Annotated in this window: 54 protein-coding genes and 3 tRNA genes (1 of these 57 running past the window's edge); 19 read left to right on the forward strand and 38 right to left on the reverse strand. The window is 55.2% G+C overall.

Annotated elements, in window-relative coordinates; translation table 11 throughout:
• Positions 1–311: 311 nt before the first annotated feature.
• A complete protein-coding gene (locus MOST_RS14165; RefSeq protein ID WP_054937560.1) occupies positions 312–1,472 on the reverse strand; it encodes a DDE-type integrase/transposase/recombinase in 1,161 nt (386 codons plus the stop codon).
• A 125-nt stretch (positions 1,473–1,597) separates the two neighbouring features.
• Between MOST_RS14165 and MOST_RS14170 the strand changes: the two genes are divergently transcribed.
• The 5 genes from MOST_RS14170 to MOST_RS14190 all read left to right on the forward strand — a co-directional run bounded on the left by MOST_RS14170 (position 1,598) and on the right by MOST_RS14190 (position 2,553).
• A tRNA-Lys gene (locus MOST_RS14170) sits at positions 1,598–1,673 on the forward strand.
• Positions 1,674–1,680: 7 nt separating this feature from the next.
• Positions 1,681–1,755, forward strand: a tRNA-Glu gene (locus MOST_RS14175).
• 5 nt (positions 1,756–1,760) lie between these two features.
• Positions 1,761–1,837, forward strand: a tRNA-Asp gene (locus tag MOST_RS14180).
• Between the two features lie 156 nt (positions 1,838–1,993).
• Positions 1,994–2,254 (forward strand): DUF4160 domain-containing protein, encoded by a 261-nt coding sequence (locus tag MOST_RS14185; protein ID WP_054937554.1) that lies wholly within the window; start codon positions 1,994–1,996, stop codon positions 2,252–2,254.
• A 14-nt stretch (positions 2,255–2,268) separates the two neighbouring features.
• Entirely contained in the window at positions 2,269–2,553 is a 285-nt protein-coding gene (locus MOST_RS14190; protein WP_054937553.1) for a DUF2442 domain-containing protein, read from the forward strand.
• 95 nt (positions 2,554–2,648) lie between these two features.
• On the opposite strand, the gene MOST_RS14195 is transcribed toward MOST_RS14190, so the two are convergent.
• From MOST_RS14195 to MOST_RS14260, 13 genes are all read right to left on the reverse strand, one after another.
• Positions 2,649–3,350: a FadR/GntR family transcriptional regulator gene (locus MOST_RS14195; protein ID WP_054937552.1), complete on the reverse strand. Its 702-nt coding sequence runs from the start codon at positions 3,348–3,350 to the stop codon at positions 2,649–2,651.
• Positions 3,351–3,549: 199 nt separating this feature from the next.
• Positions 3,550–5,736 carry an L-lactate dehydrogenase (quinone) large subunit LdhH gene (gene ldhH, locus MOST_RS14200; protein ID WP_054937551.1) on the reverse strand — a complete coding sequence of 729 codons (2,187 nt, stop codon included), beginning with the start codon at positions 5,734–5,736 and terminating at the stop codon, positions 3,550–3,552.
• Positions 5,726–6,289 carry a LutC/YkgG family protein gene (locus MOST_RS14205; RefSeq protein ID WP_054937550.1) on the reverse strand — a complete coding sequence of 188 codons (564 nt, stop codon included), beginning with the start codon at positions 6,287–6,289 and terminating at the stop codon, positions 5,726–5,728. Before MOST_RS14205 ends, ldhH begins: the two co-directional genes overlap by 11 nt.
• A gap of 67 nt (positions 6,290–6,356) precedes the next feature.
• Positions 6,357–7,772, reverse strand: a complete 1,416-nt coding sequence (locus MOST_RS14210; protein WP_083476744.1) for a (Fe-S)-binding protein — start codon at positions 7,770–7,772, stop codon at positions 6,357–6,359.
• Positions 7,773–8,053: 281 nt separating this feature from the next.
• Positions 8,054–9,337 (reverse strand): adenylosuccinate synthase, encoded by a 1,284-nt coding sequence (locus MOST_RS14220; RefSeq protein WP_054937549.1) that lies wholly within the window; start codon positions 9,335–9,337, stop codon positions 8,054–8,056.
• Between the two features lie 91 nt (positions 9,338–9,428).
• Positions 9,429–10,844, reverse strand: coding sequence for an NAD(P)/FAD-dependent oxidoreductase (locus MOST_RS14225; RefSeq protein WP_054937548.1), 1,416 nt, complete (start codon positions 10,842–10,844; stop codon positions 9,429–9,431).
• A gap of 200 nt (positions 10,845–11,044) precedes the next feature.
• Positions 11,045–11,956, reverse strand: coding sequence for a DMT family transporter (locus tag MOST_RS14230; protein ID WP_054937547.1), 912 nt, complete (start codon positions 11,954–11,956; stop codon positions 11,045–11,047).
• A 219-nt stretch (positions 11,957–12,175) separates the two neighbouring features.
• Positions 12,176–13,444: an SLC13 family permease gene (locus tag MOST_RS14235; RefSeq protein WP_054937546.1), complete on the reverse strand. Its 1,269-nt coding sequence runs from the start codon at positions 13,442–13,444 to the stop codon at positions 12,176–12,178.
• A gap of 122 nt (positions 13,445–13,566) precedes the next feature.
• Positions 13,567–14,736, reverse strand: a complete 1,170-nt coding sequence (locus MOST_RS14240) for an aconitase family protein (protein ID WP_054937545.1) — start codon at positions 14,734–14,736, stop codon at positions 13,567–13,569.
• 75 nt (positions 14,737–14,811) lie between these two features.
• Positions 14,812–15,228: a 2-oxoacid:acceptor oxidoreductase family protein gene (locus MOST_RS14245; RefSeq protein ID WP_054937544.1), complete on the reverse strand. Its 417-nt coding sequence runs from the start codon at positions 15,226–15,228 to the stop codon at positions 14,812–14,814.
• Complete coding sequence (locus tag MOST_RS14250) at positions 15,225–16,097, reverse strand: thiamine pyrophosphate-dependent enzyme (RefSeq protein WP_054937543.1); 873 nt, start codon at positions 16,095–16,097, stop codon at positions 15,225–15,227. Before MOST_RS14250 ends, MOST_RS14245 begins: the two co-directional genes overlap by 4 nt.
• A gap of 17 nt (positions 16,098–16,114) precedes the next feature.
• The gene (locus MOST_RS14255) at positions 16,115–17,275 is read right to left on the reverse strand and encodes a transketolase C-terminal domain-containing protein (protein ID WP_054937542.1); all 1,161 of its coding nucleotides are present in this window, start codon (positions 17,273–17,275) and stop codon (positions 16,115–16,117) included.
• 17 nt (positions 17,276–17,292) lie between these two features.
• The gene (locus MOST_RS14260) at positions 17,293–17,586 is read right to left on the reverse strand and encodes a 4Fe-4S binding protein (RefSeq protein WP_054937541.1); all 294 of its coding nucleotides are present in this window, start codon (positions 17,584–17,586) and stop codon (positions 17,293–17,295) included.
• Positions 17,587–18,093: 507 nt separating this feature from the next.
• On the opposite strand from MOST_RS14260, the gene MOST_RS14265 reads away from it, so the two are divergent.
• The gene (locus tag MOST_RS14265) at positions 18,094–20,028 is read left to right on the forward strand and encodes a sigma 54-interacting transcriptional regulator (protein ID WP_054937558.1); all 1,935 of its coding nucleotides are present in this window, start codon (positions 18,094–18,096) and stop codon (positions 20,026–20,028) included.
• Positions 20,029–20,055: 27 nt separating this feature from the next.
• Positions 20,056–20,655 carry a hypothetical protein gene (locus MOST_RS14270; RefSeq protein ID WP_054937540.1) on the forward strand — a complete coding sequence of 200 codons (600 nt, stop codon included), beginning with the start codon at positions 20,056–20,058 and terminating at the stop codon, positions 20,653–20,655.
• 59 nt (positions 20,656–20,714) lie between these two features.
• Here the strand turns inward: MOST_RS14270 and fdhF are convergent, their stop codons facing one another.
• From fdhF to MOST_RS14295, 5 genes are all read right to left on the reverse strand, one after another.
• A complete protein-coding gene (gene fdhF, locus MOST_RS14275; protein ID WP_083476742.1) occupies positions 20,715–23,411 on the reverse strand; it encodes a formate dehydrogenase subunit alpha in 2,697 nt (898 codons plus the stop codon).
• A 76-nt stretch (positions 23,412–23,487) separates the two neighbouring features.
• On the reverse strand, positions 23,488–25,341 hold the full coding sequence (nuoF, locus tag MOST_RS14280; protein ID WP_054937537.1) for an NADH-quinone oxidoreductase subunit NuoF: 1,854 nt from the start codon (positions 25,339–25,341) through the stop codon (positions 23,488–23,490).
• Between the two features lie 78 nt (positions 25,342–25,419).
• Complete coding sequence (gene nuoE / locus MOST_RS14285) at positions 25,420–25,899, reverse strand: NADH-quinone oxidoreductase subunit NuoE (protein WP_054937536.1); 480 nt, start codon at positions 25,897–25,899, stop codon at positions 25,420–25,422.
• Between the two features lie 135 nt (positions 25,900–26,034).
• Positions 26,035–27,069, reverse strand: a complete 1,035-nt coding sequence (locus MOST_RS14290) for an alpha-hydroxy-acid oxidizing protein (protein ID WP_054937535.1) — start codon at positions 27,067–27,069, stop codon at positions 26,035–26,037.
• A 43-nt stretch (positions 27,070–27,112) separates the two neighbouring features.
• A complete protein-coding gene (locus MOST_RS14295; protein WP_054937534.1) occupies positions 27,113–28,261 on the reverse strand; it encodes a S41 family peptidase in 1,149 nt (382 codons plus the stop codon).
• A 143-nt stretch (positions 28,262–28,404) separates the two neighbouring features.
• Between MOST_RS14295 and MOST_RS14300 the strand changes: the two genes are divergently transcribed.
• The gene (locus tag MOST_RS14300; protein WP_054937533.1) at positions 28,405–28,725 is read left to right on the forward strand and encodes a nucleotidyltransferase family protein; all 321 of its coding nucleotides are present in this window, start codon (positions 28,405–28,407) and stop codon (positions 28,723–28,725) included.
• A 123-nt stretch (positions 28,726–28,848) separates the two neighbouring features.
• Here MOST_RS14300 and MOST_RS14305 read toward each other — a convergent pair whose 3' ends face one another.
• From MOST_RS14305 to mntA, 3 genes are read right to left on the reverse strand one after another with little or no spacing between them, the layout of a single operon-like run.
• On the reverse strand, positions 28,849–30,630 hold the full coding sequence (locus tag MOST_RS14305; RefSeq protein ID WP_161952857.1) for an FAD-dependent oxidoreductase: 1,782 nt from the start codon (positions 30,628–30,630) through the stop codon (positions 28,849–28,851).
• An 11-nt stretch (positions 30,631–30,641) separates the two neighbouring features.
• On the reverse strand, positions 30,642–31,064 hold the full coding sequence (gene hepT, locus MOST_RS14310; RefSeq protein ID WP_054937531.1) for a type VII toxin-antitoxin system HepT family RNase toxin: 423 nt from the start codon (positions 31,062–31,064) through the stop codon (positions 30,642–30,644).
• Positions 31,057–31,515 carry a type VII toxin-antitoxin system MntA family adenylyltransferase antitoxin gene (gene mntA, locus MOST_RS14315; RefSeq protein ID WP_054937530.1) on the reverse strand — a complete coding sequence of 153 codons (459 nt, stop codon included), beginning with the start codon at positions 31,513–31,515 and terminating at the stop codon, positions 31,057–31,059. Before mntA ends, hepT begins: the two co-directional genes overlap by 8 nt.
• 218 nt (positions 31,516–31,733) lie before the next feature.
• Here mntA and MOST_RS14320 point away from each other — a divergent pair, with 218 nt between their 5' ends.
• A complete protein-coding gene (locus MOST_RS14320) occupies positions 31,734–33,149 on the forward strand; it encodes an ATP-binding protein (RefSeq protein WP_054937529.1) in 1,416 nt (471 codons plus the stop codon).
• 7 nt (positions 33,150–33,156) lie between these two features.
• Here the strand turns inward: MOST_RS14320 and MOST_RS17505 are convergent, their stop codons facing one another.
• The 8 genes from MOST_RS17505 to MOST_RS14355 form a co-directional block, all read right to left on the reverse strand.
• Positions 33,157–33,330, reverse strand: a complete 174-nt coding sequence (locus MOST_RS17505; RefSeq protein WP_157049500.1) for a ribonuclease toxin HepT-like protein — start codon at positions 33,328–33,330, stop codon at positions 33,157–33,159.
• Positions 33,331–33,372: 42 nt separating this feature from the next.
• Positions 33,373–33,717 carry a nucleotidyltransferase family protein gene (locus tag MOST_RS14325; RefSeq protein ID WP_054937528.1) on the reverse strand — a complete coding sequence of 115 codons (345 nt, stop codon included), beginning with the start codon at positions 33,715–33,717 and terminating at the stop codon, positions 33,373–33,375.
• A gap of 112 nt (positions 33,718–33,829) precedes the next feature.
• Complete coding sequence (locus tag MOST_RS14330; RefSeq protein WP_244267147.1) at positions 33,830–34,138, reverse strand: toxin-antitoxin system TumE family protein; 309 nt, start codon at positions 34,136–34,138, stop codon at positions 33,830–33,832.
• A 36-nt stretch (positions 34,139–34,174) separates the two neighbouring features.
• Positions 34,175–34,495 carry a hypothetical protein gene (locus MOST_RS14335; protein WP_054937527.1) on the reverse strand — a complete coding sequence of 107 codons (321 nt, stop codon included), beginning with the start codon at positions 34,493–34,495 and terminating at the stop codon, positions 34,175–34,177.
• Between the two features lie 124 nt (positions 34,496–34,619).
• Entirely contained in the window at positions 34,620–35,144 is a 525-nt protein-coding gene (locus tag MOST_RS14340; protein ID WP_083476736.1) for an efflux RND transporter periplasmic adaptor subunit, read from the reverse strand.
• Positions 35,145–35,178: 34 nt separating this feature from the next.
• A complete protein-coding gene (locus MOST_RS14345) occupies positions 35,179–35,874 on the reverse strand; it encodes an HlyD family secretion protein (protein WP_054937526.1) in 696 nt (231 codons plus the stop codon).
• 92 nt (positions 35,875–35,966) lie between these two features.
• Positions 35,967–37,562, reverse strand: a complete 1,596-nt coding sequence (locus MOST_RS14350; RefSeq protein ID WP_054937525.1) for a DHA2 family efflux MFS transporter permease subunit — start codon at positions 37,560–37,562, stop codon at positions 35,967–35,969.
• Positions 37,549–37,995 (reverse strand): MarR family winged helix-turn-helix transcriptional regulator, encoded by a 447-nt coding sequence (locus MOST_RS14355; protein ID WP_054937524.1) that lies wholly within the window; start codon positions 37,993–37,995, stop codon positions 37,549–37,551. The genes MOST_RS14350 and MOST_RS14355 overlap by 14 nt, the downstream gene beginning before the upstream one ends.
• Positions 37,996–38,157: 162 nt before the next feature.
• On the opposite strand from MOST_RS14355, the gene MOST_RS17360 reads away from it, so the two are divergent.
• From MOST_RS17360 to MOST_RS14375, 7 genes are all read left to right on the forward strand, one after another.
• Complete coding sequence (locus MOST_RS17360; protein WP_157049499.1) at positions 38,158–38,319, forward strand: hypothetical protein; 162 nt, start codon at positions 38,158–38,160, stop codon at positions 38,317–38,319.
• Entirely contained in the window at positions 38,306–38,707 is a 402-nt protein-coding gene (locus MOST_RS14360; protein ID WP_054937523.1) for a FliH/SctL family protein, read from the forward strand. The genes MOST_RS17360 and MOST_RS14360 overlap by 14 nt, the downstream gene beginning before the upstream one ends.
• 27 nt (positions 38,708–38,734) lie before the next feature.
• Positions 38,735–39,022 (forward strand): hypothetical protein, encoded by a 288-nt coding sequence (locus MOST_RS14365; RefSeq protein ID WP_054937522.1) that lies wholly within the window; start codon positions 38,735–38,737, stop codon positions 39,020–39,022.
• Positions 39,019–39,378 (forward strand): toxin-antitoxin system TumE family protein, encoded by a 360-nt coding sequence (locus MOST_RS14370; protein ID WP_054937521.1) that lies wholly within the window; start codon positions 39,019–39,021, stop codon positions 39,376–39,378. The genes MOST_RS14365 and MOST_RS14370 overlap by 4 nt, the downstream gene beginning before the upstream one ends.
• A 157-nt stretch (positions 39,379–39,535) precedes the next feature.
• The gene (locus MOST_RS17365) at positions 39,536–39,688 is read left to right on the forward strand and encodes a hypothetical protein (RefSeq protein ID WP_157049498.1); all 153 of its coding nucleotides are present in this window, start codon (positions 39,536–39,538) and stop codon (positions 39,686–39,688) included.
• Between the two features lie 99 nt (positions 39,689–39,787).
• Positions 39,788–39,949: a hypothetical protein gene (locus MOST_RS17370; RefSeq protein ID WP_157049497.1), complete on the forward strand. Its 162-nt coding sequence runs from the start codon at positions 39,788–39,790 to the stop codon at positions 39,947–39,949.
• Positions 39,936–40,184: an RpnC/YadD family protein gene (locus MOST_RS14375; protein ID WP_054937520.1), complete on the forward strand. Its 249-nt coding sequence runs from the start codon at positions 39,936–39,938 to the stop codon at positions 40,182–40,184. The genes MOST_RS17370 and MOST_RS14375 overlap by 14 nt, the downstream gene beginning before the upstream one ends.
• 259 nt (positions 40,185–40,443) lie before the next feature.
• On the opposite strand, the gene MOST_RS14380 is transcribed toward MOST_RS14375, so the two are convergent.
• Both MOST_RS14380 and MOST_RS14385 read right to left on the reverse strand, forming a co-directional pair.
• Positions 40,444–41,505, reverse strand: coding sequence for a TolC family protein (locus tag MOST_RS14380; protein WP_054937519.1), 1,062 nt, complete (start codon positions 41,503–41,505; stop codon positions 40,444–40,446).
• 139 nt (positions 41,506–41,644) lie between these two features.
• Complete coding sequence (locus MOST_RS14385) at positions 41,645–43,807, reverse strand: copper amine oxidase N-terminal domain-containing protein (RefSeq protein ID WP_054937518.1); 2,163 nt, start codon at positions 43,805–43,807, stop codon at positions 41,645–41,647.
• Positions 43,808–44,361: 554 nt separating this feature from the next.
• Between MOST_RS14385 and MOST_RS14390 the strand changes: the two genes are divergently transcribed.
• Complete coding sequence (locus MOST_RS14390; protein WP_054937517.1) at positions 44,362–44,955, forward strand: sigma-70 family RNA polymerase sigma factor; 594 nt, start codon at positions 44,362–44,364, stop codon at positions 44,953–44,955.
• 11 nt (positions 44,956–44,966) lie between these two features.
• On the forward strand, positions 44,967–46,034 hold the full coding sequence (locus MOST_RS14395) for a zf-HC2 domain-containing protein (protein WP_054937516.1): 1,068 nt from the start codon (positions 44,967–44,969) through the stop codon (positions 46,032–46,034).
• A 22-nt stretch (positions 46,035–46,056) separates the two neighbouring features.
• Here MOST_RS14395 and MOST_RS14400 read toward each other — a convergent pair whose 3' ends face one another.
• The 6 genes from MOST_RS14400 to MOST_RS14425 all read right to left on the reverse strand — a co-directional run bounded on the left by MOST_RS14400 (position 46,057) and on the right by MOST_RS14425 (position 56,586).
• Entirely contained in the window at positions 46,057–49,296 is a 3,240-nt protein-coding gene (locus MOST_RS14400) for an efflux RND transporter permease subunit (protein ID WP_054937515.1), read from the reverse strand.
• Positions 49,296–50,510, reverse strand: coding sequence for an efflux RND transporter periplasmic adaptor subunit (locus MOST_RS14405; RefSeq protein ID WP_054937514.1), 1,215 nt, complete (start codon positions 50,508–50,510; stop codon positions 49,296–49,298). The genes MOST_RS14400 and MOST_RS14405 overlap by 1 nt, the downstream gene beginning before the upstream one ends.
• 143 nt (positions 50,511–50,653) lie before the next feature.
• Entirely contained in the window at positions 50,654–51,781 is a 1,128-nt protein-coding gene (locus MOST_RS14410; protein WP_054937513.1) for a TolC family protein, read from the reverse strand.
• A 72-nt stretch (positions 51,782–51,853) separates the two neighbouring features.
• Positions 51,854–54,319 (reverse strand): copper amine oxidase N-terminal domain-containing protein, encoded by a 2,466-nt coding sequence (locus MOST_RS14415; protein WP_054937512.1) that lies wholly within the window; start codon positions 54,317–54,319, stop codon positions 51,854–51,856.
• Between the two features lie 421 nt (positions 54,320–54,740).
• Entirely contained in the window at positions 54,741–55,853 is a 1,113-nt protein-coding gene (locus tag MOST_RS14420; RefSeq protein WP_054937511.1) for a zf-HC2 domain-containing protein, read from the reverse strand.
• Between the two features lie 154 nt (positions 55,854–56,007).
• A complete protein-coding gene (locus MOST_RS14425) occupies positions 56,008–56,586 on the reverse strand; it encodes an RNA polymerase sigma factor (protein WP_054937510.1) in 579 nt (192 codons plus the stop codon).
• Positions 56,587–57,497: 911 nt separating this feature from the next.
• Between MOST_RS14425 and MOST_RS14430 the strand changes: the two genes are divergently transcribed.
• Positions 57,498–57,671, forward strand: the 5' portion of a protein-coding gene (locus MOST_RS14430) for a hypothetical protein (protein WP_054937509.1). 87 nt of this gene lie beyond the right edge of the window; the window shows 174 of its 261 coding nt (coding positions 1–174); the start codon lies at positions 57,498–57,500; the stop codon falls past the right edge of the window.

The raw sequence follows: 57,671 nt of genomic DNA on the forward strand, positions 1-57,671 counted from the left end.
CCCCCCCCCCCCCCCCCCCGTGTCAACTCATATAAAAACCTTACCGAATGAAGAAGGCTCACTCAAATAAAAACCTAACCTAAAAGGCTATAGTTGAAGGATGGATATTCTTCATCATCTCCTTTCAGCCTTAGAGCCAGTGGATATGTGGGCAACTCGTAGCGAAGCGAAGGGTTGTCCAAGCGGGTGTGGACCTATATAGGTAATCACGAGGAGAAGGTAGTACTTATAACGGACTATACGGTACTACTGGAGAAACGCTATTTCTGCCTCATGGGTTTACAAGTTCACACCGGCGGATATCCACAGGCTTAATGAACTGCTTGATTTTCTTGAGAAGACTTAGCAGAGCCTTTAGCCAGTAATTCTTCCAGTTGACGGTGAAGAGCAAGGGGATTGATTGCCTGCAGTTGGCGCTGTAATTTAGCCTTAGTTTGAGCGTCTAGTACACCAGCCTCTATCAAGCGTTGGAAAGGGGTCCGAGCTATGTCATAGGTTTTACGCACATGGGTACCGCGACGTTCCTTAGTAACTACTTTACGCATTGGTAAAAACAAGTTAACATAGATATCCAGGTAGGAGTAGACCTCATTAAGCCATGTCACGGCCTCAGGAGTGTCATAACGCTCATAGCCAACGATCTCTCGAACGAACTGGCGATTTTTCTGCTCAACATGGGCATTATCGTTTTTGCGGTAGGGCCGGCTACGTGTAAAGGTAAGCCCATTTTGCTGGCAAAAACGGATCAGTTGGGCACTTAAGAACTCACTACCGTTATCGCTATGCAGGCCCAAAGGCTTAACAGGCCATTCGTTAAGAATAGCTTTCAACTCGCGAAAAACGGCAGCCTGTCCGCGGCCAAGGATAGCCCTCCGGCGACTGTAACCCGTCACCACATCGACGACGGTGATTGTGTAGGCAAAATGGCCCAGGGAAGAACCGCCATTATGCTCAACCAGGTCAACTTCAAGGGCTCCGGGGCGGTTCTCATCCCAATCATAGCACTCTATTGGCACCTCGGTATGAAGCCTGGAACCAGGTTTCTGGTGCGGCAGGGTACGTTTAGGCTTAGGGGAGCGCCACTTAGCTATTCTTCTGGCTAAAGTAGACCGGCTAATCTGAGCTAGCTGCTCACGTATCTGAGGCGTAAGGAAAAGCTCCCCGTGGCTGGCCAGGAGCTCAGCGGTGGATAGCAGTACTGGATGCAGGCGTTCAGCACAGGGATAGTCCAGAGCCTTCCAAACAAGCTGGATAGCGGGAAGCGCCTCTAAATACTTTAATGGCTTAGTTCGCTTTCTAGGCGGCTTTTTGGCAGGTATAGGGTTATTTAAAACTTGAATAGCATACTTACGGTTATACCCAAGCATTTTGACGACCTCGTCGATTATCTGGGATTTGTCGGCCCGGGAGATGGCCTGACGGTAACGCTGATGCATATTGCTTAAATACTCACGGCGACTATCTAATGACATCCTCAATACACATCCCCTCGGTAAGATTTCGCCGTGAGTGAGCCGAACTCCCTTCGGTTATATTTTAACTGAGTGATCGCGTACCCTTGACAGGGACGATATAAGTGTGTAATATAGTGACCTGTGGGCCATTAGCTCAGGCGGTAGAGCACCTGACTTTTAATCAGGGTGTCGGTGGTTCGAATCCACCATGGCTCACCAGACATATGGCCCGTTGGTCAAGAGGTTAAGACACGAGCCTTTCACGCTCGTAACGGGGGTTCGATTCCCCCACGGGTCACCAAACCAGGAGCCGTAGTGTAGCGGTCTAACATGCCGGCCTGTCACGCCGGAGATCGCGGGTTCAATTCCCGTCGGCTCCGCCAGGAAAGAATGAAGCCCCGAAACGGGGCTTTTTTGATACGTATAGCATGGTATAATAAGAGTACAGGCATAAGCAGTTTTTAGGGAATGATGAGACTGTAATAATTTTCGAGAATGTACCGGCCGGGGTTTGCAGGCAATGCGGGAAGGTGTTTTCTATGGTACAAATTAGCTGGTTCTATGGCATCAAGATTTCAATGTTTTATGACGAACATTTACCGCCTCATTTCCACGTAGAATACGGAGAATACCATGCCATTGTTGATATTCAAAAGGCGGTAATTATTAAAGGCCAGCTTCCAAAAAAACAGGCAAGTTTGGTTATAGCATGGACTTTATTGCACCAGGATGAATTAATGGATAACTGGCATAATGCTTATCATAAGAAAGAGCTGTTTAAAATTGATCCCCTCAGATAGGAGCGTTGATAAACATGATTCCACCGGCATTAATACAGGTATATGCTGATAAAGAAAGGGATTACGCCATTATCTGCCAGTTCGTTGACGGCAAAGTGACCCGCTACGATATGAAAAATCTCTTATATGGGGTTTTTGAACCCCTGAAAAACAAAGATGTGTTTAAAAACACTTTAACAATCCTGGATAATACGGCTGCATGGGATTTAGCAGGAAAAAGGGATGAAACAAACTGCCTGACCATTGATCCCTGGACATTATATAATGCCGAAGATATAACCGGCGATATGATTCATTAGATCCACCTGGATGTCCCCGGTGGGTCTAATGCATATTATCCCGCCTCTTTGACTGCCAGGACTCTTTGACAAAGAAGATCCGGGCGGCAGTTCTCCTATTCCCTTTGCAATTCTCGCTCGACAAAACGCAGGTGCTCGCAGATGGCCCTCCGGGCGGCGCGGGGGTTGTGGGCTTTGATGGCTTCGTAAATGCGTTGGTGCTGCTCAAAGAGCAGTTCCAGGTTGCCAGTGGTGGTATAGAGACGCTGGCGGCTAGTACGCAGGGCCTGGCGCATGGTGTAGGAAACGGTGTGCATGAGCCTGGCCAGGACGGAATTGCGGGCCGCTTCAGCTATGGCCAGGTGAAAACGCAGGTCGGCCTCTTCTCCCAGGGTGCCCTTTCGCAGGTCTCGCTCCATTTCCTTTAAAATCTCGGCCATTTTTTCTAAATCCTCCGGCCCGGCGCGGCGGGCCGCGAGATGCGCGGCCTCGCCTTCCAGGGCCTGGCGGGCCTCCAGGAGTTCCATGGCTGCCTGGCGGTCCAGGAGTAAAGCCATGGCGAGAGGTTCCACGATGGCGCCATTACGGATATTGCGCACAAAGGTCCCTTCACCCGGCCGGATATCGATAACCCCCATAGCGGCCAGGGCGCTCAAGGCTTCCCGGACGGAGGCGCGGCTGACGGCCAGGCGTTCGGACAGTTCCCGCTCCGAAGGTAAGCGATCCCCGGGTTTCAGGTTGCCCTCGCCAATAAGGTCCTTGATCTGCTGGACGATTTCTTCATATATTTTTTTGGGCCGGATGGGCCTCAGGTCCACCTCTGTCCTCACCTCTAAAAAACAGCTTGTCTAAGGACGGCATTAAGTCCGGAAAGGACGGGTTTCCCTCGAGCTGCAGGTTTTTATTTCATTCCTGTTTACACCATACCTCTATCGAGATTACCTGTCCCGGGTGTTGTCGAAAACTGGGTATCATTTGATCAGTATTAATGTGACTGCATCCCTTTCTGTAGCCTTTTCAATCTTTAGCGGTCGCAAGTATCTCGGCCGTGTGTTTAACCTGGACATCACTTCCCATCTGGTCCAGGCCGCCGCGGAGCTGAAGGACGCAGCCAGGGCAATCTACGGCCACCACTTCCGCGCCGCTTGCAACAATATTTTTCAGCTTGCGCTCCAGGATGGGCCTGCTGATTTCCGGGTACTTGATACTGTAGGAGCCGCCGAAACCGCAGCAGCGGTCGCTTTCTTTCATTTCCACCAGTTCTAACCCCGGCTGGCCCTGCAAAACCCGACGCGCCACCCGCTCCAGTCCCAGGTGCCGCTTGAAGTGGCAGGAATCATGGTAGGTGACTTTGACTGTCCCGACAGCAGCAGGCCCGGGAGGCTTGCCGGGCTTACTTTCCTGAAGTTGCTCCTGCTGCCCGCCGGTCAATTCATTGACCAGTTCGGTGAAGTCCTTGACCTTCGCCGCCAGGGCCTGTGCCCGCCCCTCCCAGGCCGGGTCTCCGGCCAGGAGCTCGGGGAAGTCCTTCTTAAGGGCCACGGCGCAGGTGGGACAGGCGGTAACGATTACCTCAGCACTAGCGCCTTCCAGGGCAGCAATATTTTGTTTAGCCAGTTTAACCGCCGTCTCCCGGTCACCGGCGTAAGCTGCCGGAGCGCCGCAGCAGGCCTGTTCCTGGGGGAAGACTACCTGCACCCCTTCCCGGCCCAGGACGCGATAGACGGCCTCGCCGATCTCCGGGTAGGCAAAATCAATGACGCAGCCGCTGTAGAAGGCGGCCCGGAGATGGGAGTTGCTCAAGGGCCGTTCCAGGTCCTTCACCCGGTCCCGCAAAGGCACCCGGGCAATGGCCGGCAGGCTGCGCCCTTCCGTGAGATTGCTGAAGAAGAGGGGCAGGTGCCGGATGAGGGGCCGGCCATGGGTTACCGGGCCCTGGAGATGGGCAGCGGCCCGGAGCAGGGTATGCATGAGTCTCGGCTTGGCCACCACCCCGTGGAGGGCAATGCGGTAGCCGCCGGAAAGGCCCTGCTTCCTGACGACCCGCTCCCGCAGCTTCAATACCAGGTCGGGGATGTTAATCTTCGCCGGGCAGACCTCAGCACAGCGCCGGCAGCCGATGCACAGGCTCTGGGGGTCGGCGGCATCTTCCAGGGAGTTAAAGAAGGCCGTAAGGATGCTGCCAATGCCGCCGCTGTAAACATAACCGTAGACCTGGCCGCTGACCAGCTGGAAGACAGGGCAGACATTGGTACAGGAGGCGCAGCGGATACACTGCAGGGCTTCCTTGAAGACCGGGTCGGCAGCCATTCTGGTGCGGCCGTTGTCCAGGAGAACAACGTGCAGCTCCTTAATCCCTTCGCCATCCCCCTTCCAGGCCGGGACCGGGCCGGTAATCATGGTCACGTAGCTGGTAATGGGCTGGGCCGTCCCGCTGCGGGGCAGGGCCTCCAGTATGGGGACGATATCTTTAATGCCGGGCACCAGCTTCTCATAGCCGACAATGGCCACGTGCACCGGCGGGACGGTAGTGGCCAGGCGGGCGTTGCCTTCATTGGTGCAGATGACGATGGTCCCCGTCTCGGCCACGGCAATGTTGGCGCCGCTGATGCCCATGCCGGCGGTCAGGAATTTTTTCCTCAGCTCCCGGCGGGCGATGCGGACCATATTTTTAATATCCGGTTCCACCGGCTCATTCAGGTAACGGCTGAAGACCCGGGCCACCTCTTCCTTGGGCAGGTGGATGGCCGGCATGACCATGTGGGAGGGCCTTTCTCCCGGCATGAGCTGCAGGATCCACTCGGCCAGGTCGGTCTCATGGGGGTTGATGCCCCGCTCCTGGAGGTACGCGTTGAGGTGGATCTCTTCCGAAGCAAAGGACTTGGACTTGACGATATCGGTAACGCCGTGTTCTTTAGCTACCTGGTAGATATATTCCCTGGCGGCCGCTGCGTCCTTAGCGCGGAATACCTTGCCGCCACGGGCCTCCACCGCCCGGGTGAACTGGTCGGCCAGTTCCTCGTAACGGCCGGCGGCATCAGCCTTGATAGCGGCAATCCTCTGCCTTAAGGATTCAAAATCCCGACCGGCATAGACCTGCTCCCGGGAAACAATGTAAGCGTCGGCAAAGCGCTCCAGTGCCCCGCGCAGGCTGGCATTGTCCAAAGCCCGGCGAATACGCTGCTTGAATTCTTTACCGGCCATGGCGGTCACCTCCGTTATTGCCCACCAGGATAATCAGCAGCCTTTCCGGGCCGTGCACCCCAATGGTCAGGCTACGTTCAATGTCGGCCGTGCGGCTGGGACCTGTGACCAGGGTGAAATAACCCGGCCAGGTCCCCCGGGCCAGGTAGGCGTCGATTACCTCCGTGAGACTGGCCCGCAACTGCTCCACCGGCAGGAGAGCGACGCAGGTCAGGGGCAACATGGCCGCCAGGCGGGTTTTCAGGTCAGTGGCGTCCATGGCCAGGGTTCCCGTCTCGGCAATGCCATAATCAAACTCAACAATGCCAGTATCGGCCTGGCGGGCAAACTCGGCCCCATCCTTCTCAATACTGAACCCCGCCTGGCTCAGGGCCTTTTCCACCCCTGCTGTCTTCACCAGGGGAGAATCTACCAGGGCTATCTTTCCCCCCAGGGGGCGTAAAATTTCTGCCAGTTTAGGGCCAACCTCTCCCGGGCCAGCTACCGGGATTACCTGGGCCCCCATGGCTTCGGCTCTATTGGTGAAGGAAGTAAGGAGTTCCTGCGAATGCAAAGGAAACCCTCCCTGCAGATTGGATGTTGGGAGTTGGATATGAAAGTAGGTACCTGATAAAATCCGGTCAAGCCGGTTCCGGCCCCGGTTCGCAAGCTTTTCCCACCTCTTGCCTCTTGCCTCTCACCTCTTTTACAACGTAAGCCTGCTCCAGTACCTGGACGACGTGGAGGACCCGCGGCGAAAGCCCCGCCTGGGCCAGGCCGTCTTCCAGCTGCATGCGGCAGGCCGGGCAGCCAGTAACTACCGTATCAGCCCCGGTGGCCTTGATGGCCGCCACTTTGTGGGCCTGGACCTGCATGGACATGTCGTAATTGGTCAGGCTGAAGGAACCGGCGCTGCCGCAGCAGCGGTCGGCATTTTTCATTTCCCGGAACTCCAGGCCAGGGATGGAGCGTAAAACCTGCCGCGGTTCATTGCTAATACCCTGGCCGCGCACCAGGTGACAGGGATCATGGTAGGTCACCTTGAGGGGCAGGCCGGCGGCAGGCCGGCGGTAGTCGATCTCCAGCAGCAGCTCGCTGATATCCCTGGTCCTAGCGGCCATGACCCGGGCCGCCTCTCCCTGGAAGCTATTCTCGAGGAGTTGCGGGTAAAAATGCTTCCAGGCCTCGCCGCAGGTGGCGCAGGCCACCACCAGGTAGTCAAAGTTATGGCGCTGGAAAATCTGCAGGTTGGAAGCGGCCATTTCCCGGGCCACCGGGACGTCGCCATGTACCAGGGTCGGGATACCGCAGCAGTGCTGGTCCTGGGGGATTATAACCTCCACGTCGTTGGCCAGCAGCACGTTGACCACCGCCCGGGCGGTATCGGTGTAGATATAATTTTCCAGGCAACCGGTGAAAAAGGCCGCCCGGGCCCTGGCTTTAACCGGCTGCATCACTTCCGGGAACTCTTCCCTCAGGGTCTTCCTGGCCAGGGGCGGTAACACCCGCCGCAGTTCCAGCCCGATGGGGAAGCGGGGGTTACAGCGCTGGATTTCAGGCCGGTAACGCAGGGGCAGGGACTGGAAACGGCGGCCGGTTTTCAGGGCCCTGTCAAAAAACCAGGGGCGCTTCAAGCCCTGGAAGATTACTTTTTTTACCCAGGGCAGGCCTTTTTCCCGCACCATAGCCGCCCGGGCAGCCAAGACTACCGTATCGACCCGGACGCCGCTGGGGCAATTGGAGACGCAGGCCATACAGGTGAGACAAAAGAGCAACTTCTCGGCCAGGGAGTGGGTGGCCGGTATCTCTCCCCTGAGGTAGGCGTAGGCCAGTTGGACCTTGCCCCGGGCTACCGCCGCCTCCCGCAGGGTTTCTTTATATAAAGGGCAGACCGCCTGGCAGTTGCCGCACTTCATGCATTTGGCCATTTCCTCTTCTACCAGGGCCAGGTCATCGAAAGGATTCAAGGCAGATCGCTCCTTTTCCGGAAGGGGGCCTACCAGCTTCCCCGGGGTTAAGATCCCCAGGGGGTCTAGGGCCTGCTTGAGCCGCTGCATAACGGCAACGCCACTGGCGCCAGATTCCGGTGTATCCGCTCCATTTCTTCCTGGTAGCGCTCATCACAAGTAATGGTCGAGTGCAGGTTGCCTTCGCAATGGTCTGGCAATTTTGTCCGGCCTGACCACCTGATGGTTCTATTATACCATTTTTTTGCGGCAATTCAATAAGTATTTTGCCCGAAATAAAAAAGAACTGGCCTGGCAAGCCAGTTATAAAACTCCACCCACCCCGGGCTCGGCGACGAATAGCGAAGCCGGGCGTTTCGTTACAGGCAGGGCTAGAAAACATCTTCCACCACAATGGTCTGGTCCCGGCGCGGGCCGACGGCAATGAGATGAACGGGCACGCCGACCAGTTCTTCCAGCCGCCGGATGTAGCTGCGGCAGGCAGCAGGCAGGTCCGCCAGGGACCTAGCTGCAGTGATATCTTCCTGCCAGCCGGGGACTTCTTCGTAAACGGGCTCACACTGCTGCAGGACCTTCAAGCTGGCAGGGAAATCCCGGATTATCTCGCCGCCGTAACGGTAGCCGGTACAAATGCGTAAAGGATCAATTCCCGTCAGGACATCCAGCTTGGTCAGGGCGATGCCCGTCAAGCCGTTGACTTCGGCTGCATGGCGCAAGATAACCGTATCCAGCCAGCCGCAGCGGCGCGGCCGCCCGGTGGTGGTGCCATACTCCCTTCCCTGCTCCCTTAAAGTATCGCCAATCCTCCCCGTTACTTCAGCCGGGAAGGGCCCGGCTCCTACCCGGGTGGTATAGGCCTTGGCCACCCCCAGGACCTTAGTGATCTTCGTCGGGCCGACACCGGCACCGATGCAGGCCCCGCCAGCCGTCGGGTAGGAAGAAGTAACAAAGGGATAAGTCCCCTGGTCCAGGTCCAGGAGGGTCCCCTGGGCACCTTCAAAGAGGACCCTGCGGCCGTCCTTTAAAGCCTCGTTAACCAGGCGGACGGTATCGGCAATGAGGGGCCTCAGGCGCCTGGCATAGCCGGTATATTCATCCAAGATGACTTCCAGGTCGTAACCCGGCCGGTCGTAAATTTTAGCCAGCACCTCGTTGACTGCCGCCAGATTGCGGGTAAGTTTCCCGCGAAATTCCTCCCAGTCCAGGAGATCTCCTACCCGGATGCCCGTCCGGGCCGTTTTATCCACATAGGACGGGCCAATGCCCCGTTTGGTGGTGCCAATCTGGGCTTCACCCCGGCGCTCTTCCTCGGCAGCATCCAGGCCCTTGTGGTAAGGTAAAATGAGGTGGGCCCGGTCGCTGATCCTCAAACTTGAGGTATCTATACCCCGCTCCGCCAGGCCATCCAGTTCCTGTACCAGGACGGCAGGGTCGACCACTACACCATTGCCAATAAGGCAGAGCTTGCCGGGGTAGAGGATACCGGAAGGTACCAGGTGCAGTTTGAACTCCTGTTCCCCGACCATGACCGTATGGCCGGCGTTGCTCCCTCCCTGGTAACGAACCACCACTTCGGCCTTTTCCGCCAGGTAATCGGTAATTTTGCCCTTGCCCTCGTCGCCCCACTGGGCTCCCACCAGGACTACCGCTGCCATGCAAGCACCGCCTTTCAATATTATTGTTGTTTGTGTGTTTGTTTCAATACCCACCCGGTTGGAAGCCGGGCGCAACCCGCCGCCACCCTTGTTAATTTTTACCCTGATCACTAAGGGTCAGGGTACTAGCCATAATGGCCCGGGCGGCAATGACGCCGGCCGCCGAAGCCTGGGCCAGGCCGCGGGTAACGCCGGCACCATCACCGGCAGCATACAGGCCGCGGATATTTGTTTCCAATTCCTGGCTTAAATTTAACCGGGAAGAGTAAAATTTAACCTCCACGCCATAAAGCAGGGTGTGCCGGGAGTAAACCCCCGGTGCGATCTTATCCATGGCCGCCAGCATCTCTACAATGGCTGTCAGGTGGCGGTAAGGGAAGACCAGGGACAGGTCGCCTGGCGTCGCCTCGGTCAGGGTCGGTGTCACCAGACCCTTTTCCAGACGATCGGCTGTGGTCCGCCGCCCCGACAGGAGATCTCCCAGGCGCTGGACCAGGACACCGCCGCCCAGGAGGTTGGCCAGCCGGGCCACATAACGGCCGTAGGCAATGGGTTCCTTGAATGGCTCGGTAAAGGTCTTGCTAACCAGCAGTGCAAAGTTGGTATTGTTAGTCTTTTTGTCAGCATAGGAATGGCCGTTCACCGTCACCAGGCCCTCATTATTTTCCAGCACTACTTCCCCATAGGGGTTCATGCAGAAGGTCCGTACTCGATCGTCAAATTTCCGCGAGTAGAAGATAAATTTGGATTCGTAGATGACGCTGGTCAGGTGCTCCATGACGGCCGCCGGTACTTCCACCCGCACGCCGATGTCCACAGGATTGACGGCCAGCTTCAGGTTTAGCCCGGCAGCCACCCGGCGCAGCCAGTCGGCTCCTTCCCGGCCCGGGGCCAGGACCACATAACGGGCGCTGATCTCTTCACCCTGCCGGGTAACCACCCCGCTGACCCGGTTATCATCTACCAGGATTTCCTCAACCGGCGTGTCCGTGCGCACCTCTACGCCATGCTCCTCCAGGTAATCCTTCATGGCCTGGAGGATCTCCTGGGTGCGCCCGGTACCCAGGTGGCGGATGGGAGCCGGGATCAACTTCAAGTCCGCGAGTATTGCCTGGCGCTGGATATCTGCAATCCGCTCATCCTCGAGACTGCCGTAGACCTTTTCCGGCGCCCCGAAATGGCGGTAAACGCCATCGACATAATCGATTAAAGCCGTAACTTCCCGCTCCGGTATATATTCACTCAGCCAGCCGCCCACTTCCGGCGACAGTGTTAACTTGCCATCACTGAAGGCTCCGGCTCCTCCCCAGCCGGATACTACCGAGCAGGGGTTGCAGTGCAGGCAGCTGGAACGCGTTTCCTTGGACGGGCACACCCGGCGTTTTAAGCCGTGGCCTTTCTCCAGGATCAGCACTTTGAGCCCGCTTCTCTGCCGCACCAGCTCCAGGGCGGTGAAAATCCCTGCCGGGCCGGCGCCAACGATGACCACATCATATTTTCCAGCCATCCGTCTCCCCTCCTCAACCTGTTTCCGGGCAAAAAAATAGCCCCTTCACCGGGATTAGCCAGAACAACATTATAATTTTACCAGACCGTTTGCGGAGCGTCAAGGAAAATTACGGACCGGCATTTTTGTCCCGGCCAACTCCATGTCGCCAGGCAGCATCACTACAGGATGAAAGGTAGACAGTTGCTGCCAGGGCCTGCTTATTTACCGACCAAAACAGATCCCTCTTTTCCACGGGCCGGCGCCGTAGCCCCCAGGTTCACGGTGATAATCCCCAGCGCCACCAGGGCCAGCCCCAGGAGCAAGTTCAGGGTCAATTTCTCGCCTAGCAGCAGAGTGCTGAAGGTAACGCCAAAAACCGGGACCAGGAAAAGGTAAACGCTCGTCTGGCTGGCCGGGTAGCGGGCCTGGATAGTTAAAAGGACGGCAAAGCCCAGGGCCGAGGTGAAGATAGAAGTGTAGAGGATGATCCCTATAGCCGGCAGCGTCCAGGAGAAGCGCAGGCCATGATCAGCCAGGGCGGCTACAGGGAGTAACACCAGGGAACCATAAAGCATCTGGTAAGCAGTTACCACCAGCTTGTCCTGGTTTTTAAAGGCTGCTTTCAGGTAAACGCTGGCCAGTCCCCAGCTGACGGAACCGCCCAGGAGAACAAGGATGCCAAGGAATTCAGACCGCGTTAAATGTACCTGCCAGGGATTCACCACCAGGATAAGTCCCCCAAAACCAATGATTAGACCGGTTACCTGTTTCCAGGTCAGGTTTTCCTTTAATAGTAAAAAGGCCAAAAAAGTGAAGAAGAAAGGATAACTGTACAATACCACGGAAGTTATACCGCTTTTTACCAGGCTGATGCCCAAATGGAGGGCCCCACCCATAATAGTCGTCTGCAAAAGACCCAGGAGCATTAAGGGCCAGAAATCCTGCCCGGCATGCCATATCTTACCCTGTCGCCTGGCTGCCAGGGCACAGAGGCAAGTTGCCCCCAGGAAAAAACGCCAGGCGCCGAAGGATACAGGCGGGATATATCTGCTCCCTATCTTCATAATTGGAAACGTCAGCCCCCAGATCAGGGTAACCAGGAGCAAGAGATAGATATGTTTGGCCTTCAAGATAACCACTTCCCTTATGGAGCCAGGGGGTGACGGTAGCCCGCCGTTGCACTTTTTAATTATACGCCCCTTGTTTCCATAAAGCAATTACTTTGACCAGGTAAATCCGGCCAGCGTCCCGGAGGAAATAAAAACCGCCCACCTGTAAAAGGTGGACGGCTTGCCTGGCAAAGAATAGGGTGGAGAGAGTCAACGTACCGCCGGTCGCGGGAGGAAGTATCAGGGCAGGCGCAGGACGGTAAAGGCCAGCCAGCTGATGACTGCACCAATTACTGACATGGACAGGCCCCAGATGAGCATATCCCGGAAAAGTTTGGTCTTGTTAGTCTTCTCCCCGGCATTGGCCAGGAAGACGGCACCGGTTGTTGATAAGGGGCTCAGGTCAGTGAGGAAGCCGCAGACAATGATGGCCGACAGTAAGGGCATGAGGGCTGTGCTACCTACTTTTTCTAGTAAGACTGGCGCCAAGGGGATAAAGGCCGGCAAAATAACGCCGGTGGTACTGGCATAGGCGGAAAGCAACCCGGCAATAAAACCGGCTACCAGGGTTACCGTCCAGGCGTTGGAGATCTGGGCTATAATGGAAGCAAACAGATCCATACCGCCGATTTTTTCCATCAGCTTAACCAGTACCGTCACGCCGGTGACCATAACAATGGTTCCCCAGGGCATGGCCTTAATGGCTTTCCCTTCATCGACAACCTTCAGCAGGGATAAAATAGCGCCAATGAGGAAGGCCCCCAGGCCAATGTCCAGCTTAAAGAAGAGGGCGCCAATGATGAGAACGCCAATGCCGCCAAGGGTTAAAAGTTGAGCCTGGGTAAAGGGTTCTACCTGGATGTTCATCAGGGTTTGCCGCTGGCCGGAATCTTTGACCCGCAAGAGTTTAAGGCCGCCAAAGAGCACATAAGCAATAACGGCTACCGCCAGGTGCCCGATAAGCATGTTCAACCACAGGATGCCACTGACTCCAGTAAGGCCCATTTTTTCTACTAAACCGGCGGTAATAACCCCTGGAGGGGCAATGGGCGACATGGCCCCGGCCTGGGCACCGTTACCGACTACCAGGGCCATCAGGAGCGGCGAGATACCAACTTCCTCCGCCAAGAGCATGGCCGGCGCGGCCATTAAGGCAGAGATGGTTATCTGGCCGGGCCCCATGGCCGACAGGCCAAAAGCTACGAAGAAGAAAGCAATGGGCAATAAAGCAACATTGCCGCGGACAGCTTTGACAGCGTACTTGGTTATTTTTTCCAAGGTGCCATTAACCTGGGCAATGGCAAAGAGATAAGTTACCCCGGCCAGCATGATGAACAGGCTGGTGGGATAGCCTTTTATAATATCTTTGACGCTCTCCCCGCCAATATAGTGACCGACAACCAGGGACAGCCCTATAGCCAGGGTGCCAATATTAAGGGAAGTAGTAATACTAATTATAATGGCAACCACCAGGGCTACAAGCGAAATTACGGGAAGTACACCCTCCATTAACTTTACCCTCCTTTGTTGCTCCCAGTTGTTTCAAAATTGATTACTCGTTTACGACGATATATTAGATTGGCTAAATTCAGGTCATCACCTCCTTTGTCCTGCCGGCCATTTTCTGGCGGTTAACCACCGGCAATAGCTCCGGCGGCTGCCGCCAGGCCGGCCGAACGGGGCGAGGCCAGGTAAATTTCGGCCTCTGGGGAGCCCATACGGCCGGTGGTGTTGCGGACAGTAGCTGCCAGGGCGCGGTCGCCGGGAGCCAGCAGGCCGGCATGTTGCCCCGGGCACGGACCACAACCGGGAGGCAGGATTATGGCCCCCTGTTCCCGTAAGTCTTTGCCCAATCCCCGGGCTTCCATCTCCTCCAGGACCGCCCGGGAGGCAGGTACTACTAGCAGGGTGATATCTTGGTGGACAGGTTTCCCGCCCAGCCCGACCGCCAGTTCCTCCATATCCTCCAGGCGGCCGCTCCCGCACCCCCCCACCAGGACCTGAGTCAGAGGCAGGCCGGTCATCTCCCTTAATGGGTGAACGTTAGCCGGCGCCGGCGGGCAGGCCACCAGGGATTCCACGGCAGCAGCATCAATGGTTAAATCAGCCACGGCCACCCCTTCTCCCGGCGGGACAATCAGCCCTGTAAGACCATCCATCTCGCCTATCAAGTTACAGACGCTCATCCGTCCTGATGGAGAAAGCTGCCACACCCCCTCTCCCTGTAACAGAAGGGCTTTATTCTTCAGAGCGCCGCCCCCCAACCGGCGGAGGAGTTCCAAGCCCAGGTCCCGCGATGATACTCCAAGCGGCAAATTACCCTCAACCGTCACAATTACTACTTCCGGCACCGTTAGCTGCAATTGCCCTGTAAGGAGTACCGGCACCAACTCGGCCGGAGTGAGGGAAAAAGCTATCGCTCCAAAGGCCCCGGCGGTGGCCACGTGGCCGTCGGCGCCGGCAATGATCATCCCGGCCCGGGGGGTAAATCTTTCCGCCACCACCTGGTGGAGTACTCCTTCGCCCCGGCCAAAGAGGTGGATGCCCTCCCGGCGGGCAAAGGCCTTCATTTCCTGGTGTAGTTGCCGGCTGGCTACCGTTGGCGCCGGCAAGGTGTGGTCCAGGGTAAAAACAACCCGCTCCGGGTAGGCCACCCTCTCGCCCTCGGGCCAGACGGCCAGGACCTTGCCGGCACTGCCGTCATGGCCCAGGATGAGGTCGACGTTGATGGTTATCTCTTCCCCTGGCGCTACCTGCCCTTTACCGGCAGCAGCCGCCAGGGATTTAAAAAGAAAGTTCATCGGTACACCTGGCCTCCTGTGAAAGTTGGCATTATTGACGCTCACTCCCCGGCCCTTGCAGGGCGGCCCGGGGTTCTAACCCTGGTCCCTCCAGAACCCCTCCAGGGTCGCGAGAAGGGCCTGCTGTTTATCTCCCGCCGGGGCAACAGGGGTAAATTTAAACTTCTTCCCCTTTTCCCCCAGGGCCTCAGGGCCAATCCCCATGGCCAACACCATGCCGCCATCCTGCAGCCCTTTAGTGACATCCGTTACCGCCAGCAAGCTGTTGTCCAGGACCACCACCGCATCCGGGCTGCTGGCGTTGGCCGAACGTTCGCGGATAAAATTATTATCAATACGGACCACAGCATACATAGGCGCTCCGGGCCGGTAGGCGCCAAAGTTTTCAAAGACCTGGACATATTTGCCTGCTGCCAGGGCAGCCTGCGCTACTTTACCGGCCAGGGCCGCCACCGGCTGGCCGTAACGGCCGTGAAAGCGGATTTCGATCATGACTGCACCTCCTGGAAGCGGCGATCAACTTCGGCCTGGAGGGCGGCAATAGCCGCTTCATCCATGGTTTTAAAGCGCCCCTGGAGCCGCAGGTAGTCCCCGACCGGTATACGGCGTTCCGGGACGACTGTCACCCGCCGCCGGCCGCCTATCTCTTCATAAAGCTGCCACAGGCCGCACTCTACTGCCAGGCGGGCAAGCTGCACCGTCTGGTCCTCCTTAATGCCCCAGCCTTTAAAGCAGGGGGCCAGGATGTGGATATAGCGGAAGCCCTGTATTTCCCTGGCCTTCTGGAATTTCTGGATCAGGTCCAGGGGGTAGGCGACTGAAGCCGTGGCCAGGTAAGCCGGGTGATGAGCGGCCATGATAGCCAGCATATCCTTCCGCGGGGTCGGCTTCCCGGTGGGTGTGTCAGGTGTGACCGCCAGGTAAGGGGTAACACTGCCGGCCTGGCCGCCGGTATTCATATAAGTTTCATTATCGTAGCAGACGTGGATAATATTCTCCTGGCGTTCGGCCGCCCCTGTCAGGGACTGGAAACCGATGTCGGCCGTCCCGGCATCACCGGCCCAGGAGACGACATTGACATCTTTAATTCCCTGGATGTCCAGGGCCGCCCGGATACCGGAAGCGACGGCCGGGGCACACTCAAAGAGGGAGTGGTAAAAAGGTATCTCCCAGGCGGTACTTAAACCCGAACCGCCAATGGTGGCCATACAGGAAGCTGGAATGGTAATAATGGTCCGCGGGCCCAGGGCCTTCAAGGCCTGGCGCGCCGCCAGGGCCGCGCCGCAGCCGCGGCACCCGCCGTGACCGCCGGTGAAAAGCTCGGTTTCTGGTACTTCAGCTAAACTATTAATTAGTTCCATAATTTCTCACCTCCGGCCTACAGGCCGTACCATTGATAGGATGCCGGGGCCGTCCCGGCTCCCAGCTGCTCGCGCACCTGCCGGTAAATACGGGTCAGGTCTTCCACTCCCACATCCCGGCCCCCCAGGCCCAGGATGTAGCTGTAAACCGGCGCGGTTGTCCGGCCGTACAGGCCGGCCCGCAGTTCCCGGGCCAGGGCGCCGCCTGCACCGTAGACAATATTTTTATCCAGGGCGACTATAGCTTGAGCTGCCTGTAAACTCTCCCGTACCGCTGCTGCCGGGAAGGGCCGGAAGAGGCGGATCTTCAGCAGGCCGGCCTTTTCCCCTGCCGCCCTTAAAGCGTCAACCGCAATCCGGGCCGTACTTACCAGGGAGCCCATGGCCACCAGGACAATTGCGGCATCCTCCAGCCGGTAGCCCGTTACCGGGCCGCCCCAGTCCCGGCCCGCCAGGGTAGCGTAAGCCGCGCTGACTTCCTGCAGGACTTCGCCCGCCCGCTGCAGGGCGGCATCCTGGTGGTATTTATAGTCCATATACAGTTCCGGGCCGGTAACGGTATTGACGGCCAGGGGGTTATTTACATCCAGGACCGGCCGCCGCACCAGGGGCAGGAAGGTGTCCACCGCCTCCTGCTCCGGCAGGTCCACGGTTTCCCGGGTATGGGACTGGATGTAGCCCTCATAGTTGACCATTACCGGCAGGCGCACCCGCTCGTCTTCCCCCAGGCGAAAGGCCTGGAGGAGGCTGTCCAGGACTTCCTGGTTGTTCTCGCAGAAGAGCTGCACCCACCCGGATGCCTCCTGGGCCACCACGTCCCCGTGTTCCGGGAAGCGGCTGTGGGGAGCCGCCAGGGCCCGATTAACGACGGCCATGACCACCGGCTGGCGCAGGCCGGAAACATGGTAGAGGACCTCGCTCATATAGGCCAGGCCCTGGGAATTGGTGATTAGAAAGGACCTGGCCCCGGCCATGGTCGCCCCCAGGGCCGCCGCCAGGGCACTGTGGTCGGACTCTACCCGGACAAAATTACATTTAAGACTGCCTTCAGTTATAAACTGCGTTATCTTTTCCATAACCGGCGCCGCCGGCGTAATGGGGTAGGAAGCCAGGACTTCTACCCGGGCCAGGCGGGCGGCATGGGCGGCAGCTTCGTTCCCGTTTAATAACTGGCGCATTTTCTTTCACTCCCTGCTTACTTCTCAATAACCCCCCGGTTGCCGGCATATTCCGGAACCATGGTGATAGCCCGGACGGGACACTCGACGGCGCAGATACCGCAGCCTTTGCAAAAATGCAAATCCACCCTAACCTCCCCTTTATCTACCGTCAGGGCAGCGTCCGGGCAGTACAGCAGGCACTCGCGACAGAGATTACACTTTTGTTGATCAATGACCGGCCGCTGTTCGCGGATGCGCTCCATGGCCGCCCCGGCGGCCATGGTACCCGGCCTGGCCGAGGGTACCACTGGTAGTTCTTTAGCTGCCACTTTTAGTTACCTCCTCCGTTATAACTCTTACTATGCCTCCAGGCGGGGGGTAGATTTGCCCGCCTGCCACGAGAGACTTCCGGGATACAGACATCCATTTAATAATGCAAGTTCCATGCCAGGCCGGGAAAAACCGGCTGAAAATTTTTACCCGTCTTACAACCGTTGCTATTTAAAGGTCCTGAGAAAAAGAAAAACCGACCGCAGTAGCCGGCCGGGAATCCTCGTGTTTCATTAATATTACATTTACAATTATCTGTAACGTTTATCTATGTTTCACTGCAATACCAACAGAGAGCCCGAATTATCTTCTCAACAGCCTCTGGTCTTTTATGCCCGCCATCTTGGGGGGTTAACCAAATTTTCAAACCCGCAAGGAAAAACTGTTTAAACGTCGAATAGTAACTCTAAAGCCCGTAATGTTTCATCTTTGTAACGAAAAACACTTCCTGCAGGTGGCCACCTGCTGTCGCAACTGCAAGAATGAAAATCAGGAGGAACAGGTTGGTGGCGGAAATTGCCTTTATTGCTCCCTATGAAGACCTGGCCCACATCGCCCGCCAGGTGAGCCTGGAGCTGGGCCTGGACCTGTCCATCCACGTTGCCCGGGTAGAAGAAGGGGCCAACCTGGCCCGCGACCTGGCTAGAAACGGTTGCCAGGTAATAGTCAGCCGCGGCGTGACGGCCTGGCTCATCCAGCAGGCCGTGGACCTCCCGGTGGTAGATGTGCCCATTGGCGGCTACGACATCCTGCGGGCCTATTACCAGGCCAAACAATTCGGCGGTCCGATTGGCATCGCCGACGTCCCTGATGTCATCCAGGGCCTGGAGAGCCTGGAAACCATCCTGGGAGATACTTTCCTCAAGTACACCCTGAAAAACCAGGATGATGACATCCGGCGGGGCATCATGGCCCTCAAGGAGGCCGGCGCCGAAGTAATCATTGGGAAAATTGCCATGGCCCGCGAGGCGCGCAATTTTGGCTTAAACAGCGTTATAATCACTTCCGGGAAGGAAACAGTCTACCAGGCCCTCAAGGAGGCCCAGCGGGTGTTACAGGTCCGCCAGCAGGAGAAACGCCGGGCCGAACAATTCAAGGCTATCCTGGATTTTGCCTACGACGGCATCATCGCCCTGGATGAAGAAGGCCGGATTACCGTCTTTAACCCCGTGGCGGAAAAGCTCTCCGGCTGGCGCGCCGAGGATGCTATCGGCCGCCCGGTGACGGAAGTCATTCCCGCCGCCCAGTGCCATATCTTGCTGCAAACAGGCAGACCGGAACTGGGGGAACTGTTGGACATCGGCAATACCCGGGTGGTGGCCAACCGGGTACCCATCATTGTCGACGGCCGCACCGTAGGAGTGGTAACTACTTTCCAGAATATTTCCAGCCTGCAAAGCCTGGAGCACAAGGTCCGGCGCCGGCTGGCCGGGCGCGGCCACGTGGCCAAGTATACCTTTGCCGACATCCTTGGTGAAAGCCCATCCTTAAAGGAATCCGTGCGCCTGGCCCGGGAGTACGCCGCCGTCCAGTCAACGGTCCTCATCCACGGCGAGACAGGTTCGGGCAAGGAAATGTTCGCCCATGCCATCCACCTGGCCGGCCCCCGGCAGAATGGTCCCTTTGTTGCCGTCAACTGCGCCGCCCTGCCGGAAAACCTCCTGGAAAGCGAACTTTTTGGCTACGCCGAAGGGGCCTTTACCGGCGCCCGCAAAGGTGGCAAGCCCGGCCTTTTCGAACTGGCCCACGAGGGGACCATCTTCCTGGATGAAATCGGGGAAATGTCGCCCCGCCTTCAAGCCCGGGTACTGCGGGTCCTGGAAGAGGGGGAGATCATGCGCCTGGGGGATGACCGCATCATCCCCGTCAACGTGAGGGTTATTGCTGCCACCCACCGGAATCTCGCGCAGATGGTCAAGGAACAGGCCTTCCGGGAAGACCTTTACTACCGCATCAACGTCCTTAACCTGGAAATCCCGCCTTTGCGGGAGCGCGGGGCCGATGTGCTCCTCCTGGCCGAACATTTCCTCCAGGAATTCTGCCGCCAATTGCAGCGGCCGGCAGGGAACCTCACGCCGGAGGCAGCCAGGGAGTTGCTCCAGTACCAGTGGCCGGGAAACATCCGGGAGCTGCGCAACTGCATGGAACGCCTGGCCTTACGCTGCCATGGGACCACCATCAGCGCTGCTGAAGTTCGCCAGGCCCTGGGGTTGGTAACAGTGCCGGAGCCGGAGGTCCCCGGAGAAGGCGCAGCAGGAGAAGGAAGGATAAAAAGATTGGCTGGCCAGGTGAGCACCCTGGAGCGCGGGTTGATTAAACGCGTCCTGGCCGAAGCGGGAGGCAATAAGGCCGAAGCCGCCCGCCGCTTAGGTGTCAGCCGCACCACCCTGTGGCGGAAGTTAAAAGAGGAAAATAAGATAGACAAAGCTGGTAAAGCATAGTAAGATGTTATTAGAGGAGCGAAAGGGGTGGCAGCTATGGCTGAAGAAGCCCGGCAGGAGATAGTTTCTGGAAGGCGGGAAGCTGCTGCAGGAGAGGAAAAACTGGCGGACTTTGGCTTTTACCTGCTGGTGGATAGAATAAGTAATGTCAAAGGCGATCTGCAAAAGCAGCTCGTTGACACTAAAGACACCCTGGCAGACAGGATAAATAATGTCAAAAACGATCTACAAAAACAAATCAGCGACACCAAGGATGGCCTTGAAGCCAAGATAAATAACGTCAAAAGCGACCTGCAGAAGCAAATCAGCGACACTAAAGAGGGCCTTGAGGCCAAGATAAGTAATCTCAATAGCGATCTACAAAAACAAATCAGCGACACCAAGGATGACCTTGGGGCCAAGATAAGTAATGTAAAAAACGATCTACAAAAGCAAATAAGTGATACTAAAGAAGCCCAGGAAGCCAGGTTTGACAATAAAATTGAAGCCCTACGCCAGGAAGTAAAAAATGATATCAACCGTCTTGATGGCAAACTGGATAATACACGGTGGTGGAGCGTAGCCACATTCTTTGCTGTCCTGTTAGGTTCACTGGCAATTGCTTACTCCATATATTTCGCAAAGTAATAGAAAAATGGCTAAGGGGTGCATAACAGCACCCCTTAGTTTTTAAGGCTAGACGGTTTTCAACTCGCCGGTTCCAACCGTACCGCGGTCACCTTGTATTCCGCCGTCTTGGCGATGGGGTCAAAGGCGGCGTTGGTCAAGATGTTCACCGGGGACTCTTTGTAGTGGTAGGTCATGAACATTATCCCCGGCGGCACCCGGTCCGTCACTTTAACTTTCGTCACCAACCGGCCGCGGCGGGAGACTACCGTTACCCTGTCCCCCGTCTGGACGCCCAGCTCGGCCGCCTGGGCGGGGTTAATCTCCGCCAGCTCTTCCGGCCGGTAGCTTTCCAGGGAAGGCGAATGGCGGGTGGTAATGCCATAGTGATACAGCATGCGGCCGGTAGTCAGCAAAATGGGATATTCCTCATCCGTCAGCTCGGCCGGCGGCTGGTACTCAATACCCTGGAGCAGGCCCTTGCCCCGCGGGAACCTGCCGGCATGGAGGAATTTAGTCCCCGGGTGTTCCGGCGTTGGGCAGGGCCACTGCAGGCCATTACCCTCCAGGCGGGCGTAGCTCATACCGGCATAGCTGGGGGTGAGACTCGCCATCTCGGCGAAAATCTGCTCCGGGGAGTCGTAGTGCATGGGGTAGCCCAGGCGCGTCGCCAGGTCGCAGATAATCTGCCAGTCGGGCCGGGACTCGCCCCTGGGGCTTAAGGCCCGGCGCACCCTTTGCACCCGGCGCTCGGTACTGGTGAAGGTGCCGTCCTTCTCCAGGAAACTGGCGCCGGGCAGGATGACGTCGGCAAACTTCGCCGTCTCGGAGATAAAGAGATCCTGCACTACCAGGAAGTCCAGGTTGGCCAGGGCTTTGCGCACGTGGGTGATATCCGGGTCCGTCAGGGCCGGGTCTTCGCCCATGATATACATGGCCCTGATATAGCCCCCGGCCGCCAGGTCGATCATCTCCGGGATACGGAGGCCCGGGGTGGCGTCCAGCTGGCAGTTCCAGGCGGCGGCAAAGCGCTCCCGCACCTCCGGGTTGGCCACCTTCTGGTAGCCGGGGAAGACATCGGGCAGGGCGCCCATGTCGCAGGCCCCCTGGACGTTATTCTGGCCGCGCAGGGGGTTAACGCCGCTGAACTCTTTGCCCACATGGCCGGTAATCATGGCCAGATTCGCCAGGTTCATGACGTTGCTGGTACCGCTGGTATGCTCAGTGATGCCCAGGGTATAGAAGATCCCCGCCCTGTCAGTCGTGGCGTAAAGCCGCGCCGCGGCGTAGATCTTCTCCGCCGGCACACCGGTAATCCCCGCCACCCGCTCCGGCGGGTAGTTCTGGACCACGGCCCAGAGGCTCTCAAAACCTTCCGTCCTTTCCTCGATAAACTTTTTATCCACCAGGCCTTCCGTGATGATGACGTACATCAAGCCGTTTATCAAAGCCACATTGGTCCCGGGTCTGATGGGCAGCCACAGGTGGGCGTGCTCCACCAGCTCGATCCGGCGCGGGTCAACGACGATGAGCCTGGCCCCCCGCCGGGCGGCCTGCTTCATCTTCTGGCCGATGACCGGGTGGGCCTCGGTGGTATTAGAACCGATAATGAGCAGGACGTCGTTATGCTCGATTTCAGCGATGGAGTTCGTCATGGCGCCGCTACCGAATGCAATGGCCAGACCGGCCACGGTAGGGGCATGTCAGGTCCGTGCGCAGTGATCGACGTTGTTGGTGCCGATCACCGCCCGCATGAACTTCTGCATAAGGTAGTTTTCTTCGTTGGTACACCGGGCCGAACTCAAGGCAGCGATGGCCCGGCTGCCGTACTGTTCCTTGATCTCTTGCAGGCGCCGGGCGGTATAGTCAAGGGCCTCGTCCCAGGTAGCTTCCCGGAAGCGGCCCTCGCCCCGCTCGCCCACGCGGATGAGGGGCCGGGTAATGCGGTCCGGGCTTTCGGCAAAGTCGGCGCCAAAGCGGCCCTTGACGCAGAGCCAGCCGCTATTGACCAGGGGGTTGTCATAACCGCGGACACGTACCACATGGTCGTCCTTCACGCTGACCTCCAGGTTGCAGCCCACGCCGCAGAAGGTGCAGGTGGTCCGCACTTTCGTCAGCTCCCACTCGCGGCCCTGCCATAAACTCGCCTTCTCCGCCAGGGCCCCCACCGGGCAGACCTGGACACAGTTGCCGCAAAAGACACATTCCTCCGATTCCCTTAAGGTTAGATCCATGGCCGGGGTTACCCTGGTGTTGAAACCGCGATGGGCAAAGTCGATGACGTTGTTAACCTGGACTTCCGCGCAAACGCGGATGCACTTGCCGCACAGGATACACTTGTTCATATCCCGCACGATGAAGGGGTTGTCATCCTCCAGGGGATAGTCGTGTTTTTCCCCGTGGAATTTGTCTCCCCTTACGCCGTAATAGTAGGCGTAATCCTGCAGGCTGCAGGCGCCGCTCTTGCTGCAGGTGAGGCAGTCCTGGGGATGGTTGGCCAGCAATAATTCCAGCATCATTTTGCGGGCTTCAACTACTTGCGGCGAAGCCGTCTGCACCACCATACCCTCAGCGACGGTGGTCACGCAGGAGGCCAGCAGGCCGCGCATACCCTCGATTTCCACCACACACAGGCGGCAGCCGCCCCAGGGCGTGAGCTTCGGGTCATGACAAAGGGTAGGGATAAAGATGCCGTTATCCCGGGCGGCCTGCAAGACCGTTGTCCCGGCCGGTACGGTAATTCTCTTGCCATCTATGGTCAAGGTGACATCAGCCATCTGTTTTCCCCCCTACGTAAATAGATGTGGGAAGTTGGAGCTTAAAGTCTCTAAAACCCACCATTTTCGTTCTTCGCTACAACCTGGATATGGCCCCGAACTTGCACTTCTCCATACAACTGCCGCACTTGATGCACAGGGCGGGATCAATCCGGTGCGGCTGCTTTTTCTCGCCGCTGATGGCCCCCGCCGGGCAGGCGCGGGCACAGGCGCCGCAACCGGTACACTTGCCGGCGTCAATGGTATAGACCAGCAAGGCCTGGCAGACATGGGCCGGGCAGCGTTTATCTTTGATGTGGGCCTCATATTCGTGGCGGAAGTACTGAAGGGTGGAGAGGATGGGGTTGGGGCAGGTCTGCCCCAGGCCGCAGAGGGCCGTATTCTTGACTACCCGCGCCAGGCGCTCCAGGGTATCCAGGTCTTCCATCTTCCCCTGGCCCTCACAGATGCGGGTGAGGATCTCCAGCATTCGTTTGGTGCCCTCCCGGCAGGGGGTACACTTGCCGCAGGATTCCGCCTGGGTAAAGTTCAGGAAAAAGCGCGCCACATCTACCATACAGGTATTCTCATCCATGACCACCATGCCGCCGGAACCCATGATGGCCCCGGCCCGGGTCAGGGAATCATAGTCCACCGGCAGGTCGAGCTTGTCCTCGGGCAGACAGCCGCCCGACGGGCCGCCGATCTGGACGGCCTTGAACTGCTTATCATCCTGAATACCGCCGGCAATATCAAAGATAATTTCCCGCAGAGTTATCCCCATAGGCACTTCGATGAGCCCGGTCTTTTTGACCTTGCCCGTCAGGCAGAAGACCTTGGTCCCCTTGCTCTTTTCCGTGCCCATGGCGGCAAACCATTGGCCGCCGTTCTTGATAATAAAGGGGACGTTGGCGTAGGTTTCGACATTATTGATATTGGTAGGCTTACCCCATAACCCCTGCTGCGCCGGGAAGGGCGGCCGCACCCGGGGCATGCCCCGCTTGCCTTCGATGGAAGCGAGCAGGGCCGTCTCCTCGCCGCAGACGAAGGCGCCAGCACCGGCCTTGATATGCAGGTCAAAATTAAAGCCCGTCCCCAGGATATTCTGGCCCAGCAGGCCCTTTTCTCCCGCCGCGGCAATGGCCATTTTCAGGCGCTTGATGGCCAGGGGGTACTCGGCGCGGCAGTAAATATAGCCCTCATCGGCGCCAATGGCATAAGCGGCGATGGTCATGCCCTCAATAACGGAAAAGGGGTCGCCTTCCAGGACGCTGCGATCCATAAAGGCGCCGGGATCGCCCTCATCGGCGTTGCAGACCACATACTTTTTGTCCCCCGGCGCGCTGCGGGTAAAACCCCATTTCAGGCCGGTAGGAAAGCCGGCGCCGCCCCGGCCGCGCAGGCCCGAGATCTTGATTTCTTCGATAACCTGTTCCGGGGTCATCTGGCCCAGGACCTTTTCCAGGGCCTCATAGCCGCCGGTGGCGATATATTCTTCCAGGCTTTCCGGGTTGGTAAGCCCCAGGCGGGAAGTCACCACCCGTACCTGCCGCCCATAGTAAGTGCTTCCCGGCATCACCGGGATGCCTTCATAGGGATTTGCCTCACCGGGCACCTGAATAAGCGCCCATTCAGTAACAGGCTCCCCCTGAACCACATGCTTTTCAATCAAGCCGGGGACCCGCTCCGGCGTTACGTCACCGTAAAACACCCGCGGTTTCCCCGGCAGGGCTACTTCCACAATGGGCTCAGCGTAACACATGCCGATACAGCTCGTCTGGCTTATATCTACCTGCAAACCCCGCCTGGCTATCTCATCTTCCAGGGCCGCCATTACCTTCGCTCCCCCGGCCGCCTGGCCGCAGGTGCTCATGCCCACGGTAATGGACGGCCTGTCCCCCCGGTGAGATTGCTGCTGCAAAGTTTCCCGCCATTCCTTCAAGTCCTGCAATTCAGTTTCACCCCCACCTAAAAATAGAAGTCTTTTTATATCCATGCTGTGGAAGCTCGCGACGTCATAGTCGTATAGCTAGTATTTTTCCAGGATGGCCGGGATCTTCTCAGGCGCCAGCCGCCCGTAGGTTTCTTCGTTAATCATCATCACCGGGGCCAGCCCGCAGGAACCCAGGCAGGCCACCGTTTCCAGGGTAAAGCGGCCGTCGGCGGTAGTTTCATTTTTGCCAATGCCCAGGGCTGCAGAAATAGCCTCCAGCAGCCGGGCACCCCCCCGCACGTGGCAGGCCGTACCCTGGCAGACACGGATGATGTTCCGCCCCCGGGGTTTCAGGTGAAACTGGGTATAAAAAGTAGCCACGCCGTAAACCTGGCTGAAAGGTATTTTCAGCCTCCTGGCAATCTCCTGCATGACCTCTCGCGGCAGGTAACCGTAAATCTCCTGGGCTTCCTGGAGGAGAGGGATCAATGCTCCCTTTGTCCCGGCATAGCGTTCCAGGACCTCTGCCAGGGCTTTTGCCTTAATGTTCACATCATTGTTGCTACCAGGATCCATCAGATCTAGCCAACCCTCCCATCAAACGCTTTCCGCCAATTTAGTGTTATTATAACACTAAATCTACGCACCAGTCAGTAACTTTTTTTGCTCTAGATTTTACTATTTTGCATATTTAACTTTGAACGGGCAAAATCAAGAAATTCGGATAGGGCTCAATATCCCCGGTTCTATATCCCCTAAATCGCCGCAACCGGTAAGGCGCATGGCAACGGCCAGGTCGTCAGCCAGGGCCTCCAGTTGCAGCCTCACGCCGGCGGCGCCGCCGCCGATGGCAGCAATGGCCAGGGGCCGGCCCACCAGGACCGCCCGGGCGCCCAGGGCCAGCATCTTCAGGACATCCACACCCGAGCGCACGCCGCCGTCGGCCAGGACCGTTATTTTATCTCCCACCGCCGCCGCAATCTCCGGCAGCACCGCCGCCGTCCCCGGCGTGTGGTCCAGGGCGCGGCCGCCGTGATTGGAAACCACAATGGCCGCCGCCCCGCCGGCCACGGCGGTCTCCGCGTCGGCTACCGTCATAACGCCCTTCAAAATTAGGGGAAGAGAGGTCGCCGCCGCGATCCCGGCAATCTGCTCCACCGTCTTGGGTTCCACCAGCTGGCCGGCGCGGGTCATATTCACCAGCCCGGCAGCGTCGACATCGATACCTACGGCCACGGCGCCGGCATCCTCAGCCCGGCGGATGAGGCTCACTATTTCCCCATCTTCCCGGGGTTTGATGACCGGGATACCCCGCCCCCCAGCAGCTTTGATGGCCTTAAGACCGGCGTCCATGAGTTCCGGCAGGGGACCGTCCCCGGTGAAGGAGAGACTGCCGGCCTCGGCCGCTCCCAGGACAAAGGCCCGCGCCAGTTCTTCTTCGCTAACACGTCCCTGGAAATTGACCCTGGCCCCGGCTACGGCCGCACCCAGAATAGGAAAGGCCAGCTTCTGGCCGAAAAGCCGCAAGCCCAGGTCCTGATCCTTGCGGTCGTGGAGGACGCGCAAGTTAACCTGCCAGGCCGCCAGGGCGGTAAAGTTATTGCGGAAGGACGCCCCGGTACCAATACCGCCCATCCCCGGCACGCCGGTAGGACAGCGCCGGCCGTCGCATACCGGGCAGGCATGGCAGATGCCCTCCAGGAGCACCCTGGCCCGCTCGCGAATAGATGCAAGAGTCGCCGGCATAAGCAGCTTCTCCTTCCCGATACTTCTTGCAAGGTGAAGTAAATTACCTGCAGGCCAGGTTGCCGGCCACCAGGGGCGGGGCAATTTGCGCCCGCAGGACCTTCAAGGCGCGGTCTAACTGCTCCCGGCCCTCCGTCACTTCAATATCAGGTATTAGCCCTTCCCCATCAATAGCTTGACCGGCAGGAGTAAGATAATATGCAGTAGTTAATTTTAAAACGCCGCCATTGCTCAAAGGAAAGATGGTCTGCAGTGCCCCTTTCCCGTAGGTCCGGGTTCCTATCAGAATGGCAGCGTGATTGGCCTGCAGGGCCCCGGCCAGGATCTCCGCCGCGCTGGCCGTATCACGGTCCACCAGGACCACCATGGGCAGGTCCTGGCCCGGTCCCCGGGAACGGAGGACGGTAACCTTTTTATCCCGCCTCACCACCTGCACCACAGGTTTATCCCAGAGCAAGAACAGGGAAGCAATCTCCAGGGCAGCATCCAGGTAGCCGCCGGGGTTACCCCGGAGGTCCAGGATCAGGCCCCGGGCGCCCTGGTCTTCCAGCTCCGCCAGCGCCGTTTCTACCTCCCCAGGCGCCCAGTAGGGGAAGGAGCGCAGGTAAAGGTAGCCCACCGGCCCGGCCAGCAGGCGGCTGCTGACCACTGGCGGCCGGATTACCTCCCGCCGCAGGAAATAACTATGGCGACTATCGCTGCCAGGCATGGTCACCGTCAGGTCCAGATAGGTTCCCGGTTGGCCTTTCAAGAGCCCAGCTACCTCCTCCAGGGGCAGGCCCTTCACCGGCCGCCCGTCCACGCTCTCCACCACCGACCCGGCCCTGACCCCCAGCCGGGCCGCCGGCGAGCCGGGGACAATGTTACTGATAACCACCTGCCCCTCAACTTCCTGAAAAATAATCCCTACACCCGTATACTCATCGTTGAGCGAGGAGGCAAAAGAAGATAAATCTTCCGGGGCTATGTATTCACTATAAGGATCGCCCAGGGACTCCACCAGACCCCGGACGGCCCCAGCTTCCAGGGTTGCCTGATCAATAGGACCGGCATAATTTTTTTCCGCCAGGGCACGCACCTCGTCCAGGAGGGACCACCCCGGCGCCGCAGCCCGGGCTGCGGCCAGATCACACAGGAAAACCGTTAAAAAGACGGCCAGAAAGAAAAGCCACCGGCGCGCCTGCAACCTCATCCGCCATTCCCCTCTCCCGGCTTGATGTTGTTAACTATTCGGTACAGTAAGTGCTATTTCCTGCCACAATACATGATTACATTGATTTTTTCCCATAAAATGCTAAGATGATGAATAAGGAAAGAACGGAAGGAGAAAGAACAATGATGGCCGCTAAAGACCTGGCCATTGCCAGGAAGGTAAAAGAGCGTCTCACAGGGAAGATCCCTCTTTACGAGGTACGTCTATTTGGATCCCGGGCACGCGGGCAAGCCAGCCCCGATTCAGATCTTGATCTGTATTTAGAGACTGGTCCTCTTTCACGGGAACAAAAACGTTTAATCAGCGAAGTGGCCTGGGAAGTGGGATTTGAAAACGATGTGGTTATAGTACCACTGGCAGTTAATCGTAATGAAGCACTAAACGGACCTTTTTCTATTTCGCCACTCTACCGGTCGATAAAAAAAGAAGGGATAAAAGTATGAAAGAAGATAACCACAAACGCACTTTAATTAAGTACAGGTTAATCGAAGCATATGAAGTTCTGGTCCGCGCTTTTGAATTCCGCCAGCAAGGGGATTATGGCGAAGTTGCGCCTGTAGCGCTGGTTACTTATCCACCCTGGCGCCAAAGTGCTGCACGAGGATCTCCCGGACGGCCGCCACGTCGGCGTCGGTGAAGGTTCCCGGATCGCGTCCCTTCGTCAAGGCGTAGGTCGCCGCCACCCCGGCGGCATCTCCCAGGATGCAACTATTGGGCAGTACTCGCAGCTCGGCCCAGGCCAGGGAGGAAATACTGGCCGCGTAGCCGGGGATGAGCAAATTGGGCACCGGGCGGCTGAGGAGGGTATTAAAGGGGATATAGACCGGGTTTTGCGGCCATGCGTCCGGCCCTGGCGTCGTCCGGGGGTAATCAGGCCGCAAAAAGGATGTCACCGGCCAGCGGTAGCGGCCATCGCTGCCTTTAAGGTCGCTGAAATGATAGGCATTAATATCCTGCCAGTAGAAGCCCAGACCAATACGGTTTACATAATTCCCTAGATCATTGCCCTCTGCCGGGCCAGACCCTGCCCCATGGGTGGCCGCCGCGGTCAGGGCATAATTGCTGTCCTCCGTCCCCGGTCCCGCTTCCCGGGGGTCGACCACCGTATGAATCGTTTCCCGCAAGTATAGCATCGCCCCGGTAAGCGGCCGGCCCTGTCCATCCCGCACCAGTTCCGCCTCATTAAAACCATCAAAACGGCGCAAAGCCCTGATGAAATCAGGATTGTCGAGCATCTCCCGGCCTTTTTGCCAGGCCGTATCGGTATCCAGAGCGCCCGGAGCCATATCGCGAGGGTAAGGGTCATGCCCGCGGTCGCGGGCATTCGCCCGGCCGTCGACATTAAAGATGAGGAGGGCATTGACCCACCACTCCGGGCTCCCCGGCCCGTCCTGGGCGGCATTGAGGGGCTTTAGAGCAAAGCCCGCGGGACCGTACCTGTCGTTAAAGCCAGTTACCACCGGATCATTTATGTAAACTTCCCTGCCACCATAGGCCCCCCAGGCACCCCGCTCCTGGCGGAAAATCATATCCCGGTAACGGCCGGGCTGCACTCCCCGTACCTTGAACATGAGGGTGGCCGCCTGCTGGCGGGGCAGCAGGATATCCCCATCGTGGCCGGGCCCCGGCCGGCCAGCCGCTATTCCTCTGGCGCCGGCAGTACCGCCTTGCAGCCGCAGGCTCTTAAGACGCCGCACCTCTTCCTTGCTAACCAGGTCCGCCGCCAAAAATTCGACGGGCCAGTCTTCCCGGCCCACCGTTACGCCGGCCGCACTCAAGCGGCTGAGCCGCCCGTCTTCCGAGGCGTCAACAAAGATGGTCGCGGCCAGTATCTGGCGCTCTTCACCCCAGATTACCGTCCCGGCGGCATCCCGCTGCAGGCCCCGCAGGGCCAGGGCCTGGAGCCGCCCGCGCCAGTCCTTCCGGACGGCAGTAATATCCATGGCCCAGTAAGTCTGGAGATTAGGCAGCCTGCCCAGGTCGGCGGCAATCCGTACCGCCAGGTCAGCCGTGCGGTAAAATGGTCCCACAGCTTTAAACCAGTGGACAAAAGACCCCCCCTGCACAAGCCTTCCATCCCGGGCCCAGTAGCGCACGTCCCAGAAGTTCTGGCCGCCAGCCGTGGCCAGGCCGCCGTACTGGCGCTCGGGGTAGGGGACCACCAGGGCTACCGACCTGTCCGGCGCCGTCGCCGCCGCCTTCCAGGCCGCCGCGCATCCGGCCAGCCCGCCGCCGTAAACGACAATATCCGCCCGCGCCACCGGCGCCGCCAGGGGCCAGCCTTCCGTCCGGCTTCCCGTACCGGACAGAGTTAACATAAAATATAAAGCGATAAAAAATAACAGCAACCGTTGCCCCATTAGCTAATTCCCAGTTGTTCTTTTATAGTTAACATAAAATGATTCAAATCCCCAAGATCACGCTTTAATATACCCCAGATGACCTCAGCATCAAGTCGAGCATAATCATGGACAATAATGTTACGAAATTGGGCCATCTTCATAAGTTTTTTGGTCAATTCCTCAGGCAGGTAGCCGGCTTCACCTAAAACAGCAAAAATATCTTTATTATCCCGTGGCTCCCGTAATCCCTCATCGGAAATAATATGGCTGGCAATATCTATGCAGCTTTCTACAGCCAGGTGTAAAGTCCGTTCAACATACCGGCGCAGCCGTTTATCGGCCAGGAACTCTTTTAAGCTGACGTCCTTTTCTACTTCCAAGTCAGCTATATACTCACTTAACAAAGCCAGGCGGTGCCTTATAACTTCGATATCAACCATTTAAGCCACTCTCCAGGACTTTAGCGATAATTTTTTTATTACGCCTCTCCAGAAAAGATTGCAGGTCAAAATAAGTGCGCCTGGACCAAACTTCAAACGCCACCCGGTAGCGGGGATTTTTATCGACCAGTAAAATCCCGTCCTTTAAGATCTGGTGCTGCAGCAGTAAAGGTGCTGCCTGAATGTCAATGACATCCACCTTTTTCCCCGTCACCCTTTCCAGGTCGATAATTATTTCCAGCCGGCGGTCAAAACGCTGCAATTTATCTTCGCTACCGACAAATAACACGGCCACGTCGATATCGCTGCGCTCCCGGCCGGTCCCGCGGGCGTAAGAACCAAAAAGGTACGCCGCCACCACATCCTGGCAGCGATTGAGATACCCGGTTATGGCATTAGCTACCGCTTTATCCAGGCGCGCTCCGGCCGGCAAATATTTGGGGGAATTCAAAATATCCACCTTCCTGCAGCCACACACTTACATCACCTTGACCTTAATTTTACTGGAATTAACCATTTTAAGCAACAAAACAAAAAAGACTATCCCGAAATTATAATTATGCCGAAAAAATCCTTAAGCGCAAAAAATCCTTGCTTTAAGCCGGAAATTGTAGTGTAATTTTTATATGAATGGGGTTAGTTGTTTGCTTTCAGGAGGTTCCTCAGCAAATGTTTGCTCCCAATACTTTCCAGCAGATCTACCGCCAGAACAGCGACCTGCTTATCTACCAGGATCTCACCGGCGACCCTGTTATCGCCGCCTTCCTTGAAGTCTGCCGCTTGCTGGGCGAAGGAGAGGAAAGGGACGAGAAAGCGGCCGGCAGGGCAGGTGCCGGCGACGGGACAAGGGTAGGTGCCGGCAACGGTACAGGCAAACAGGCGCCCGGCGGGGAGCTGGCCGCCGCCTGCCGCCGCTTTTTCCGGCTGCTGGCCGGCGCCACCGAACTCTACCAGGAACCCTTTACCGGCGACCCCTGGCAGAACTACCTCCTCGACCGCGTCATTGAGGCTGAAAATACCTTTACCCTTAAAGCCGGGCAGCAGGGGTGGAATAATATAAGCGCTGCCCTTAAAGACGCTGCCCGGCAGGACCTGCGTTCCCTACAGGCTCTGGCCGGGCTGGGCCCCGCAGCTTATGCGGCCGCCCTTCAGGCTCCCATCCCCGACTGGACGCAGCTTCAACCCCTCAACCCGGACCGGCCCTTCCAGCCACCGGAGGTGGCCCGCCAGGAGATCAAGGAAAAACTCCTGGCCGCCGGCGACTGGGGCCGGGATGGTATCAAGCTCCTGGCCGACTACTACCACACCTGGGGTACGGGCATCTTCGGCTCCTACTGGGCCTTCCGCTGGGAACGCGGCCCGGCGGGCGGCAGGCTCGTATGTATCGACCGCCCCGACCCCATCACCCTGGCCGACCTGGTGGGCTACGAAGCCGAGCGCCGGGAGGTCATTCACAATACCGAGAAATTCCTGCGCGGCCTGCCGGCCGTCAACATCCTCCTCTACGGCGCCCGGGGTACCGGCAAGTCGTCGACGGTCAAGGCCCTCCTGCATGCCTACGGTTCCCGGGGCCTCAGGCTTATAGAGTTACCCAAAAAGTACCTGGGCGACTACCAGGAGATACTAAAAATCCTCGCCCCCCGGCCGCAGAAGTTTATCATTTTCATCGACGACCTTTCCTTTGAAGAGGACGAGGTGGAATATAAAGAGCTGAAGGGCCTGCTGGAAGGGAGCCTGCAGGTACGGCCGGCCAACGTCCTGGTTTACGCTACCTCCAATCGCCGCCACCTGGTGAAGGAATTCTTCGCCGACCGCGCGCCGAATACTGGCGGCGAGGTGCGCCTGCAGGACACCGTCCAGGAGAAGCTCTCCCTGGCGGAACGCTTCGGCCTTACCGTCATCTTCCCCAGCCCGGACCAGGAGCAGTACCTAACCATTGTCCGCGAGCTAGCCCGCAAAGCCGGCCTGCAAATGGAACCAGCCGAGCTGCGCCGCCGCGCCCTGCAGTGGGCCCTCTACCAGAACGGTGCCAGCGGCCGCACCGCCCGGCAGTTCGTCGATTACCTCCGGGGAGAGCTGGAATAAGAATTGGTTATACCTCGCTGCTACTGTCAAGCCCGAGGATCCGGCGCATTCTAAGGATAAAAAGATGCAGGTCCTTCTTAAAATCACCGGCCAGCTCCGGCAATCCCTCCAAGAGCTGGCGAATTTTTGCCGGGTCCAGGTTAAAACCATAAATGTTACGGAAAACGTGCCTGAAAGCCATCTTTACGAATACGGGCTTCCAGCAGGAGGTATTTTTCAGGGATCAAATTTTCACCCCTTCCCGGGCAACTTCTTCCTGTAAAGATGGCAGGGCGTCCTCGGCGCACACTATGCTGACATCAAAGGGTGCGGCCAGGCGCCCGGCCCGGGCCAGCATCTGCCAGTAGGGGCCTGTAAAGCCCTTGATATAAAGATCAATATCGGACCCTTGCCGGAAATCGCCCCGCGCCAGGGAACCATAGAGGATAACCTCCTGCGCGCCGTAAGTATCCCGCAAAAAGGAGGCCACCTGACGGGCCTTCAGCCAGGCCATGGCCCGGCGCTTATCTAACTCTTCCTCGCGTTTCATGTCAAGAAGCCGCTTTAACCGGACAAATTCTTGCGTCATATTATTATCCCCTCCAGGGAAGCCCTGAAAGATACCAGAATCCCCCGGATAGGCTTAAAATCTGCTAGGCACAGCCTCAACAACCACAAAAGAAAATAGCGCTATATCCGTACTAATCACTTATTTGGCTTATTTGGCTCTTAATGAACTGCAATACCGCACTGAGATCTATCTCTAATGATGGTTCTACTCTTTCTGGTGAACCTATATGCTTATGATGAGGAAAGGTGGCAAACTGGTGCCAGTGAGGAGCATTGTCCCAGCGAATAATAAGTTCTCCATATCTATCTGCCCAGTGATATGAATACTTCCGTTCAGAGCCAAAATTATAATCTTTTATGAAATGCTTGCTCCCATCGATAAAAGTAAGGGTTGCTTTTAAACGCTTACGATTGGTTTCCCGTTCAAAAAGTTCAACCACATAAGTCTTAATAATGCTCCGAAAGGCTTTAAGACATTAAGCATCCTCAATCTCCTTTTTCTGGCGCATTAAATCTTCCAGTGTTTCCTTTGCAAACCGCCAGTCCAGGAGATCGTCCTCATGTTCGAAATCCTCGCCACTATTTTCATGAACCATGGCAGCAAACTTTTCAAAAGTCATACCATACTTTTTTTCGTAGTATGAGCATTCGGCTCGATAGCGGTTTATCTTGCTTAAAATTAGGAGCAAAGCCTGCTCCTTTAAGGCTTCCCTCTCATTGGCAAACCCCATATTCCTAAGCACAGGACCTACCTTGCGTAAAAAATCGGCATCAAGATTAGCCCTTTCCTCATACATAAAATCACCATCCCCTCTCTTGACCGAAAATATCTCTATATATTATTAGTATGCCTTTATTTTACATCCTATCATTAGCCAATTGTCCCGTCAATCCTGGCCGGGCCAATGCGTCATTCCACCGTCACGGCCATGCCGTCTGGAGCTGGTCCACAGCAGCCTGGGCATCGTCCAGTTGTTTCTGGGACGCAGCCCCGGCCGCGGCCAGGGCTTTAACCCGTTCATAATCTTTTCTGGCCGCGTCCAGCTTGATCTGCGCTGTATCAATACTCACCTGGGCCGCTTCCATGCCCAGCCTGGCCTGTTCCGCCTGGTCCTGGACGCCGCGGACGGCCGCCTCGGCCTGCTGGAGCTGGGCCTGGAGTTCTTTCGTATCGATCTCTACCAGGACCTGACCGGCCTGTACCCGGTCGCCGACATCGGCCTTCACGGCCAGCACCTGCCCCGCCAGTTTGCTGACCACATTGGCTACCCGCACCGGCGCCAGGGCGCCGCTTATCTCTACCGTGGCCGCCAGCTTCCCCCTGCCGGCGTCGGCGGCTTTTACTGTTACCCGGTCGCCGGCCCCGGCCCTGGTGCCGCAACCGGCGGCCAGGGCCAGGGCTCCCGCCGCCAGGAGTGCCATAGCTTTCTTTATCCACGTCCTCATGGTTTGCTCCCCTCTTTGCCTTTCGCTCTATGTTTTACCTGATATGGATACGCACCGTCGCGTTCATTCCCGGCATCAGTTTCACGTCACCGGTATCCAGGAGCTGGATCTTCACCGGAACGACCTGGGGCACCTTGGTGTAGTTGCCGCTGGCGTTCTGGGCCGGCAGCAGGGAAAAGACGGATGTCGTCGCACCGCTGATGCTGGCTACCCGGCCGCTGAAGGTCCGGCCGGGGTACGCATCGATTTTTATGTCTACTACCTGGCCGGGCTTCACCTTTTCAATCACCGTTTCTTTGATGTTGGCGCTAATATACAGGTGGGCTGTGTCGGCAATAACGGCCAGGGGCGTACCGGGGGCGACCATTTCCCCGGCCACGGCCCTGGACTGGATCACCTGGCCGCCGACCGGTGCCGTTATTTCCGCCTTCTGGGCCAGCACCCCCGCCGTACTCCCCAAGGCCTGGGGACTGACGGCGCTGGAGGTCAGTACCGCTCCCAAATCCTGGCGTCCCAGCACCTGGCCGGCTTTGACCATGTCGCCTTCCTGCACCAGCCAGGCCAGCAGCTTGCCGGGGATTTCTGGGCTGACCGTCACCGTATCCGCCGCCACCCGGGCGTCGTCGGTGCTGGCATAGTTGACGGCCTGGTAATGGTAGTAGTAGGCAATGCCTCCCGCCCCGGCCAGGGCTAAAAGGAGTACCACTGTGATAATCATTCGCCTTTTCATTTATTCTACCTCTCCCTGACTCTATTTTCCTGATTGGTTGTGCCTTCCAGGCAGGGCCGGTTATTTAAAAATTACCCTGCCGCCAGTGCCCGTCATTCGCTGCCGAAGGTGGCCCTGGCAGCGCCCGACCCTTTCTGCAGGAAAAAAGCCGGGAGCAGCCCCACCAGGACGATCAACGCGGCGATAATAAACACGTCGTCAATGGCCCGGACAAAAGCCGTCCTGGCGATAATCCCCTGCAGGTAAGCAGCCGCCAGGGTTCTGGCCTGGTCCCCAGCCGTGGACCCACCGCCCAGCAGTAGACCCGCCTTCCGGAAAAACTCGCCGGCCGCCAGGCTGGACGCCGTGACCCCGTTGGCCAGGTGGGCGGCGTGCATAGCCGCACGGTTGTTCAGGACGGTTGTCAGCACGGCAATGCCGAAGGAGGAGGAAACCCGGTTGATGATATTGGTAATGGCCGACGCGCGGCCCACCAGTTCGGCAGGAACAACCGACAGGGCCGCCGTCTGGGCCGGCATCATGGCCAGGGACATCCCCAGGCCGCGCAAGATCACCCACAGGTAAAGGGTGGAAGTCGGCGTGATAACGTCGATATTATGGAAAATATAGGTGGTCCAGCCCAGCCAGAGCATACCCGCGACCGCCAGCGGCCGGGGTCCCAGGCGGTCGTAAAGCCAGCCCGTCAGGGGCATCACCAGCCCGGAGGCCAGGGCTCCTGGCATGGTGATCAGTCCCGTCTCCATGGCACCCAGGCCCCGGGCCACCTGCAGGAAAAAGGAGATGTAAAACACGCCGGCAAAAAGGCCGATGGAAGTAACGATGACAATGACGTTTCCCAGCGTAAAAGTGAGGTAACGAAAGACGCGCAGGTCCAGGAGGGGATTTTCCTGGGTCAGCTCCAGGTACACAAAAAGGCCCAGGGAAACCGCGCTGGTATAAAAGAGCAGCACGATGGCTTCCGAAGACCAGCCCCAGTCGCCGCCCTTGCTCAGGGCCAGCAGCAGGCAAAAAAGCCCAACCGCCGCCGTCACGGCGCCGCCGATGTCCAGGCGCCCGGCCTCACGGCTGGGGAAGGCTGGCAGGTAAAACCAGGAAAGAATGACCCCCAGGAGCCCTACCGGCAGGTTAATGGTAAAAATCCAGCGCCAGTCCACGTACTCCACCAGGTAGCCTCCCAGGGTGGGGCCTATGGCCGGGGCGACAATCATGGCCATGCCAAATAAACCCATTGCGCTGCCCTGCTTTTCCCGCGGCACCAGGCGGTAGATGATGGACATGGTGGTGGGCATAATCATCCCCCCGCCCAGGGCCTGGATCACCCGCGCAGCGATCATGGAATCGACGTTCCAGCTAATGGTGCACAGGAGCGAGCCCAGGGTAAAAACGCCCAGGGAAAGAATATAAAGCAGTTTAAAACCCAGTTTGTCACCCAGCCAGCCGCTCAAGGGAACAACCACACCCAGGGCGAGCATGTAAATAGTGACTACCCACTCAATGGTGGCGGTGTCGGTGTTGAAAACGCGCATCATGGTCGGCAGCGCCACGTTGACGATGCTGGAATCCAGGATGGCCATAAAAGCGCCGATGAGGGCCACCAGGACGGCGATAAGCCAGCTCCCCTCATGGCTGCCCTCTCCACCCGGCAGGCCCGATACCGCCTCTGTTCGTACCTTTTCATGCCCGGCCATGGCTTTCCCCTTCTTCCTGTTCCAGGTACCGGCAAAGCAGCTCTAAATCTGCCATTAAACGCCGGTAATAATCTTCCGGCACCGCTTTAAAAATATGCCGCAATTCCTCTTCCATAGCTTCAATCAACCGCCCTATCAACTCTGCCAGGGCGGGCGTGCCCCGCACCAGGACGCTGCGGCGGTCCCCCGGGTCCGGCACCCGCTCCAGGAGCCCGCGGGCCACCAGGCGGTCAAAGATGCCGGTAAAGGTGCTGGGCGGGATGCCAATGTGCCCGGCCAGCTCCGTCGCCCGCAAAGAACCCTTTTTATGCACCTTCCAGAGAACAAGGATCTCCGTCCCGGAAAAACCTTCCGCATGGAACAGCGGCGCCAGCCGCCGCACCAGCCGCCGGTACACCCGGCTGAAAAGCTCTAATAGCTGGATTTCCTGCAATCCCACCACCTGCTTTGAAACCGAATATTACGATATCGAAGTAATAACGATAAAAATAATAGCACCACCATGGTGCCCTGTCAACTGTTACAAATTTCGATAAAGACTTCTTCCCATCTCCCCGGGCGTGATATAATATTTTTAGCGAGAGGGAGTGGAGAATTGCCCAACAAGCAATGGCACCCGGTTTTTGTGACGGCTTTAAAGGAGGCGCTGTCCGACGCCCCGCCGGGCCAGGTAGAAATCCAGGCAGAGGTAGCCCTTTCCTCCAAGCCGCTGGCCCAAAGAAATGGAGGAGGTGCAGCAACTTATGTATTCGCCTGAAGAAAGGCAGAGGATTAAAGAGATCTTTAATAAATCTCCTATAATGCAGGAATGGCTCAAGGAATGGTCCGAGCAGGCCAGGATTGAGGGCCTGGCCAAAGGCCGGGCGGAAGGGCTGGCCAAAGGCCTGGCCAAAGGCCGGGCCAAAGGCCGGGCGGAAGGCGCCCGGGAGGGTAAAATCAAAAAGGCCCAGGAGGCCATTTGCACCTATTTAAAAATAAAAGATGCTCCCATAGCTCCTAAATGGCTTGCCAAAGTCAGGAAAGTTAACGACCTGGAACTACTTGATTCCATAATGGTTCAACTTTTCCAGGCCACTTCCAAAGAGGAAGCCCAGGCGATTATCCAGCAGGCGCTGGAAAAAGCGAACGAGCCTTCTTCCAGATAAAGTATTTTACCAAAAAGGGTGGTGCAAATGGGACTGGATGCGGATAAAATAAACGCCAATGAGAAAATGGTTAAAAAACTTGTTCTGAAAACTTTACTCGCCAAGGTAGAAGAAATAAACCGTACTGTTGAAGAACTTAAAAAAAGCCTTGGCTACTTTGAAAAGAAATATGGGATGACTACCGAAGCATTTTATCAAGATTTTATTCAAGGTACTCTGGATGATAATATGGATTTTTTTGAGTGGAAAGCAACAAAAGATATGCTGGATGAACTAAAAATAGAAAAAGAAGCCTTGCTCGGGGTATTAAAATGATCCAGGAATACTTCGACTTCCTAAAGAAAATCGCCAGCACATTTGCTTTAACCCAGGAATTCCGGCTTATTAAGGAAGTGATTGCTCTTAATAGAGGTTTCATCAGGTTTATCATCAAGTTTATTGATGGGTCTGAACTCCACGTTTTTGAGCATGTAGATGCTCGTTTACATAAAACGGATTATTCCTATCACTGGCAGGATGAAAATAAGAAACTGATAAAAAGATGGGATAATGCTCCCCACCATCCAGAGATTAAAACAAGGCCACATCATATGCACGATGAAGATCAAATTAAGCCCTCTATAGAACCCACGTTAACTGCAATTTTAAAGATAATAGAGAATAACTTCTAGCTCCCCCGCCCCATGGCCTGGGAAGCCCTCCTGGGAGGTAAGTACGCCCGCAAGGTGCTGCCTGAGGTCTGGGAACAAGGGCTGCCCACCCTCAAGGCCATCCTCGCCGAAGGCATTTCCCGGAGGCGTCTTCCGTCCCGACCTGGACCTCAAATAGGTGCTGGGCAGCATCACCACCCTCTGTGCCGGCTATTTCACCAACAAGGATATCCTGGCCATCCTTTGGGAAGAGGACCCCCTGAGCCCCGGTAATATGGAAAAAAGGCTCAAGCATATTACCGTTCTGATTTTAAACCACATCGTCGCGTGACCTGCACTACTCACGGAAGGTTGTTAAAAATTTCGATAAAGACTTCTTTCCATCTCCCTATGCTGTGATATAATATTTTTAGCGAGAGGGAGTGGAGAATTGCCCAACAAACTATGGCACCCGGTTTTTGTGACGGCTTTAAAGGAGGCGCTGTCCGACGCCCCGCCGGGCCAGGTAGAAATCCAGGCAGAGGTAGCCCTTTCCTCCCGGCCGCTGGCCCAAAGAAATGGAGAAGGTGCAGCAACTTATGTATTCGCCTGAAGAAAGGCAGCGGATTAAAGAGATCTTTAATAAGTCTCCTATAATGCAGGAATGGCTCAAGGAATGGTCCGAACAGGCCAGGATTGAGGGCCTGGCCAAAGGCCGGGCGGAAGGTCGGGCTGAAGGCGCCCGGGAAGGTAAAATCAAAAAGGCCCAGGAGGCCATTTGCACCTATCTAAAAAATAAAATATGCTCCCAGAGCTCCCAAATGACTTGCCAAAGTCAGGAAAATTAACGACCTGGAACTACTTGATTCTATAATGGTTCAACTTTTCCAGGCAGCTACCAAAGAAGAAGCCCAGGCGATTATCCAGCAGGCGCTGGAAAAAACGAACGGTTCGTAACTCAATAAGACAGCTTTTTTCTTAGTCTGTTACTAATTAAGCCGTACCCGCTAAATGGTACGGCTTTTGTTGCATAATAAGTTATCATGCCGCAAATGGTGACCTTTATCATTTATTACTATTATGCTTTAAACACCTGTTGAAGCAGTATTAATTATAAGCCCACGGTTTTTCTAGAGCTAGCTTATAATAGGCATGATCTAGAGTTAACTGGAGTAACTTTTGCTGAGCATCAGCAAGGTTCCATTCTGCTTCTTTAACGTCGCTTTTCGTTGCCATACCTATTTCATATTTAATCCTTGTTACCCTTAAATTTTCTTCTGCCAGGCGAAGGTTATCTTGAGCTACAGGGTAATTTTCTTCCAAGGTCTTTACACTATTATATAGACTGCGTACCAATTCCTTTACCTGGTCGGTGGCCATACTAGCCTGCAGCCTGGCGATTTCAATATCTTCATCGCTGATATTGTCATCCCAACCCTTCAATCTTTCTTTCAGACGGGCATTTTCTACGGCTGCCATTACACTCGGGCTCTCATCCAGGGCCAGGCTTTGCTGGGAGGCTAACTCACCTTGGAATGGCTTAAAATCTACCTTATCAACAAGTACCGGCCTGGCATCCTCTGGCAGGCCGATAAGTAAACACAGGGCTCTATATGCCTTATCCATCTCGTTCCTGTCTGCTGCCAGGGCTGCCCTGCTACCCGCCAGCTGGGTTTCTATTCCTATAAGGGCCTGCTTGCTAATTAAGCCGCTTGTAAAACTCAGCCGGGCATTATTGAGTTTTAGTTCATCCTTTTGTACAGTTAAAGTAGCCAGGGAAACCTGAGCCTCTTTTTTTAAAACATCATAATAGGCCTTATGAGTTGCCAGAATAACACTATCTTTTACTGCTGCCTGCTTCTTCCTGGCTACTTCATAGCCCATCTTGCTCTGCTCCCTGGCGACATAAAGAGGTTCTACGCCGGGAGTATAGTCGGTAGCCCAGTTTGGACTAAACCTGGCCAGGGCATAGGCAGCATCATCCTTTAACTCCTCGCTTTTTTGCAATTCAAGCTCGCTTATTTTTAAACTGTCACTATGCAGCAAGGCTTTCTTGATTGCTTCTTCGAGGGTTAATTCCATCTCGTTATTTTCTTCGGCCCTAGCAGGCATTACCATCAACATCAAGAACAAGAAAACCAACATAACAATTGTTGGCAGCCGCCGCATTATCCCACTCCTTATACTTCTTGAATTAAACCTGCTGTTAAAGTCTCCCCTTTTTATAATCTGTATCAATATTTAGATAACCCATAGAAAGAAGCTGAGCCCGGGTTAAAGCCCGGGCTCAGCAAATTTGGTTGGTTACTTATTCCAGATTCATGGTCACGGTCTGGGTGGCTTCGTCATAGCCGACGCTGGCACCCAGGGCCTGGGCGATGAACCGGAAGGGCAGCATGGTGCGGCCACTAGCAACCTCAGGAGCAACGTCCATGGTCAGGCTGATGCCGTTGACCTTCAGCACGTTGCTGCCAATGGTCATCTGGACGGCAGTAGTACCCTTCAGCACGGTCACGGTCTGGGTGGCGTCATCCCAGAAGATGTTCTCCGGATCCACACCCAGGGCGTAGGCGACGTAGCGGACAGGCAGGTAGGTCCGGCCGTCTTTTACGTAGGCGGCTACGTCCATGGAGTACTGGGTGCCGTTGACGGTGTAGGTGCTACTGCCGATGACGAAGGCGGCGGTACGTTTGGTGGCGGAAACTACCATAGCATTAACTACTTTACCAACATTTTTGCCAGCAAAGTCTTTGTCGTAGGCTGGATTATCTTCTAGTAAGTCATAGCCCTCTACCAGAGCATCCCCGCCGATGGAAACCTCCACATCGCCAACTGCCCGGATATCCACTTCGTATTTAATGTTGCTGATGGTAATGGTGTCAATGCCGCCGGTAAGACCAACATTTGCCAGGTCTAGCTCTACAGAATCAACACCACTACTTCCGAAGGACAAAGCGCTACCATTATTGACAGCGTACTTCGGTTTCTCAGCAAACTTGAAGCCAGATGGCAGAGAGAATTTAATCTTGCCAGTTCCAAGTGAAGTCTTCGCGGTTTCAGTAATTACAATGTCCCCTGCAGCTTCTTTGAGACCGCCGACTTTAATTTCTGCGGGCGTGGAGGAAACTTCAACCCTCGCCAACACTTCACCAACAACAACTGTACCTGTGGCACCAGCAGTTCCGCTTAAAGTTACTTCTAGATCACCAGGAGTAGCGCTGGGAAGCACCTTAACGGTTGCATCGGTGATCTTAATTTCAGATTTGCCTTCTACATTAACCTTCGTCCATAAGCTCTTGCCATCATTATAAGGTGCCGCTGCGACTAAAACATCCCCAAAGGTAGCATCTTTATCCGCAACCCACTTAAGCCCATCAGGCAAGGTAAGAACGACAGAATCACCCTTTGTAAAGGTCCCGGAACTCTTTAAGACGATTTCATCAATCTTCTTGGCAGTTTTGGTACCTACATACAGCTTGTCACTGCTTGTGTCATTAACGCTGGCAGTTACATCTGAGGTCCCAATCGTAGCAATTGTAAGTGTCGTCGTATCAATATCTGAATCGTCGGGGCTAGAAACAGTTGCGCTAATATCCCCTTCTGGAGCACCAGGGAGAATTATCAGGAGAGGAGTAAAGCTGATTTTATCTGCAAAGGCACCAGATTCCCCTGTCACTTGGAGAGTAATTTTATCGCTAGCTATGGATGCAACTTTAACCTTCAGGCCATAGTTACCTGCAATTTCATCATTTAGAGCTTTACCATCAATTCCACTGAACTGGTAGTATTTTGTGGAGGATAATTTTACTTCTATATTACTGTTCGCCGTTAGATCTCCAGGTAGGGCTTCCTGTAAAGTAACTTTGGCCGCTTTTTTGCCATCGCCCTCGCTAACGGAAGTTGGTGCAGCGGCTGTGGCGGTTACTTTACCAGAGCCAACGAGACCTACAGTTTTCTCTACTGTGCCAAGATCCCATATGGTCGTCCCAGCATTATCTTTTGCCTTAGCTGTTACTTTTACTTTGATTTCCGAGGCTGCATTCTTGAATACTTTAGTTTTATAACCGGGTTCGCTAAATCTAACTAATACCGTATCCACGTTCGCAGAGCCATATACAGAAAGCACACTCTTATCCGGAGTGCCTGTTAAAGCAAGAGGGTTGTCAGTGCCAAATTGTATATATTTACCGGCGTCTGTTGCGTTAGCAGGTATTGTTTGAAACTCGACCCCTGTAGGAAGCTCTACAGTTACATATATTTTTCCATCCATTTTATATGCAGAATCAATACTAAGCTTAATCCAGCCAAGGCTTTGATATACCATATCAGATACAGTATATTTCTTTACAGTTTCGTTAACAGAATTACTAACCGTCACCGGGTCCCCTGCAAAAGCAGTACCAAGTGGTAGCAGGGTTAGCAAGAAAGCTAAAATAACAATCACCGATAACGCTTTCTTATTCCTTTTCAACTATTTTCCCTCCTTGAGATTTTTGCCCATATGTAGGGCGGTTGCGTTCACTTTCCTTTCGGCCCGGGCGGCCAATCTTACCCGCTACTCCCCTCCTTCGCTCTGGTTTCGCATACCTTGCTGCGACTTAGCGCTGCGACTGGTGCTGCGATACAGGCAATTATGCCCGGATGAGGAATTTCCTGCGTGCCCGACCAGCATCGCTACTGGTTTGGACAGGTTTTCCTCACCCAACCAGTTTATTAGACACCGCACCGCGGTAAAAAGTTCCCAGGGCCCGTAAAAAATTTTAAAAGGACATATGTAATATAAAGTATAATTTTAACGGAACCCGCCAGTAAAACGCTCGCCTGAGATATTTGTTACTTTCTGCCAGGTTGCAGTATAGATAGCCCTGCGATATACTTAGTAATGATAGCATGAGGGCATTAAAGCATGATTTCGTCTTCTTATAGAAAATTTCCTTACGGATAACGTCCTTCACGGGAACTTTTTGTCTTTCAAAGTTGTCTAATAAGTGTCCGGGGAATACCGGGCCTCCAGGGGTGTTCTTCTTGAACCTTGGGAGTAAAAAGGCGCCGGGCAAAAAAAATGGCGCTGTTTCCTTTGAAGAACTGGTCCTGACCTATCAGGATAAGGTATATAACCTGAGCTACCAGCTGACGGGTAACTATACCGATGCCCAGGACCTGGCCCAGGAGGTCTTTGTCAGGGCCTACCTGGGGCTGGATAAATTCCGGTATGAGGCCGACCTGGGCACCTGGTTACACCGCATCACCGTAAATTTATTTTTAAACCTGCGGCGGAAAATAGCCCGCCACCCGGCTGTTTCCCTGGACGCCCCCCTGGATACGGGGGAGGGGGAAATCACCAGGGAAGTGGCCGCTGCCGGGGGTGACCCCCAGGAGCTGTTAGAGGAGCTGGAGCTGAAGGGCTTTGTCCGGCGGGCCTTAAGGCAGCTGCCAGCGGAGTACCAGGCGGTGCTGGTGCTGCGGGAACTGCAGGGTTACAGCTATGAGGAAATCGCGTCCCTGCTGGGATGTTCCCTGGGGACGGTAAAGTCGCGCCTGAACCGGGCGCGGCAGGCCATGAAAGAAAAAGTAATGCAGATGGCAGAGGAGAAGCCGCCTGAACACAGGCGGCCTTGAGGTGAGGAGTTATGCAGTGTCGTGAAGCGCGGGAGTTCTTCTCGCCCTGCCTGGACGGGGAACTCTCCCCGGCGGAAAAAGCGGTTCTCCGGCAGCACCTGGACAAATGCCCGGCCTGCTGCGCGGAATTAAAGCGGTGGCAGGAGATTTCCCGGGCGTTACGGGGGTTGAAGGCACAGGTAGCGGTGCCGCCGGGCTTCCTGGCGGCGGCTAACGCCAGGCTGGCGGCCCGGCAAAGGGTACGTACCTGGCAGGGTATCAGGCGCTGGGTGGCTGCCGCTGCGGCCGTGGCTGTACTGGCCGCCGGTTCCATAAGCTACGCTGCCCGGGGATTATGGCAGCACCTGCCTGCTCCTGTAGCCAGGGTGCAGCAGGGCGGTGGCCAGCAGTTAGCTGTTGATAATCCCCATCCAGACGTGGAGCAACCAGGCACAAATCTACCGCCGGACAGCGGGTACAGCCAGCCGGTAAAGCCGGACGGCCAGCAGCCGGACAGCGGCAACGCGCCGGGTAAAAATCAGCTGCCGGTAACTGCGCCTGGCAATGGCGGGGGGCAGCCTGTGACACCGGACAGCGATAAGCCAGGCCAGCAACCCACACGGCTGGCTGACAGCGAGCCATATACCGCCCGGACCTTTTTAAGCGCCGAGCGCCAGGCGACCAGTACCATGATAAAAATCACCGTTCAGGATGATATAACAGGGACCAAAGCAAAGGCTTTAAGTTTAGCCAGCAGCAGCGGCGCTACCGTCCAGGTCATCGCTGACCAGGATAATGGCCAGGTGAAGCGGGTAATCTACAAGTTCACCGTGGCAGAAAGCCAGGCCGCCGCCCTCCTGGCTGGATTGAGCCAGCTGGGCCAGGTAATTGCCAAAAATACCAGCACTCAGGACCTGACGCAGCAGTTCAGCGCCACCCTGGAGCAGTACCAGGCCAAAGTAGCCCAGGTGAACGCCGCCGCCGACCCGGAGGAGAGGGCGAAGCTCAGTAAGGAAGCTAAAGCCCTGGAACAACAGCTCAGTACCTGGGAAGAGGAAACGAAACAGTACACCATCATATTATGGCTAGAGACGAAATAAGGGACCGCAAGGTCCCTTATTTCTACCGGCCTGCGCCGCCGGGAGGCGTATCCATGTGAACGGCCGGGGCGGAGGGGCCAGTGCCTATACCGCCAGCAGCCTTCTTGCCAACTATAAAATAGAGCAAAGGAATGACAACAAGAGTTAAGAGCGTCGCTACCAGGGTGCCAAAAATAAGGGATATCGCCAGCCCCTGGAATATAGGATCGAACAAGATAACAAAACTCCCGACCATGACAGCAGCAGCTGTTAATAGTATAGGTTTAGCCCGGACGATGCCGGCTTCAATTACGGCTTCTTGTAAGGGTATGCCTTCCTCAACCCGCTGTTTGGCAAACTCAACAAGTAATATCGAATTGCGGACGATTATACCGGCAAGGGCAATAAAACCGATCATGGAAGTCGCTGTAAAGAAGGCTTGCATCAGCATATGCCCGGGTATGATACCTATTAAAGTTAAAGGTATGGGCGACATAATCACCATCGGTACGACAAAGGACTGGAACCAGCCGACAATCAACAAATACATCACAATTATGCCGACCATAAAGGCCAGGCCTAAATCGCGGAATACCTCGTAAGTAATCTGCCATTCCCCGTCCCACTTCAGGCTCACTCCTTTCTCGTCTTCCGGTTGACGGGTAAGGTATATTTTTACAGGTCGGCCGTCGCTGGAAGTAAGGGATTTTATTTGATCGCGAACCGCCAGCATGGCATAGACCGGGCTCTCCTCTTTTCCCGCCACATCGGCTACCACGTAAATGACCCGCTGCAAATTCTTATGGTCGATGGTTTTATCGGCCAGGCCCTTTTCTAACTCGACCAGCTCGGCTAAGGATACAAGCTGGCCGCCGGGAGCCTGTACCTTATAAGACAGCAGGTTCGCCATATCAGAGCGCTCGGCCCTGGGAGCCCGGACTATTACTTTTGCCCCTTCCAGGCTGCCTGACTGGTCCATGGTGCCGGCCTCATAACCGCTCAAAAGTAAGCGTATGGTACGGACAATTTGATCTTCAGTCACGCCGCTTGCCCGCGCTTTATCTTTAATGTTAAAACGGTACTCAGTCTGGTCATCATTGACAAACCAGTCAACGTCCACTACCCCGGGGGTATTCTTCAGGATTGCCATTACTTTACTTGCCACCGCGACCTGGTCACGGCTGTTTTCACCATAAATCTCAGCCACCAGCGTCGATAGCACCGGCGGGCCGGGGGGTACTTCAGCTACTTTTACGTTAGCCCCGTATTGCGCCGCAATCTTTTGGACCGCCGGGCGGATTTCTTTGGCGATATCATGGCTTTGTTTACGGCGCAAGTGCTTGGGTAATAAGTTTACCTGGATATCGGCATAATTGCTCCCTTCCCGCAGGTAATAGTGCCGCACCAGGCCGTTAAAATTAAAAGGAGCGGGAATGCCAACGTATAATTGATAATTGGTTACCTCATCGACAGTTTTGAGGTAGTCACCGATAGCCAGGGCTACCTTGCTGGTTTGCTCCAGGGTTGTACCCTCGGGCATGTCAACTACAATTTCAAATTCGCTTTTGTTATCAAAGGGTAACATTTTAAAAGTAACCATCTTGCTTCCAATCAAGCCGAAGCATAGCAACAGCAAGAAAACTACCCCGCCCAAAAAGAAATTTCTTCTCCAGGGGTTCTCCAGGAGGGTATTCATCATCACTGAATACCTGCTGGCAAGAAGTGAGGTGGCGACCGCCGGTTGGCCGCAACTCTCGCTATGTTGCCGGCGTAAGAGACGGAACGCCGCCCAGGGGGTTACGATAAAAGCTACCAGTAAAGAAAAAAACATGGCTACGGAAGCGTTGATTGGAATCGGGCTCATATAGGGACCCATCAAACCGCTGACAAAGGCCATAGGTAAAAGGACGGCAATTACCGTAAAGGTTGCCAGGATGGTCGGGTTACCGACTTCATCGACAGCTGAAACTGCTGTTTCTATATCGCTGCATTTTTTCATGGTGAACCAGCGGTGAATATTTTCGATCACGACAATAGCGTCATCAACTAAAATGCCGATGGCAAAGATTAAAGCGAAAAGGGTAACCCGGTTTAAGGTGTAGCCAAACATCCGGCTTAAAAATAAAGCAATCGCCAGGGTAACCGGGACAGCTACGGCAACTATTATTCCCGCCCGTATTCCCAGGGTTATACTGATAAGTATAGTGACTGAAAGGGTAGCTATAAGCAGGTGCTTGATTAATTCATTAGATTTTTCGGCTGCCGTTTCACCATAATTCCTGGTAACTGTGACCTCTACTCCTGCAGGAATGACCTCTCCTTGTAACTTGTGAACCTTGTCAATAACTTCTTCGGCAACTTTAACCGCATTGGTGCCTTTCTTTTTGCTTATCGAAATAGTTACCGCCGGGTATACTCCTTTTTCCTCCGCCTGGGACCCCGTGCCAAAAAATACATAACTATCGACTTCCTGGGGACCTGCCTTAATGGTGGCTACATCCCTTAAATAGACCGGTTTACCATCTGCTACTGTAATTAAAAGGTTGGCTATCTCATCTTCATTACGGAAAAAATGACCTGTTTTAACCAGGATTTCATTGTTATTACCATTAAAACTGCCGCTGCCTAAAGCAACATCAGCCTGCTGCAACGCCCCCGCTACTGCCAGCGGGGAGAGACCATAGGCGGCCAGCCTGCCGGCATCCAGGTATACATTGACCTGCTCCGGGCGGCCGCCGTAAATTTTGGTGTCGGCCACATTTTCAATTTTCTTTAATTCATCCTCCACGACCAGGGCAATTTTTCTTAACTGGTAATCATTGAACTCTTTGCTCCATAGAGTAAAGGTTACAATTGGGACATCGTCAATGGATTTTAATTTAATTATAGGTTGCGTAACCCCTGGCGGCAGGCGATCTAAATTGGCAAATATCTTGTTGTATAACTTAACCAGGCTGGCCTCCGGGTCCGACCCCACCTTATAGCGAACCGTCACCAGGGCCATTTCTGCCCGCGAAGTCGAATAGACATATTCCACGCCTTCGATTTCCCACATAAGCTTTTCCAGGGGTTTGGTAACTTTTGTTTCCACTTCCTCTACTCGTGAGCCGGGGGCGGCTACCATAATGTCTACCATAGGCACTTTTATCTGGGGTTCTTCTTCCCGGGGTGTAACTAAAACGGCCATCGTGCCCATTAAAAGGGTAGCAATGATTAGCAGGGGTGTTAACCTGGAATTAATGAACTTCCGGGCTATCTGGCCGGCCAGGCTATATTGTTTCATTAGTGGTAATTCACCTCCACCTGCATGCCATCTGCCAAGCTTTCCGCTCCTTTAATGACAACACTCTCCCCAGGGTTTAACCCGGATAAAATTTCGATGCCGTCCTTTAATTTTTTACCCGGTTCTACATAACGCAGGTGGGCCGTTCCCTCAGCATCGACGATATATACCCCGGAAAAATCATACTTTTTGATGATGGCCTCTTCGGGTAGCACAATACCCTTTTTAAGCCCGGCAGGCAGATATACCCTGGCAAACATCCCCGGTTTGGTGCCGTTTTTTTCCGGCAAGTCAATTTTAATCTTAAATGTCCTAGACACAGGATCAACGGCAGGGTTTATTTCCGCAACCCTGCCGGTAATCTCTTCCTCCAGCGTATCTACTTTAATTTTTAAAGGATCACCGCGATGAATATCCTGCAGGTATTTTTCATTCACGGCCGCTTCCACCCTCCAGGGCGGCCTATCAACAATCAAGAGGGGCTGTCCCGGCCCCACCAGGTCGCCTTCTTCGGCCAGCTTTTGGACAACATAACCGTCAAAAGGAGCGTTTATACCGGCATAGCTTAATTGAATGGCCATTGCCTCGACACCTGCCTGGGCCTCTTTTACTTTGGCCATAGCCTGTTCCCGCTGGGCCAGCAGGGCCTGTTCCTGGGCTTCTAAACGCTCCATTTGCGCCTTCGTTGCCTTGAAACGCTCAGTGGCGTTATCAAAATCCTGGCTAGTGGCTGCGCCCACCTGGAAAAGCTTTTTTGTTCGTTCATAAGTGCTTTGGGCGTTAGCCAGGCTGGCCTCCGCAGCCTTCTTAGCCGCGGCTACGTCTTCTAAAGCGGCTTCTGCTGCATTGACAGCCTTTAAAGCTTGTTCCAGGCCGGCCCTGGCCTGGTCGCTGCGGGCAATAATCTCGCGCTGGTCCAGGCTTACCAGCAACTCGCCACTATGGAAGCTATCTCCTTCGCGGACATAAATCTTCTCTACATGAGCCATTATTTTAGAAGCCAGTTTAACCCTTTCCTGGGGAATTACAGTAGCGGTAACATGGGAAGCTTCTGTAATGGGTTGTTCCTTTACCTTGATTGCCGTTACTTTAATTTTTTCCCGGCCAGCCTCATCTTTTTTTATATCAGCATGGCCTTTTTTCCAGGCAGCGGCGGCCGCTACCAGGATAGCCACAACTGCAATAATAACCAGGAATTTTGTCTTCCCCCTCATAAATTGGCCTCACCTTTTCCCCTTAATTAAATTTGGTTTTATTATGCTGATGTAATGGTTCGCTGTTAATGGCTTTTTGCGAAATATAAAGGATTAAAATGTAGCTTACAGACTGCAAGCTACATGATTGAAAACAATCGATTTTACTGGTTGTTATTATAAAACTGACTTATTTCCTTGCCGGTAAGCCATTTGAAAACCGCAACACTAGCAAAATGAGCTGCTTTTAAAGAATTTAAAGCAGTCGCCGCTTCAACAGCCCCTGCCTCTAATTTAAGGAGTTGTTCCCGGGTAATTACCCCTACTTCATACTGCACCTTGCCGGTGCGGGCATTTTCCTCAGCAGCAGCAACCCCTTTCTGGGCTGCAACAATTTGTTCTTCCAGGTTTAATATGTCGCGGTACGCTTTCCTTACCTGCTCGCGTACGGCATCCTCGGCACTGAGCCGGGCAAAATTAACGGAGTAGACGTCATGTTCTTCCACGTCGTAATCTTTAACAGCAGTACCGTTAGGTCCATAGGTAAAGGGATAATCCAGATCCCAGTTTTCAATGTCGGTTTTCCGCCGCAACAGCCAGACGTCATAATTTGTATCTACTGCCCTCTCTGCTTCTACCTCTACGTCCTGGATAGCCAACTTTCTATAATCGGGAACAATAACCTCGTAACGTTTACTTAATTCAACACCCATGAGCCTGTTTAAGGCTTCATAAGCTTTTTCCAGGTTATGCCGGGCAACTTCCAGACTCTTTTGCGCATTTTCTGCCTGGGCCTCTATACCGCTTAAATTCGCTTGCGTCGCCATGCCTACGGCTACCATAGCCTGCATATTTTTTAGCGATACTGTGTCCCTGCTGGCAATAATCTCTGCTCTTTTTAAATTTTCCTGGGCGGTAACAACATCCATATATTTACTTATAATATCCAGGGCTAGTTTGCGCCTTGCCTCTTCCAGTTCCCTTTTTTTAATGCGCCAGTTGATATCTACATTTAACAAGCTGGTCCACATGCTTTGAGCTTCCGCAGTTCCTGCTCCCACTCCGGGAGCAGGAACATAATCGACATCATCGGCCACATCTTTTCGCTGTTCCCATAACCGCTCCACCTGTTCTTGAATGGACTTTAAATCGTTGCTATTTTTTAGCGCGGTATCTATGGCCTCCTCTACCGTCAGGGGTTCCTGGCCATAGGCGCTACCAGCTGGTACGAGTAAGCTCATTACAAGCAGAACAATAAAGACTGGCAGCCATTTTTTGCCGGGGTGGTACATTATGTTATCCCTCCACAATATACAGGGGACGGGACCGTTAAAAGCGGCCCCGTCCCAGCACCATATACAGCGCTACAGGGTCATGGTTACCGTCTGGGTGGCTTCATCCCAGTCAACCTGGGCACCGAAGGCCTGGGCAACCCAGCGGAAGGGCACCATGATCCGGCCGTTGACCTCCTCGGTGGGTACGTCCATGGTAATGGGGGCACCATTGATGGACATGATCATGCTGCCAGGAATTACCTGGACAACCCGGCCGTTGCCGATAAAGGTTGCGGTCCTGCCGTCCCAGAGGATATTCTCGGGAGTAATCCCCAGGGCGTAGGCAGCATAACGTATGGGCAGGTAGGTCCGGCCGTTCTTCGTATAAGCAACTACGTCCATGGTGCTCTGCACGTCATTGACAGTGTAGGTGTTGCTGCCAATTACGAAGCTAGCTGTCTTCTTACCAGCTTCACCGGGCGCCGGAGTCACGACCCTGGCGATGAGCGCCTTGGCCGCCGTGGAGGTCTTCGGGAAGATCTTGTAGTCGCTTCCTACTACGAAGGCCTCTTTTCCGGCCACCTTAAGGGTTGTACCATCATACTCGTATTCCTTCTGCACTTCTGTCTTATCGTTCACTTCGGCCACAGCAGGACCCTGGACCTTGGCGATGACATCACCGTCGGGAACACTCCGGTCGGCAACAATTTTGATGCCGCTGATTTTGATAGTGCTGGCTACTGAACTCTTGGTATCAACCGGGATTACCAGCTGGTTATCATCGGTATTGCTGGCTCCGATGGTGCGAATATCTCCGGACAGGAATTTAATGTTACCTTCAACAACCTCTACTTTCGGAGCAGCAGCAAACTTTACTCCTTCCGGCAGGTCGATGATTAAATCCTTGTCATCGTCAATAGCACCGGCGTATTTTTCTTTCACAAGCAAATCTCCGACTTCCGTTACTTCACCGGCTTTAACCTCGGCGGTTGCGGAAGCTTCCATGGTTACGGGGGATTCAACTTTGGCCACCACAACACTGCCACTGACCCCAGCCGTACCGCTGGCCTCAATCACCAGATCGCCGCTCGAACCGGGCTCCAGAGCAACTTCCATGTCCTCGAGCACCAGTTCAGCGCCTTCGCTCGTCGATTTACCCCTGACTATCCACTTGGCATCGCGCCCGTCGGTGCCGGGGAAGCCGGCAAACTCCAGGCTCACGCCCTTATCGCTGTCCTCATCGATCTTATGCCACTTGGCGTTGGCGGGAAGAGTCAGGATAATAGTCCTTCCCTCCACCAGGCTGCCGGCGATGGATTCTTTGATCACGACCTTGCCAATCCTGGCGTCGATCTGGCCGGAATACAGCAGCGGCGCATCCGTAGCTTCCAGGGTCGATTCATACTGGCCGTACTCGGCAATGGTTAACTCGCTGGGAGTTAAGTCGCTCTTGCTACCGGTAGTGGAAATAATTACATCTCCCCGCTGGGCGTCCTGCTCATCTACTACCGCGATATTGATCTTGATCTCGAAGGCGGTTTCCTTGTAGGTCCCGTCGCGGCCATCCGCTGTCTCCAGGACCCAACCCCCGTCAGGAGTACCGTCATTGTTGATGTCCTTCTGGGGGTCCCATACCTTGAGATTTACTTTTAACTCGTCATCATTAAAACCGGTAAATTCTAAACCGATGGCAGGCTGAGTTTGATCGGCCGGTTTATTGGAAGTATCGCTTAATGTGCCGGTTGTATAAACAATCTGGTCGCCCCACAGACGGGTTACCGTCAGCCCGTCGCTGATCCACTCAAAATCAGAGGGTAACTTAAACTTCAGCGATTCGCTGCCGCTATCCAGAGCGCTGGGCTTTTTCTCAGTTACACGAATCTTAATCGGGTCATCAATCGTATTGTCGCTAAAGGACGGGATGTTGGTCGCCGCCAGCTCTACCTTGTTAGCTCCGGTGACCACGCGGCCAACTACTACGCTCCCGCTGGGGAAACCAGAACCGCTGGAGGTAGTGGCGGTCAATTTAATGTCGCCGTCAAAGCCGCTATCTACATAAACGCGCGGGAATTCAAGTTTAATTATGGAAGCGTCGGTAGGCTCGGTACCATTCATTGGCTGCGGTGTGCCTACCACAGTGAGCTTGAATTCTTCATCGCTGACCTGACTTAAGGCAATATCGGTAATTTGGGTAAGTTCGTTAATCTTACCGGCCAGCGAATATGGGACAAACGCTTTGACCGTAATATTGCCGGCGCTGTCTTTTAAGTACGCATACTCACCAACAGTATCATAACCACTAATGCTGCCGATCACGAAATCACTGGGAAACATCAGGTTAACCGAATCGCCCCGTTTCAACGTACCACCGTCAATTTCGATTACTACGCTGCCCAGTTCCTGCCACACACCGTCCAGCACGCTGGGCACCGTAAGGGCCCGGTACTCGCTGGCGGCCAGGGCGCTTCCCGCACCCAGGGGGAACAGGGTAACCAGCAGGGCAAGGATTACCAGTACTGAAACCAGTTTGCCGCGCTTTTTAATACTTCTCGCCATTTTTTACCCTCCCAATAATTTTAAGTTGCTCTTCTCCGGGACTTGCTTCCGGCCCGGCGGCGCTTGCAGCGCCTTACCCTTAGCCATACCTGCTCCTGCCCTTTGCTTTTACCTCACAGACATTTCCCAACTGCTCCTCAGGTAACTCGGCCCCGCTGGTTACACTGCCTTTTCCACGAGGCCACCCCCGGGACCAGGAGATCCCCCGGGACACCTTTTTGCTTCTCCTGGTGGCCGTCTCGTCCCGTTAATGGCACTCCTGGCACCCCACGGGTTATGATGCCGGCCAGGGAAGCTTTCAGCAGTCAGGATAGCATCCCCCCCTTCACAGGTTTCTCCCCCGCCTTCGGCGCTAGAAACTCCGGCAGGAAGGTGTTTTTCTTAACAACCTCCCCGCTAACTGGTTATCCAAAATCATTACCTATCTGGCTATAAGCCATATGTTTACGATTTCGTGACCGGCCTCCAGCGATTCTTTTTCTAATGCTGCCAGCTGTTGTTGCAGCAGGTTAAGCATGCCAGCGCTGGCAGTTGCCTTTTCCTTTTGTCCAGCCAGCAGGTGGTATTCGGCCAGCTTCCTGTTGTACTCCGCTGTGATGTCATTTGTCTCCTGATGGCGTTCCAGTTCTTCCCCCAGGGTAGCTACTTCCTCGATCAGCTTGCCTGCTGCTTCCACCGGTACTACCAGGCGGAGTATAGTCTCTTCCTTTTGCCATACCCACACCACCTGTGGGGATTCCGCTCCTGCCTGCCTGGCCAGGGCTAATACCTTCTCTTGAACCGCTGGCAGGTCAGCTACCTTCAGCTTGAGCAGCGTACTACGGCTATGCCTGGTATTGCTCAGGAAAACCCGAGCGGGCTGACCTTCTTGTTTTTGGGATGCTGGTTGCGGGCTGGTTACTTCAGGCTCTTGCCCTGAGATTTGTCCCTTATTCGCTTCTTGCTGGGGTTTAGCGGGTTCAGGGTTGGTTTTTCTCGTACTTACCTGTTGCGTTACCCTTCCTTCGTTTATATCCTTAAGGGCAGCTGCTTTCCCGGCAGATCCTGTCTCCTTGGGTGCCTTTCCACCATCTCCACGTTGTCCCGGTAAATTTGTTTCCTGGGTTTGTTCCCCTGGGGCCAGGGCTACCGCCGGGGGATCTACTGGCGAGCTGTCCTGCCAGGCCATACTTCCATCCGTTGCGCCCCCTGCCCCTTCCTTGTAGGCCAGGACCACGGTGCCTCCGGCCAGCACCGCCACTGCCGCCGCTGCCGCCAGGTGTCTCATCCAGGCAGGCCTCCGTAGTGCAGCATTCGCTTCCCGCTGCCGGGCCTGCTGCTCTATCCTGGCCATGACCGCCGTGCTGAAACCCGGCGGTGCCTTAACCTGCCTGTATATTTCCTGTAGCCCCGCGGATATTTTCCTCTGGGCTTCCAGTTCTTCACGACAGGCGGGACAAACGGCAAGGTGCTTTTCTATCTCGTCTCTTTCTTTAACCCCTACTTCATTGTCAAAGTAAGGGGAAAGCAAGCGCCGGGCCTGTCGGCAGTTCATATCAGTCATCCCTCCTCCAGCCGTTCCGGCTTTTTGCTCCCGGAGCTACACGCGGTCTCTTCCACCGGCCTTTCTGCATCTTAACACGCATAACGAGCCCGAAAGTTTCGCTTCGCCAGGAAAAAATTTTTATAGCCATCCATACCTTAAGCCCCTAGAGATAGAATCCGGCCGCTGCTAATTTTTGTTTCAATCGCTGCCGGCAGCGGTTCAACTGGGACTTGAGGCCTGCCTCGGAATTTTTCAAGATGGCGGTAATTTCTTTATAGGAGTAACCATCAATCGCCCTTAATTTGAGCGCCACCCGGCAATTTTCCGGGAGTTCGCCCATGGTACGCCACAGCATCCTCCAGAACTCTTTCCTTTTCACTTCTTCTTCCGGGTTGTTTCCTTTACTTGCTATTTCCCAGCTTACTTCGCCATCACCGGTACTCCCTCCAGCATCCAGGGAAAATACCTGTACCTTTTTGCGCCGTCTCCACCAGTCAATCCACAGATTAACACCTATTCTATGTACCCAGGCGTCAAACCCTCGCTCGTCATTAACGAAGTTTGGCAGCGCTATGTATACTTTCAACAAGATTTCCTGGGCCAGATCTTCAGCGTCGGCATGGTTGCCTGCCAGGGTAAAGGCCAGGGAGTAAATTTTCTCCTGGTAGGCTCTTGCCAGCTCTTCAAAAGCGTACATATCGCCTTGCTGGATCCTGGCTATCAGGCCTTTGACTTCATCCATGGATAGACACCCTTAATCCAGTACCTGCCTTTACCGTTTTCTGCTTATAAACACGAAAAACGCAAGCAAAAGTTTCGGCCTGAAGAAATAAATTTTTAATGAAGAGCAGGTTAATTTTTCGTAAATACTTTCCCGTCCTGATAGTAAAATAAAATGTTGTGTGCACCCTTGCCGGGCATACAAAAAAGCGCCCGCGCTAAACAGCCCGGGCGCATAGACAGCATGCCTTTACTATTTTGCTATGTTTTTATTACGCTGTCAATTCGCCACCATCTCACCTTGCCGAAAGCGCCTGGTAAAAGAAAAAATGGCACCTTGCGGCGCCGGAGGCTCTCCCGTGACGAAGCTATTCTTGAGGCAGGCCGGTAAGGTTGCGTCCTAATCTTAATGACCGCCCTTACTACTATATTTGCTCTTATACCCTTTAAGCCTGGCGCTTGGAGAAAGCTCTGAGGCCCAGGCGGCCACGGCTGTTGTGTTCATCGGGAGCATGACCTTCTGGAATGTAGGCAATGAGGCTGCAAAGAAAAATAAAACGGGGTGAAAGCGAAAAGGGTACGGCGTTGGGCCGACGGCTGAAGATGCAATAAGGAAGCAAGAGATCCCTTGTTATTTAAGGGTTTCCTGAAAGTATCTTTTGCCCCAAAGATATGGTATATTGATAGCCGGAAGAAGGTGTTTCCATGCCGGAAAACGAAGGGAGGCAGGGTATCCCTATCACCTCTATGACAAAGGTTACAAGCAACTTCTATCCGACAAAAGGGTATTCCTGGAACTCATAAAGACCTTCGTCCGGGAAAAATGGGTAGAAACCTGGCTGAAGAACGTCGTCAAGCCGAGAATGCCCGGAGGAGATTTCAGCGCCAATCGACGGCATCCTGAACGAGAGCAATCCCTGGGAGGTGGAACGGATGATTTACAACCTGGAATTAACCCTGGCAGAGATGCAGCAGCAGGCTTTATTGAAAGGCAAGATGGAAGGCAAGATTGAGGGTAAGTTGGAGGGTAAGTTGGAGGGCAAGTTGGAAGGCAGGTTGGAAGGCAAGCTGGAAGCCCAACAGGAAATAGCCAGAAATTTGCTGGTG

The organism is Neomoorella stamsii (assembly GCF_002995805.1).
Lineage (GTDB): Bacteria > Bacillota > DSM-521 > Neomoorellales > Neomoorellaceae > Neomoorella > Neomoorella stamsii.

Coding starts and splice junctions, on each gene's coding strand:
- MOST_RS14165 (WP_054937560.1), bottom strand. CDS start 1,472: ATGTCATTAGATAGTCGCCGTGAGTATTTAAGCAATATGCATCAGCGT.
- MOST_RS14185 (WP_054937554.1), top strand. CDS start 1,994: ATGGTACAAATTAGCTGGTTCTATGGCATCAAGATTTCAATGTTTTAT.
- MOST_RS14190 (WP_054937553.1), top strand. CDS start 2,269: ATGATTCCACCGGCATTAATACAGGTATATGCTGATAAAGAAAGGGAT.
- ldhH (WP_054937551.1), bottom strand. CDS start 5,736: ATGGCCGGTAAAGAATTCAAGCAGCGTATTCGCCGGGCTTTGGACAAT.
- MOST_RS14210 (WP_083476744.1), bottom strand. CDS start 7,772: ATGCAGCGGCTCAAGCAGGCCCTAGACCCCCTGGGGATCTTAACCCCG.
- MOST_RS14220 (WP_054937549.1), bottom strand. CDS start 9,337: ATGGCAGCGGTAGTCCTGGTGGGAGCCCAGTGGGGCGACGAGGGCAAG.
- MOST_RS14225 (WP_054937548.1), bottom strand. CDS start 10,844: ATGGCTGGAAAATATGATGTGGTCATCGTTGGCGCCGGCCCGGCAGGG.
- MOST_RS14235 (WP_054937546.1), bottom strand. CDS start 13,444: ATGGAGGGTGTACTTCCCGTAATTTCGCTTGTAGCCCTGGTGGTTGCC.
- MOST_RS14240 (WP_054937545.1), bottom strand. CDS start 14,736: ATGAACTTTCTTTTTAAATCCCTGGCGGCTGCTGCCGGTAAAGGGCAG.
- MOST_RS14245 (WP_054937544.1), bottom strand. CDS start 15,228: ATGATCGAAATCCGCTTTCACGGCCGTTACGGCCAGCCGGTGGCGGCC.
- MOST_RS14250 (WP_054937543.1), bottom strand. CDS start 16,097: ATGGAACTAATTAATAGTTTAGCTGAAGTACCAGAAACCGAGCTTTTC.
- MOST_RS14255 (WP_054937542.1), bottom strand. CDS start 17,275: ATGCGCCAGTTATTAAACGGGAACGAAGCTGCCGCCCATGCCGCCCGC.
- nuoE (WP_054937536.1), bottom strand. CDS start 25,899: ATGGATCCTGGTAGCAACAATGATGTGAACATTAAGGCAAAAGCCCTG.
- MOST_RS14290 (WP_054937535.1), bottom strand. CDS start 27,069: ATGCCGGCGACTCTTGCATCTATTCGCGAGCGGGCCAGGGTGCTCCTG.
- MOST_RS14295 (WP_054937534.1), bottom strand. CDS start 28,261: ATGAGGTTGCAGGCGCGCCGGTGGCTTTTCTTTCTGGCCGTCTTTTTA.
- MOST_RS14300 (WP_054937533.1), top strand. CDS start 28,405: ATGATGGCCGCTAAAGACCTGGCCATTGCCAGGAAGGTAAAAGAGCGT.
- hepT (WP_054937531.1), bottom strand. CDS start 31,064: ATGGTTGATATCGAAGTTATAAGGCACCGCCTGGCTTTGTTAAGTGAG.
- MOST_RS14320 (WP_054937529.1), top strand. CDS start 31,734: ATGTTTGCTCCCAATACTTTCCAGCAGATCTACCGCCAGAACAGCGAC.
- MOST_RS17505 (WP_157049500.1), bottom strand. CDS start 33,330: ATGGCTTTCAGGCACGTTTTCCGTAACATTTATGGTTTTAACCTGGAC.
- MOST_RS14325 (WP_054937528.1), bottom strand. CDS start 33,717: ATGACGCAAGAATTTGTCCGGTTAAAGCGGCTTCTTGACATGAAACGC.
- MOST_RS14335 (WP_054937527.1), bottom strand. CDS start 34,495: ATGTATGAGGAAAGGGCTAATCTTGATGCCGATTTTTTACGCAAGGTA.
- MOST_RS14340 (WP_083476736.1), bottom strand. CDS start 35,144: ATGAGGACGTGGATAAAGAAAGCTATGGCACTCCTGGCGGCGGGAGCC.
- MOST_RS14345 (WP_054937526.1), bottom strand. CDS start 35,874: ATGAAAAGGCGAATGATTATCACAGTGGTACTCCTTTTAGCCCTGGCC.
- MOST_RS14350 (WP_054937525.1), bottom strand. CDS start 37,562: ATGGCCGGGCATGAAAAGGTACGAACAGAGGCGGTATCGGGCCTGCCG.
- MOST_RS14360 (WP_054937523.1), top strand. CDS start 38,306: ATGTATTCGCCTGAAGAAAGGCAGAGGATTAAAGAGATCTTTAATAAA.
- MOST_RS14365 (WP_054937522.1), top strand. CDS start 38,735: ATGGGACTGGATGCGGATAAAATAAACGCCAATGAGAAAATGGTTAAA.
- MOST_RS14370 (WP_054937521.1), top strand. CDS start 39,019: ATGATCCAGGAATACTTCGACTTCCTAAAGAAAATCGCCAGCACATTT.
- MOST_RS14375 (WP_054937520.1), top strand. CDS start 39,936: ATGTATTCGCCTGAAGAAAGGCAGCGGATTAAAGAGATCTTTAATAAG.
- MOST_RS14380 (WP_054937519.1), bottom strand. CDS start 41,505: ATGCGGCGGCTGCCAACAATTGTTATGTTGGTTTTCTTGTTCTTGATG.
- MOST_RS14395 (WP_054937516.1), top strand. CDS start 44,967: ATGCAGTGTCGTGAAGCGCGGGAGTTCTTCTCGCCCTGCCTGGACGGG.
- MOST_RS14400 (WP_054937515.1), bottom strand. CDS start 49,296: ATGAAACAATATAGCCTGGCCGGCCAGATAGCCCGGAAGTTCATTAAT.
- MOST_RS14405 (WP_054937514.1), bottom strand. CDS start 50,510: ATGAGGGGGAAGACAAAATTCCTGGTTATTATTGCAGTTGTGGCTATC.
- MOST_RS14410 (WP_054937513.1), bottom strand. CDS start 51,781: ATGTACCACCCCGGCAAAAAATGGCTGCCAGTCTTTATTGTTCTGCTT.
- MOST_RS14415 (WP_054937512.1), bottom strand. CDS start 54,319: ATGGCGAGAAGTATTAAAAAGCGCGGCAAACTGGTTTCAGTACTGGTA.
- MOST_RS14420 (WP_054937511.1), bottom strand. CDS start 55,853: ATGAACTGCCGACAGGCCCGGCGCTTGCTTTCCCCTTACTTTGACAAT.
- MOST_RS14425 (WP_054937510.1), bottom strand. CDS start 56,586: ATGGATGAAGTCAAAGGCCTGATAGCCAGGATCCAGCAAGGCGATATG.